This is a genomic window from Limosilactobacillus sp. (assembly GCF_040772465.1).
In the GTDB taxonomy this organism is placed as follows: domain Bacteria; phylum Bacillota; class Bacilli; order Lactobacillales; family Lactobacillaceae; genus Limosilactobacillus.
Genome location: NZ_JAXGYB010000008.1, coordinates 1 through 57,671, shown reverse-complemented (window position 1 = coordinate 57,671; position 57,671 = coordinate 1). Strand labels below are relative to the sequence as shown.

The 57,671-nt window shown below is 46.9% G+C and carries 61 protein-coding genes (1 of these 61 running past the window's edge); 60 read left to right on the top strand and 1 reads right to left on the bottom strand.

Going from position 1 to position 57,671, the window contains the following annotated elements; translation table 11 throughout:
- The 11 genes from AB3114_RS07965 to AB3114_RS07915 form a co-directional block, all read left to right on the top strand.
- Positions 1-564: the end of a glucose-1-phosphate adenylyltransferase gene (locus AB3114_RS07965; RefSeq protein WP_367342716.1), read on the top strand. It extends 588 nt beyond the left edge of the window; the window shows 564 of its 1,152 coding nt (coding positions 589-1,152); the start codon falls outside the window, past its left edge; the stop codon is at positions 562-564.
- Positions 554-1,741, top strand: coding sequence for a glucose-1-phosphate adenylyltransferase subunit GlgD (gene glgD, locus AB3114_RS07960; protein ID WP_367342715.1), 1,188 nt, complete (start codon positions 554-556; stop codon positions 1,739-1,741). The genes AB3114_RS07965 and glgD overlap by 11 nt, the downstream gene beginning before the upstream one ends.
- Positions 1,716-3,143: a glycogen synthase GlgA gene (gene glgA / locus AB3114_RS07955; RefSeq protein WP_367342714.1), complete on the top strand. Its 1,428-nt coding sequence runs from the start codon at positions 1,716-1,718 to the stop codon at positions 3,141-3,143. Before glgD ends, glgA begins: the two co-directional genes overlap by 26 nt.
- 71 nt (positions 3,144-3,214) lie before the next feature.
- The gene (locus AB3114_RS07950) at positions 3,215-5,740 is read left to right on the top strand and encodes a glycogen/starch/alpha-glucan phosphorylase (protein ID WP_367342737.1); all 2,526 of its coding nucleotides are present in this window, start codon (positions 3,215-3,217) and stop codon (positions 5,738-5,740) included.
- Entirely contained in the window at positions 5,740-7,539 is a 1,800-nt protein-coding gene (locus tag AB3114_RS07945; protein WP_367342713.1) for a glycoside hydrolase family 13 protein, read from the top strand. Before AB3114_RS07950 ends, AB3114_RS07945 begins: the two co-directional genes overlap by 1 nt.
- Before the next feature lie 119 nt (positions 7,540-7,658).
- Positions 7,659-8,138: a CtsR family transcriptional regulator gene (locus AB3114_RS07940; protein WP_367342712.1), complete on the top strand. Its 480-nt coding sequence runs from the start codon at positions 7,659-7,661 to the stop codon at positions 8,136-8,138.
- A gap of 26 nt (positions 8,139-8,164) precedes the next feature.
- Positions 8,165-10,654: an ATP-dependent Clp protease ATP-binding subunit gene (locus tag AB3114_RS07935; RefSeq protein WP_367342711.1), complete on the top strand. Its 2,490-nt coding sequence runs from the start codon at positions 8,165-8,167 to the stop codon at positions 10,652-10,654.
- A 179-nt stretch (positions 10,655-10,833) separates the two neighbouring features.
- Positions 10,834-11,442: a TetR/AcrR family transcriptional regulator gene (locus AB3114_RS07930; RefSeq protein ID WP_367342710.1), complete on the top strand. Its 609-nt coding sequence runs from the start codon at positions 10,834-10,836 to the stop codon at positions 11,440-11,442.
- A 225-nt stretch (positions 11,443-11,667) separates the two neighbouring features.
- Entirely contained in the window at positions 11,668-15,309 is a 3,642-nt protein-coding gene (locus AB3114_RS07925) for a DNA-directed RNA polymerase subunit beta (protein WP_367342709.1), read from the top strand.
- A 35-nt stretch (positions 15,310-15,344) separates the two neighbouring features.
- The gene (rpoC, locus tag AB3114_RS07920; RefSeq protein ID WP_367342708.1) at positions 15,345-19,001 is read left to right on the top strand and encodes a DNA-directed RNA polymerase subunit beta'; all 3,657 of its coding nucleotides are present in this window, start codon (positions 15,345-15,347) and stop codon (positions 18,999-19,001) included.
- 71 nt (positions 19,002-19,072) lie between these two features.
- A complete protein-coding gene (locus AB3114_RS07915; RefSeq protein WP_367342707.1) occupies positions 19,073-20,278 on the top strand; it encodes a DUF998 domain-containing protein in 1,206 nt (401 codons plus the stop codon).
- Between the two features lie 38 nt (positions 20,279-20,316).
- Here the strand turns inward: AB3114_RS07915 and AB3114_RS07910 are convergent, their stop codons facing one another.
- The gene (locus tag AB3114_RS07910) at positions 20,317-21,003 is read right to left on the bottom strand and encodes an A24 family peptidase (protein WP_367342706.1); all 687 of its coding nucleotides are present in this window, start codon (positions 21,001-21,003) and stop codon (positions 20,317-20,319) included.
- 248 nt (positions 21,004-21,251) lie between these two features.
- Between AB3114_RS07910 and rpsL the strand changes: the two genes are divergently transcribed.
- The 49 genes from rpsL to rlmD all read left to right on the top strand — a co-directional run bounded on the left by rpsL (position 21,252) and on the right by rlmD (position 57,268).
- Complete coding sequence (gene rpsL, locus AB3114_RS07905) at positions 21,252-21,671, top strand: 30S ribosomal protein S12 (RefSeq protein ID WP_283583184.1); 420 nt, start codon at positions 21,252-21,254, stop codon at positions 21,669-21,671.
- A gap of 17 nt (positions 21,672-21,688) precedes the next feature.
- Positions 21,689-22,159: a 30S ribosomal protein S7 gene (gene rpsG, locus AB3114_RS07900; protein ID WP_283583183.1), complete on the top strand. Its 471-nt coding sequence runs from the start codon at positions 21,689-21,691 to the stop codon at positions 22,157-22,159.
- A gap of 121 nt (positions 22,160-22,280) precedes the next feature.
- Positions 22,281-24,374 carry an elongation factor G gene (fusA, locus tag AB3114_RS07895; protein WP_367342705.1) on the top strand — a complete coding sequence of 698 codons (2,094 nt, stop codon included), beginning with the start codon at positions 22,281-22,283 and terminating at the stop codon, positions 24,372-24,374.
- Positions 24,375-24,705: 331 nt separating this feature from the next.
- Entirely contained in the window at positions 24,706-25,014 is a 309-nt protein-coding gene (gene rpsJ / locus AB3114_RS07890) for a 30S ribosomal protein S10 (protein ID WP_283583181.1), read from the top strand.
- A 46-nt stretch (positions 25,015-25,060) separates the two neighbouring features.
- Positions 25,061-25,723: a 50S ribosomal protein L3 gene (gene rplC, locus AB3114_RS07885; protein WP_367342704.1), complete on the top strand. Its 663-nt coding sequence runs from the start codon at positions 25,061-25,063 to the stop codon at positions 25,721-25,723.
- 18 nt (positions 25,724-25,741) lie between these two features.
- Complete coding sequence (gene rplD, locus AB3114_RS07880; protein WP_367342703.1) at positions 25,742-26,365, top strand: 50S ribosomal protein L4; 624 nt, start codon at positions 25,742-25,744, stop codon at positions 26,363-26,365.
- Complete coding sequence (rplW, locus tag AB3114_RS07875; RefSeq protein WP_367342702.1) at positions 26,365-26,664, top strand: 50S ribosomal protein L23; 300 nt, start codon at positions 26,365-26,367, stop codon at positions 26,662-26,664. The genes rplD and rplW overlap by 1 nt, the downstream gene beginning before the upstream one ends.
- 27 nt (positions 26,665-26,691) lie before the next feature.
- Positions 26,692-27,537, top strand: coding sequence for a 50S ribosomal protein L2 (gene rplB, locus AB3114_RS07870; RefSeq protein WP_367342701.1), 846 nt, complete (start codon positions 26,692-26,694; stop codon positions 27,535-27,537).
- A 36-nt stretch (positions 27,538-27,573) separates the two neighbouring features.
- Entirely contained in the window at positions 27,574-27,852 is a 279-nt protein-coding gene (gene rpsS / locus AB3114_RS07865; RefSeq protein WP_367342700.1) for a 30S ribosomal protein S19, read from the top strand.
- Between the two features lie 15 nt (positions 27,853-27,867).
- Positions 27,868-28,215 carry a 50S ribosomal protein L22 gene (gene rplV, locus AB3114_RS07860; RefSeq protein WP_367342699.1) on the top strand — a complete coding sequence of 116 codons (348 nt, stop codon included), beginning with the start codon at positions 27,868-27,870 and terminating at the stop codon, positions 28,213-28,215.
- Positions 28,216-28,227: 12 nt separating this feature from the next.
- Positions 28,228-28,896, top strand: a complete 669-nt coding sequence (rpsC, locus tag AB3114_RS07855; RefSeq protein ID WP_367342698.1) for a 30S ribosomal protein S3 — start codon at positions 28,228-28,230, stop codon at positions 28,894-28,896.
- Positions 28,897-28,898: 2 nt separating this feature from the next.
- On the top strand, positions 28,899-29,333 hold the full coding sequence (gene rplP, locus AB3114_RS07850; RefSeq protein WP_367342697.1) for a 50S ribosomal protein L16: 435 nt from the start codon (positions 28,899-28,901) through the stop codon (positions 29,331-29,333).
- Positions 29,323-29,529: a 50S ribosomal protein L29 gene (rpmC, locus tag AB3114_RS07845; RefSeq protein ID WP_283583172.1), complete on the top strand. Its 207-nt coding sequence runs from the start codon at positions 29,323-29,325 to the stop codon at positions 29,527-29,529. The genes rplP and rpmC overlap by 11 nt, the downstream gene beginning before the upstream one ends.
- Positions 29,530-29,553: 24 nt before the next feature.
- The gene (gene rpsQ / locus AB3114_RS07840; protein ID WP_283583171.1) at positions 29,554-29,820 is read left to right on the top strand and encodes a 30S ribosomal protein S17; all 267 of its coding nucleotides are present in this window, start codon (positions 29,554-29,556) and stop codon (positions 29,818-29,820) included.
- A 54-nt stretch (positions 29,821-29,874) separates the two neighbouring features.
- Positions 29,875-30,243 (top strand): 50S ribosomal protein L14, encoded by a 369-nt coding sequence (gene rplN, locus AB3114_RS07835; RefSeq protein WP_283583170.1) that lies wholly within the window; start codon positions 29,875-29,877, stop codon positions 30,241-30,243.
- Positions 30,244-30,276: 33 nt separating this feature from the next.
- Positions 30,277-30,582, top strand: a complete 306-nt coding sequence (gene rplX, locus AB3114_RS07830; protein ID WP_367342696.1) for a 50S ribosomal protein L24 — start codon at positions 30,277-30,279, stop codon at positions 30,580-30,582.
- A 29-nt stretch (positions 30,583-30,611) separates the two neighbouring features.
- Complete coding sequence (gene rplE, locus AB3114_RS07825; protein ID WP_367342695.1) at positions 30,612-31,154, top strand: 50S ribosomal protein L5; 543 nt, start codon at positions 30,612-30,614, stop codon at positions 31,152-31,154.
- 21 nt (positions 31,155-31,175) lie between these two features.
- Positions 31,176-31,361, top strand: coding sequence for a type Z 30S ribosomal protein S14 (locus tag AB3114_RS07820; RefSeq protein WP_283583167.1), 186 nt, complete (start codon positions 31,176-31,178; stop codon positions 31,359-31,361).
- 31 nt (positions 31,362-31,392) lie between these two features.
- Positions 31,393-31,791: a 30S ribosomal protein S8 gene (rpsH, locus tag AB3114_RS07815; protein WP_283583166.1), complete on the top strand. Its 399-nt coding sequence runs from the start codon at positions 31,393-31,395 to the stop codon at positions 31,789-31,791.
- Between the two features lie 28 nt (positions 31,792-31,819).
- Positions 31,820-32,356: a 50S ribosomal protein L6 gene (gene rplF, locus AB3114_RS07810; protein ID WP_367342694.1), complete on the top strand. Its 537-nt coding sequence runs from the start codon at positions 31,820-31,822 to the stop codon at positions 32,354-32,356.
- Positions 32,357-32,400: 44 nt separating this feature from the next.
- The gene (rplR, locus tag AB3114_RS07805; protein ID WP_367342693.1) at positions 32,401-32,766 is read left to right on the top strand and encodes a 50S ribosomal protein L18; all 366 of its coding nucleotides are present in this window, start codon (positions 32,401-32,403) and stop codon (positions 32,764-32,766) included.
- Positions 32,767-32,787: 21 nt separating this feature from the next.
- Positions 32,788-33,297 (top strand): 30S ribosomal protein S5, encoded by a 510-nt coding sequence (gene rpsE, locus AB3114_RS07800; RefSeq protein ID WP_283583163.1) that lies wholly within the window; start codon positions 32,788-32,790, stop codon positions 33,295-33,297.
- Between the two features lie 14 nt (positions 33,298-33,311).
- The gene (gene rpmD / locus AB3114_RS07795) at positions 33,312-33,494 is read left to right on the top strand and encodes a 50S ribosomal protein L30 (protein WP_367342692.1); all 183 of its coding nucleotides are present in this window, start codon (positions 33,312-33,314) and stop codon (positions 33,492-33,494) included.
- 31 nt (positions 33,495-33,525) lie between these two features.
- Positions 33,526-33,960, top strand: a complete 435-nt coding sequence (gene rplO / locus AB3114_RS07790; protein ID WP_367342691.1) for a 50S ribosomal protein L15 — start codon at positions 33,526-33,528, stop codon at positions 33,958-33,960.
- Positions 33,961-35,283 carry a preprotein translocase subunit SecY gene (secY, locus tag AB3114_RS07785; protein ID WP_367342690.1) on the top strand — a complete coding sequence of 441 codons (1,323 nt, stop codon included), beginning with the start codon at positions 33,961-33,963 and terminating at the stop codon, positions 35,281-35,283. It abuts the gene before it with no gap.
- A 24-nt stretch (positions 35,284-35,307) separates the two neighbouring features.
- Complete coding sequence (locus AB3114_RS07780) at positions 35,308-35,958, top strand: adenylate kinase (protein WP_367342736.1); 651 nt, start codon at positions 35,308-35,310, stop codon at positions 35,956-35,958.
- A 126-nt stretch (positions 35,959-36,084) separates the two neighbouring features.
- Positions 36,085-36,303, top strand: a complete 219-nt coding sequence (infA, locus tag AB3114_RS07775; protein WP_367342689.1) for a translation initiation factor IF-1 — start codon at positions 36,085-36,087, stop codon at positions 36,301-36,303.
- Between the two features lie 30 nt (positions 36,304-36,333).
- Positions 36,334-36,453 carry a 50S ribosomal protein L36 gene (rpmJ, locus tag AB3114_RS07770; protein ID WP_283583158.1) on the top strand — a complete coding sequence of 40 codons (120 nt, stop codon included), beginning with the start codon at positions 36,334-36,336 and terminating at the stop codon, positions 36,451-36,453.
- 27 nt (positions 36,454-36,480) lie between these two features.
- Entirely contained in the window at positions 36,481-36,861 is a 381-nt protein-coding gene (gene rpsM, locus AB3114_RS07765) for a 30S ribosomal protein S13 (protein ID WP_367342688.1), read from the top strand.
- A gap of 29 nt (positions 36,862-36,890) precedes the next feature.
- On the top strand, positions 36,891-37,280 hold the full coding sequence (gene rpsK / locus AB3114_RS07760) for a 30S ribosomal protein S11 (RefSeq protein WP_283583156.1): 390 nt from the start codon (positions 36,891-36,893) through the stop codon (positions 37,278-37,280).
- Positions 37,281-37,365: 85 nt separating this feature from the next.
- Entirely contained in the window at positions 37,366-38,310 is a 945-nt protein-coding gene (locus tag AB3114_RS07755; RefSeq protein WP_367342687.1) for a DNA-directed RNA polymerase subunit alpha, read from the top strand.
- A 30-nt stretch (positions 38,311-38,340) separates the two neighbouring features.
- Positions 38,341-38,724, top strand: a complete 384-nt coding sequence (rplQ, locus tag AB3114_RS07750; RefSeq protein WP_367342686.1) for a 50S ribosomal protein L17 — start codon at positions 38,341-38,343, stop codon at positions 38,722-38,724.
- A 187-nt stretch (positions 38,725-38,911) separates the two neighbouring features.
- Positions 38,912-39,751, top strand: coding sequence for an energy-coupling factor transporter ATPase (locus AB3114_RS07745; RefSeq protein ID WP_367342685.1), 840 nt, complete (start codon positions 38,912-38,914; stop codon positions 39,749-39,751).
- Positions 39,724-40,596 carry an energy-coupling factor transporter ATPase gene (locus AB3114_RS07740; protein ID WP_367342684.1) on the top strand — a complete coding sequence of 291 codons (873 nt, stop codon included), beginning with the start codon at positions 39,724-39,726 and terminating at the stop codon, positions 40,594-40,596. The genes AB3114_RS07745 and AB3114_RS07740 overlap by 28 nt, the downstream gene beginning before the upstream one ends.
- Positions 40,586-41,392 (top strand): energy-coupling factor transporter transmembrane protein EcfT, encoded by an 807-nt coding sequence (locus AB3114_RS07735; RefSeq protein WP_367342683.1) that lies wholly within the window; start codon positions 40,586-40,588, stop codon positions 41,390-41,392. Before AB3114_RS07740 ends, AB3114_RS07735 begins: the two co-directional genes overlap by 11 nt.
- A 20-nt stretch (positions 41,393-41,412) precedes the next feature.
- Positions 41,413-42,168, top strand: coding sequence for a tRNA pseudouridine(38-40) synthase TruA (gene truA, locus AB3114_RS07730; RefSeq protein ID WP_367342682.1), 756 nt, complete (start codon positions 41,413-41,415; stop codon positions 42,166-42,168).
- A 114-nt stretch (positions 42,169-42,282) separates the two neighbouring features.
- Positions 42,283-42,729, top strand: coding sequence for a 50S ribosomal protein L13 (gene rplM / locus AB3114_RS07725; protein WP_367342681.1), 447 nt, complete (start codon positions 42,283-42,285; stop codon positions 42,727-42,729).
- Between the two features lie 15 nt (positions 42,730-42,744).
- Positions 42,745-43,140, top strand: a complete 396-nt coding sequence (gene rpsI / locus AB3114_RS07720) for a 30S ribosomal protein S9 (RefSeq protein ID WP_367342680.1) — start codon at positions 42,745-42,747, stop codon at positions 43,138-43,140.
- A 198-nt stretch (positions 43,141-43,338) separates the two neighbouring features.
- The gene (locus AB3114_RS07715) at positions 43,339-43,965 is read left to right on the top strand and encodes a glycoside hydrolase family 73 protein (RefSeq protein ID WP_367342679.1); all 627 of its coding nucleotides are present in this window, start codon (positions 43,339-43,341) and stop codon (positions 43,963-43,965) included.
- A 10-nt stretch (positions 43,966-43,975) separates the two neighbouring features.
- Positions 43,976-44,557, top strand: coding sequence for a xanthine phosphoribosyltransferase (locus tag AB3114_RS07710; protein WP_367342678.1), 582 nt, complete (start codon positions 43,976-43,978; stop codon positions 44,555-44,557).
- On the top strand, positions 44,557-45,807 hold the full coding sequence (locus AB3114_RS07705) for an ATP-grasp domain-containing protein (RefSeq protein ID WP_367342677.1): 1,251 nt from the start codon (positions 44,557-44,559) through the stop codon (positions 45,805-45,807). Before AB3114_RS07710 ends, AB3114_RS07705 begins: the two co-directional genes overlap by 1 nt.
- Positions 45,808-45,968: 161 nt before the next feature.
- The gene (gene pcrA, locus AB3114_RS07700) at positions 45,969-48,269 is read left to right on the top strand and encodes a DNA helicase PcrA (RefSeq protein WP_367342676.1); all 2,301 of its coding nucleotides are present in this window, start codon (positions 45,969-45,971) and stop codon (positions 48,267-48,269) included.
- Between the two features lie 15 nt (positions 48,270-48,284).
- Positions 48,285-50,339 (top strand): NAD-dependent DNA ligase LigA, encoded by a 2,055-nt coding sequence (gene ligA, locus AB3114_RS07695; RefSeq protein ID WP_367342675.1) that lies wholly within the window; start codon positions 48,285-48,287, stop codon positions 50,337-50,339.
- A 3-nt stretch (positions 50,340-50,342) separates the two neighbouring features.
- Positions 50,343-51,458 carry a CamS family sex pheromone protein gene (locus AB3114_RS07690; protein ID WP_367342674.1) on the top strand — a complete coding sequence of 372 codons (1,116 nt, stop codon included), beginning with the start codon at positions 50,343-50,345 and terminating at the stop codon, positions 51,456-51,458.
- A gap of 115 nt (positions 51,459-51,573) precedes the next feature.
- Positions 51,574-51,891 (top strand): Asp-tRNA(Asn)/Glu-tRNA(Gln) amidotransferase subunit GatC, encoded by a 318-nt coding sequence (gatC, locus tag AB3114_RS07685; RefSeq protein ID WP_367342673.1) that lies wholly within the window; start codon positions 51,574-51,576, stop codon positions 51,889-51,891.
- A complete protein-coding gene (gene gatA, locus AB3114_RS07680) occupies positions 51,891-53,360 on the top strand; it encodes an Asp-tRNA(Asn)/Glu-tRNA(Gln) amidotransferase subunit GatA (RefSeq protein ID WP_367342672.1) in 1,470 nt (489 codons plus the stop codon). The genes gatC and gatA overlap by 1 nt, the downstream gene beginning before the upstream one ends.
- A 1-nt stretch (position 53,361) precedes the next feature.
- Positions 53,362-54,789, top strand: coding sequence for an Asp-tRNA(Asn)/Glu-tRNA(Gln) amidotransferase subunit GatB (gene gatB, locus AB3114_RS07675; protein WP_367342671.1), 1,428 nt, complete (start codon positions 53,362-53,364; stop codon positions 54,787-54,789).
- Positions 54,790-54,820: 31 nt separating this feature from the next.
- Positions 54,821-55,828 (top strand): diacylglycerol kinase, encoded by a 1,008-nt coding sequence (locus AB3114_RS07670; RefSeq protein WP_367342670.1) that lies wholly within the window; start codon positions 54,821-54,823, stop codon positions 55,826-55,828.
- Positions 55,829-55,891: 63 nt separating this feature from the next.
- Complete coding sequence (rlmD, locus tag AB3114_RS07665) at positions 55,892-57,268, top strand: 23S rRNA (uracil(1939)-C(5))-methyltransferase RlmD (protein WP_367342669.1); 1,377 nt, start codon at positions 55,892-55,894, stop codon at positions 57,266-57,268.
- Positions 57,269-57,671 lie beyond the last annotated feature (403 nt).

Below are 57,671 nucleotides of genomic sequence, written 5' to 3'. Positions count from 1 at the left end.
TTCAACTGGCATGAATTGCGAAAATTATTGGTGAACGGCTTTACAACCAATACTGATTCGATGCTGGACTTCGGCAAAAACGTTATTCCTTACTACCTCAACAGTGGTGAACCAGTTTATGCATACAGTTTTAGCGGCTACTGGCGCGACGTCGGAACCATCAATGCTTTGTGGCGGGCCAACATGGACTTCATCGATCCGCAAAATGAGTTGGATATGTACGACCGCAGTTGGCGGATTTTGTCTCACAACCCGATTGCACCGCCTCAGTACTTAACACCTGAAGCTGATGTTAAAGATTCCCTAGTAGTTGATGGCTGCTATGTTGCTGGGACGATTAAGCATAGCATTTTATCTGCTAATGTCCACGTGATGGAAGACAGTGTTATCGAAGATTCAATGGTTATGCCAGGAGCCCACATTGGGCAAAACGTTCACATTGACCACGCTATTATCGGTGAAAATGCGGTGGTTGGTGACAACATGGAGATTCATGGCAGTGAAGATGATATTCAAGTGGTTGGCAATCGACAAATACTAGGGAGGAAGAGCAATGAAGACTAATAACGTTTGCGCCATCATCGATGACGAACTTCAAGAGCCAGGGCTGAAAGCTCTGACGGCACGGCGGCCGAAGTCAACCCTTTACTTCGATTGCAAGTACCGGATAATTGACTTTGCTTTATCTAGTATTTCCCGGGCTAATGTCCATGACGTATTTACGATTTGTGACGAAAAGAAATCGCGCTCAATGATGGATCACATTGCGGGTGGTCGTCAGTGGGGACTCGATAGCATCGGCAATTATCAATACATCGACTTTTTCCAGGATGCTATTCGCCAGAAAAAAGACGGCAGCCTGCACTATTTTGACAAATTGATTAACTTTTTGCAGCGTTCGTTTGAACCATACACGGTCTTCTTCGGCAACACCGTGATCGCTAATATCGATCTGAAAGAACTAGTGCGGATTCACCAGCGGCAAAATGCTAACGTTACCGCTATTTTTAAACAGATGCCGGCTAACCAGATTACTGATGATAACAAGATTTTGTCGGTCAGTGATAAGGGCTTAATCACCAGTGTTCATTCTCTCAGTGATCAGCCACTGCCTAACCACGATGGTAGTTACAATTTGGCATTAAACATCTACATTGCCAATACTGACTGGTTGATCAACGAACTGAAAAAGGCTCAGCGGAAGTCGCAGACGGCTAGCCTGCAGCAGTTTTTCTTCGATAAGTTGTCCGGCGGTGAAGTGCGTTCCTTTGAATACGCCGGTTATGTCTGCAACGTTTACGATGTGAAGAGCTATTTTGACGCCAACATGGGGATGCTGGATTACAACAACATGAATGAGTTGCTCTACTCAACCCAAAGGGTCATCTCGAACGTCCGCAATGATGTAGCCACCTATTACTCGCCAGAATCTGATGCGGCAGACGTTCACATTGCGACTGGTTGCCGCATTTATGGATCAGTAAAGCACAGTCTTTTATCACGGCGGACAGTAGTTGGCAAAAAAGCTCACGTTGAGAACTCCATCATCATGGTTGACGGTATAATTAAGAAGAATGCAGTTATCAAAAACGCCATCCTTGATAAACGGGTTCAGGTGGATGCTGGTGTCAAGATTATTGGTGATCCAGATAATCCGCTCGTCATTCCAAAGGGGATGCACGTAACGAAAGATATCGTTGAGGAGGAGAGTAAAAGTGAAGATCTTGTTCGCAGCCGCTGAGTGTGCGCCTTTCTTTAAAACGGGCGGCCTCGGTGATGTAATGGGTTCACTACCGAAGAGCCTTGCCAAGAAGGGTAATGATGTGCGGGTAGTCGTTCCCTTTTGGCGCTGGATGCCTAATGCTTACCAGCAACAGATGGAAAACTGGGGTGAATTTTACATTAAGGTGGGCTGGTGCACCAAATACGTTGGCGTGCATGCTATAAAAGCCGATGGTGTCACCTATTTGTTCCTGGACAACCGGTACTACTTTGATCGGCAAAACCTCTATGGCTACTATGATGATGGTGAACGGTGGGCCTGGTTCCAGCAAGCCGTGATTGAGTTGATGCAGCAGATTAACTTTATTCCAGATATCTTGCACTGCAACGACTTCCATACGGCGATGATCCCATTCTTGTTGAAAGAAAAGTATGGCTGGATTTGGGCTTATTCCGGGATTAAGACAGTGTTGACCATTCACAACCTGAAGTTTCAGGGTCAGTTCGGACGGCAGGTCCTGCCTGAACTCTTTGGGATGCAACCGGATCGTTACGATGATGGCACGATTCGCATGGGAACGGCCGTTAACTACCTGAAAGCTGGTATTTTCTATGCTGATAAGGTCACTACGGTTAGCCCGAGCTACGCTGCCGAAATTCAGACACCAGACTTCGGTTGCGGACTGGATGAGATTCTGAGAATGTGCAACAACAAACTGTCGGGCATTTTAAACGGCATTGACTATGAGAGCAATAATCCAGCAACCGATCCTAACCTCGTCCAACACTTCGATCGTCGTCATTTAAAAGGTAAAGTGCGTGACAAGGCTGCTTTGCAGCAGATGTTTGGTTTGCCGGTGAGAAAAGACGTTCCGTTAATCGGAATGGTCAGCCGGCTGACCTCACAAAAGGGGTTCCAGCTAGTGGTCAGCGAAATGATGAACATGCTGAACTTTGACCTGCAATTTGCGATCTTGGGTACCGGCGACGCCAACTACGAACATGATTTCTGGTACTTTAGCCACAACTTCCACAACAAGTGTGCTGCGATGATCAAGTTTGATCCCGGCATCGCTCAACAGATTTATGGTGGCGCCGACATGTTCCTGATGCCATCCAGTTTTGAACCATGTGGGCTGTCGCAGATGATTGCTGAACGCTATGGGACTTTACCGATCGTTCACCAAATCGGTGGCTTGCGTGACACGGTGGAACCCTACAATCAATTCACCAACGAAGGTGATGGCTTCGGCTTTGAAGACTTCTCCGGTTACAACATGGTTCAATGTGTTAAGAAGGCGCTAGCAACTTATAAGGACAAAAAGACGTGGCGGACGTTGATGGACCACGCGATGCAAAAAGACTTCAGTTGGCGTTTGCAGAGCCAAAAGTACATCGACCTCTATCATGAACTGGTCTAGGATGGACCAGCACAGGCATTAAAGAGAAAGGAAGAACATCAGTGTTTAAGCAATTAACCACACAGAGTTTTATTCAAGCATTTAAGCAGCGGGTCAGCACAGACCTTGCCCTGGACATCAATGATGCATCGGCTGCAGACCTCTGCACAGTTCTCTGTTCAATGGTCAAAGAAGCCGTTAACGGTCAGCTGCAAAAGACTTCGAGCCGTTCTGACAAGGAAAAGCAAAAGCAACTTTACTACTTCTCCATTGAATTTCTGCCGGGTCGACTGTTGAAGAGCAACCTGGAAAACATGGGTTGGTACGATACAGTTGATAAGGGACTGAAGGAAATGGGCCTCAGTTTAGACAAGATTGCTGAAGCTGAAAAAGATATCGCGATCGGTAATGGTGGCCTTGGTCGGCTGGCTTCGTCATTTATGGATTCGCTGGCTAGTGATGGCTTCCCGGGTAATGGTAACGGGATTCGCTACAAGTACGGGATGTTCAAGCAAAAGATCATCAATGGTTACCAGGTTGAATTGCCTGATCAATGGCTAGACGGTGGTAGCAACTGGGAAATCAAGCACGAGAACCACTCCAAGTACGTCCGTTTCGGTGGTCACGTTGAATTGCCGATGGTTGATGGCCAAATCAAACCGGTCTACAAGGGTGGCCGGGTGATCAAGGCTGTGCCGTACGATATTGGCATGACTGGTTATCACGATGACGTTGTTAACACCATGCGGCTGTGGGACGCCGAAATTCCTTCTGACCAGGAAGAAAATTACCGGACAATCGATGACCTGCGTAAGGTTGAAGATCTGACTTCCGTTTTGTATCCAGATGATTCGACGGAAAGTGGTCGTCGTCTGCGTTTGGACCAGGAATACTTCTTCGTTTCTGCTGGTCTGCAGAGCATCATTGACCACTACCTGCGTAAATATGACGAACCGCTAAACAAGCTGGGTCAGTACATCGCTGTTCATATCAATGACACCCACCCGGCAATGGTCATTCCAGAAATGATGCGTCTGTTGATGGATGAGCATGGTCTGGGCTGGGATGAATCGTGGAACATCACCCAATCCGTTGTCAGTTTCACCAACCACACCATCATGATGGAATCAATGGAGCGCTGGGACATCAACATGATGCAGCAGGAAGTTCCACGGATTTTGCAAATTATTCGCGAAATCGACCGGCGCTTCGCAGCTGGCTTACGGGGCAAGCGTGACAATGACTTCATTAACCGGACCCGTCCAATCGCTAATGGCCAGGTTCACATGGTACGGTTAGCTATCATCGGCTCACACAGTATCAACGGGGTAGCAAAGCTGCACACCCAACTGCTGGAAACCAAAGTTTTGCATGACTTCTACGAGCTCTATCCGGAACGTTTCAACAACAAGACCAACGGGATCACGATTCGTCGTTGGGCTCTGATCGGCAACCGGCCGCTGACGAAGTTGCTGGACAAGACGATTGGCACATCATGGCACTCTAATGCTACTGATTTGGGTCAACTGCTGAAGTACAAGGATGACACCAAGATTCTTGATCAGATTGGCGAAGTTAAACAAGAAAACAAGAAGGCGCTGGCTGCTTACATTAAGGAACAGACGGGAATCACTGTTGATCCGACGGCCATCTTTGATGTTCAAATTAAGCGCCTGCACGCCTACAAGCGTCAATTGCTGAACCTGTTGCGGATCATCAAGCTCTACTTTGACATTAAGGACAACCCAAGTCTGGACATCAAGCCGCGGGTCTTCATCTTCGCTGGTAAGTCAGCACCAAGCTACCGTTATGCAAAGGACATTATCAAGTGCATTAACGAAGTAGCTAATATGGTTAACAGCGATCCAGTCGTTTCCAAGAAGATCAAGGTGGTCTTCCTTGAAAACTATGGTGTTAGCCTAGCTGAAAAGATTATCCCGGCTGCCGATGTTTCTGAACAAATCTCACTGGCTTCCAAGGAAGCTTCCGGGACTTCTAACATGAAACTGATGCTCTGTGGTGCTTTGACTGTGGCAACGATGGATGGTGCCAACATCGAAATCCACGACTATGTTGGTAAGGACAACATCTTCACCTTTGGTTTGACCAAGGATGACGTATACCGTTACTACAACGAGCATTCTTACTACCCACAAACTCTGTACGATAACGATCCAGTTATCAAACGCGTACTGAACGCCTTTGTTGACGGGACTATTCCGAACTTGGGCAACGCTGGGCAGACGATCTTCCGTTCGCTGACTGGCAATAACGATGAATTCTTCGTGCTGAAGGACTTTGAACCATTCGTGAAGGTTCAAGAAGAAGTGGACAAGGCTTACCGGGACCGTCGTCATTGGAACCAGATGGCACTGATTAACATTGCCAATGCTGGTCACTTCTCCTCTGATGACACGATCAAGCGCTACGTCAAGGATATCTGGCACATCAAGTCCTACACGGCTGAAGATGCTGCTGCAGGTAAGTCAGATCATACTGAACAAGTTAGTGAAGTTTCCGCTAAACCAACAACAGTAACTGCCCATCATGAGTCTCACCGGGCTTTAAAAGCTGCTAAGAAGCGCCACCATCGCAACCATCGTCGGGCTCGTCGCTAATGGCCAATCTCCACTTTAATGCTTGGACTCAGCAGTATAAAAAACCGTTTGGAGCGATTCACGCAGGCAACGAAGTTTCACTGGGGCTCACGGTTGATTTTCCCGCAGAAAAGATCGACCGGGTGGAAGTCTGCCTGACTAAGGATAGTGAGCAGCCTGTCTATTACCGGATGGAAAAACGGGGACAGACCTATAAATGTCACATTACGATCACGACGGCCGGCTGTTACTACTACTTCTTCCAAGTTGTTTTTAAGAATCAACGAATTCGTTATCTCGGCAAGGGCTGTGGTGGCGAAGGCAAAGAATGCGACAAATTTGCTGATGTTAAATCTTACCAATTAACGGTTTATGCTTCCCAAACCCAACGCCCATCTTGGTACCGTGATGCGGTTGTTTATCAGATTTTCCCAGACAGCTTTGCTAACGGGAATGATGACGGTCACGTTAACGGTAATAAGAAGAATATTCTGATTTACGGTCATCATGATGACAAACCGATGTACGTCAAGGATGACAATAATAATATTCAGCGCTGGACTTTTTATGGCGGCAATTTAAAGGGGATTACCCAAAAGATCAACTACTTAAAGCAACTTGGCGTGAACACAATTTACCTGAACCCGATTTTTCAGGCGGATAGTGTGCACCGTTACGACACCAACGACTTCATGAAAATTGATGACATGTTGGGGACGGAAGATGATTTTCGGGAGCTGGTCAATAAGCTTCACGCTAACGGGATGCACTTGATTCTTGACGGAGTCTTCAACCACGTTGGCCAAAATAGCCGTTATTTCAACCGAAATGGACAATATGGCGCAAATGTTGGGGCATACCGCAACCGCGAAAGCCCATACTACAGCTGGTTTAGCTTTATCAAGTATCCGGATAAGTACAAATCCTGGTGGGGTGTTGTCGATTTGCCGACAGTGGATCACCACAACCAGCACTATCAGCAGTTTATTTACGGGCGTCGCAATAGTGTTCTTAGTAAGTGGAATGACATCGGCGTTGACGGCTGGCGATTAGATGTGGCCGATGAACTCAGTGATGAATTTCTGACTGCAATTCGTCAAAACCTGAACCACTATTCTGATAAAATCTTAATCGGTGAAGTGTGGGAAGATGCATCCAATAAGCATAGCTACGGTCACCGACGAGCTTACACGGATGGCGGTAACCTCGATGGAGTGATGAATTATCCGGTGAGAAAGATGATCATCAACTTTTTAACGGGCAAGCAAGACGGCGTCGAGACGGGGTACCAACTGATGACGCAGTGGGAAAACTATCCGCGTAACTTCTGGCTCAACTGTCTCAATAACATCGGCACCCATGATACGAAGCGGATTCGTCGCGGGCTGGGCGACAACATCGATCTTGTCAAATTGGCTTTTCGTTTGCTCTTCTGTTTTCCGGGTATTCCTTGTATCTATTACGGAGATGAAGCTGGTTTAGATGGTGGCGTCGATCCAGATAACCGGCGCTTCTACCCATGGGGTCACCAGGATTGGGATCTCGTCAACTTTGTCAGTGCTTGTATCCGCGAACGAAAAAAGAGCGATGCTTTTAAGGATGGTAACTTAGCGGTGATGGCTGGGAAGGATCTGCTCGGTGTGATTCGCTACACCCCCGCATCGACGGAGATTTGCCTGGTTAACCGCAGTGACAAGCCGCTGAAAGTGGCTGGTAATTACCAACTGATGGGTGTGACCGTTCCAGTTAAACAGATGATTGCTGACCATTTGGCTAACTTGACCTTACCAGCTTACGGGAGTCAACTGTTGAAATTGTAAAGATTATGTAGGACTAGAGGAAGCGATGCTTTCCCTAGTCTTTTTCGTGGATGCATTATTCCGGCTTTTCAGAAGAAAATATGATAGAATAATGGTCAAACTTAGTCAGGAAAGCGGGGATGAGACTGTTGGAAGCTGAAAAAAGTTTGTCTGATATGATTGAGGATTACCTGAAGCAGATCCTTGGTGATTCACAAGAAATTGAGATCCAACGTTCAGCAATTGCTCACCACTTTGATGTTGTACCGTCGCAAATTAACTACGTGATCAAGACACGTTTCACGATACAAAATGGTTACTTGGTACGCAGCAAACGCGGTGGCGGTGGCTACATTCGAATTGAGCAAGTCACTGCTTTAGACGATGTTGATCTTATTAACCTGCTTTTAGGATCCATTGGTGATACAATCAGTGAACGCGAAGCGTCTAATATTATTCAAACTCTTTATGACGCCGAACTTATTACGCGTCGCGAAGGGGACTTGATGCTCGTTGCAATTGCTCGGCAGACCCTAAACGTCGGCAATCGGCGCGTAGAGGACCAGCTTCGGGCTCACGTATTATCATCATTATTAAACCGGTTGCGCTTTGAAAGCTAACCCATTAAGGGGGAAACCAAATTACAATGAATAATCTCTTTACACCTAGCGCCAAAGCCGTTTTGGCGATGGCACAAGAACAAGTACGTTACTTTAAACACCAAGCAGTTGGGACTGAGCACCTGCTGCTAGCACTGACAATGGAGAAGAATGGTGTTGCCAGCAAAGTTCTCCAGCAATTTAATGTCACGAGCGATGATGTCCGGGAAGAAATTGAACGTTTGACGGGTTATGGCAATTTGAATTCTCAGGGTAGCGACTTTTTCCTGCCGTATTCTCCGAAAATGCAGGAAGTTTTGCGTCATGCCCGTGAATTAGCTCACCAGTATGGAATGAGCAAGATCGGTACTGAACACTTGCTGATGGCTTTGATCAGCGACGAAACGATGCTGTCAACGCGGATTGTTAAGAATCTGAATGTTGATCCGACACGTGCGCGGCGTGTACTCTTCCGTCATCTGGGCATAGAAGAAATGCCGGCTAACCAGGGAGCATCACGGCAGGGTCGTGGTGGTCGCGGTAAGCAGCAGAAAGCCGGAACCCCAACCCTGGATTCCTTAGCTCATGACTTGACAGCTGTTGCTTCGAGCAACGGCATGGATCCGGTTATTGGTCGTGACAAGGAAATTAAGCGGGTAATCCAGATCCTCAGCCGACGGACCAAGAACAATCCGGTACTGATCGGTGAGCCAGGTGTTGGGAAAACAGCAATCGCTGAAGGCCTGGCCCAGCGGATTGCTAGTGGCGACGTCACTCCTGAATTAGCACGGATGCGTGTAATGTCACTGGATATGGGTTCACTGGTTGCTGGAACGAAATTCCGTGGTGAATTTGAAGACCGCCTGAAAAAAGTGATCAATGAAATCGAAAGCGATGGGCACGTCATCCTCTTTATCGATGAGCTGCACACCTTAGTTGGTGCCGGTGGTGCTGAAGGGGCAATTGATGCTTCTAACATTCTGAAACCAGCACTAGCTCGTGGTCAGCTTCAGTTGATCGGTGCGACGACTTTGGATGAGTACCAAAAGTACATCGAACCTGATGCGGCCCTAGAACGCCGTTTTGCAACAGTTCAGGTTGAAGAACCAACAGAAGATGAAAGCCTCGCTATTTTGCGTGGGTTGCGGCCAAAATATGAAGCTCACCACCATTTGAAGATCAGCGATGCCGCATTGTCGGCAGCTGTCAAATTGTCGAGTCGTTACATTACCGACCGTTTCCTGCCTGACAAGGCCATCGACTTGATGGACGAAGCTTCTGCCATGGTACGGATTGATGCCGAAGAAGCATCCCGTCCGGACCGTGATGATGACATGAAGCTGAAGCAACTCCAGGACCAAAAAGAAAGTGCGATTTTTAACCAGGACTTTGACCAAGCTGCTAAGCTGCGTCAACAAGAATTGGCACTTCGCCAGTCGATTGAAAAACGTCAGCAACAGGAAGAAAAACAAGAAAATAATCAATCTTTGACGGTTACGGAGGATGACATTGCTAAAGTTATCGCTGAATGGACCGGTGTGCCGCTGACCCAATTGAAGAAATCTGAGACTGAACGGTTGGTCAACTTGGAGAAGATCCTACATGAGCGGGTCATTGGTCAGGATGAAGCCGTCAAGGCAATTGCTAATTCCATCCGGCGGGCTCGTAGTGGTTTGAAAGATCCAAACCGGCCGATTGGTTCGTTTATGTTCCTGGGGCCAACCGGTGTCGGCAAGACTGAGCTCGCTAAAGCACTAGCTGAAGCTATGTTTGGCTCAGAAGACAACATGATTCGTGTGGATATGTCCGAATATATGGAGAAATACAGTACCAGTCGTCTGATTGGTGCTGCACCAGGTTATGTTGGCTATGACGAAGGCGGCCAGCTGACCGAAAAAGTACGCCAGCATCCATACTCGGTTGTGCTGCTGGATGAAGCAGAGAAGGCTCACCCAGACGTCTTTAACCTACTTTTACAGGTTCTCGATGATGGCTACCTGACCGATGCGAAGGGCCGGAAAGTTGATTTCCGCAACACGATTTTAATCATGACTTCTAACCTGGGTGCTACTCAGTTACGTGATGAAAAGGAAGTTGGCTTTGGAGCTAAGGACGTTTCGGATGACTACAACGCAATGGCTGCAGCTATTCGTCAACAACTGAAACTGCACTTCCGGCCAGAATTTCTGAACCGGATTGATGAGACCATCATCTTCCACCCACTGAAGAAGCCACAATTGCATAAGATCGTTAAACTGCTGGCTAAACGCCTTCAGAAGCGGATTGGCGAACAGGGTATTAACCTGAAGCTGACCCCAGCGGCCGTTGATTTGGTTGCTAATAAGGGCTACAACCCTGAATATGGTGCCCGTCCATTACGTCGGACTCTGCAAAACCTCGTTGAGGATCCGTTAAGTGAAGCACTGCTCACTAAACATCTCCAAGTCGGTGACAGCGCTACGATTGGTGCCCGTCGGGGGAAGATCACGTTGAAAGTTCAACGTGGTAATCAGCCCGCCCAACTAATCACCGTATAATCCAATATAAATTATAATTTGTGCATTTAAAGCATTGCTGGTGTGATTTCTTCACATCTGCAGTGCTTTTTTGCTTATCAGGCCAGGATGTATTATAATATCTATTGCTATCATTTATTGATCGTGAGATAATCATATATGTATTAATTAGCATGTGACAAATGAAGAGGGTTTGCAAAATGAAACGAGCAGAACAATTAGCCAAAACTCGGCAGACAATCATTAAGACTGCTACCAAGCTTTTTTTAGAAAAGGGATACGGGAATACATCAACGCGTGATATCGCTAAAGAAATCGGAATTACCCAGCCAGCCCTGTATCACCACTTTAGCGACAAGGAAGTTTTGTACCTGGATGTTTTGACTAACCTCGGTGAAAAGGTTCGTCAGGATATCAACCGGGTGATGCGTCTTCGTGATATCGATGTTGAAGAACGCCTCTGGAAGATTACTCAGGTACTGCTGAAGTATCACCCCATGAATCCTTACAGCCAATTCCAATCGGCTAAGAAACTGCTGTCTGATAGTGCCAAACGGAAACTGAATATGCTTTTCACGATGGACTATGTTCAACCGATTACTGCTTACTTCCGGTTGCCAGATGTGCCTTTGCGTCCTGATTTGCTGCCAAATGAAGCAGCGGAACTTTTTATTGCTGAACTAGCACCGCTGTTTGAAACTTTCCAGGATTTTGGCGGTCACAGTGTTTCCAAAGAAGAACGTGACAAGATTATGCTTGATGTCTTCATTCACGGTATCGAAGCTGCTAAAGAACCAGCTGAGAACTAAGCAGTGTTAATTGTTGACAATTAAATAAGAATATCGTAATATACCTAATGTATGTAATTGCGAGTTCAGAGGGGTCGTTGATCTATTGTCCAGCGGCTCCCTTATAAAAAACCAAAGATGGCATTTGCCATTTTTGGATTTTTTTTGCCCTTTTGAGCTCATTTTGACTATTTGTAAACAAAATGTAACATAAAAGAGTCTGAACTGGCCCAACAAATTTGAGAGGTGAATAGTTTGGCTGGACATTTGGTAAAATACGGCAAGCACCGTACTCGTCGTAGTTATTCCCGAATCAAGGAAGTGCTGGAGCTTCCTAACCTGATTGAAATTCAGACCAACTCTTACAATTGGTTTATGGACAAGGGTCTTCGGGAAATGTTTCAAGACATTATGCCGATCAATGACTTCCAAGGAAAGCTGTCCCTGGACTTTGTTGATTACCAACTGCTGGAACCAAAGTACACGATTGATGAAGCACGTGACCATGATGCTAACTACTCAGCACCACTGCACGTTACCCTGCGCTTAACCAACCACGAAACTGGTGAAATCAAGTCTCAAGATGTCTTCTTTGGTGACTTCCCACTGATGACTGACCAGGGGACTTTCATTATTAATGGGGCTGAACGTGTTATCGTTTCCCAATTAGTTCGTTCACCAGGTATCTACTACAATTCTGATGTAGATAAGAACGGCCGGACAAACTTCGGTGCTACCTTTATTCCTAACCGTGGTGCTTGGCTGGAATACGAAACTGATGCTAAGGGCATTTCTTACGTCCGGATTGACCGGACTCGTAAGCTGCCAATCACTGAGCTGGTGCGGGCTCTTGGCTTTGGCTCTGATGACGAAATCATCGATATGCTGGGTGGCAACACCGATGGCATTTCACTGACTTTGGACAAGGATGTTCACAAAAACGCTGAAGATTCTCGTGTTGAAGAATCTTTGAAGGACATCTACGAACACCTGCGTCCAGGTGAACCAAAGACTGCTGATTCTGCACGTAGTTTGCTGACGGCACGGTTCTTTGATCCACAACGTTACGACATGGCTCCGGTTGGCCGTTACAAGACCAACAAGAAGCTGATGCTGAAGTACCGTCTGCTGGGCCAAACATTGGCTGAAACACTGGCTGACCCTGATACTGGTGAAGTGCTGGCATCAGATGGTGACGTGGTTACCAAGGAAGTTCTCAAGAAGCTGGAACCATACCTGGACCGCGACGACTTCAAGATGATCACCTACACGCCTTCCGACGAAGCCGTTGTTACGAAGCCTGTTAAGCTGCAAAAGATCAATGTTTACTCCAAGAACAATCCTGACCACGTTGTCCCAATCATCGGCAATGGTCACATTCCGTTGGAGCTTAAGCACATTCAACCAGCTGATATTCTGGCATCAATCAACTACTTCTTTGACTTGCAAGAAGGTATCGGCTCAACTGATGACATCGACCACTTGGGTAACCGTCGGATTCGCTCCGTTGGTGAACTGCTGCAAAACCAATTCCGGATCGGTTTAGCCCGGATGGAGCGTGTTGTCCGTGAACGGATGTCAATCCAAGACATCAACACGGTAACGCCACAACAACTGATCAACATCCGTCCAGTTGTTGCTTCCATCAAGGAATTCTTCGGTTCATCACAACTGTCACAATTCATGGACCAAACCAACCCACTGGGTGAACTGACCCACAAGCGTCATCTGTCCGCCCTTGGTCCTGGTGGTTTGACTCGTGACCGTGCCGGTTATGAAGTTCGTGACGTGCACTATACCCACTACGGTCGGATGTGCCCAATCGAAACTCCTGAAGGTCCTAACATCGGTCTGATCAACAGTCTGTCTTCATACGCCCGTGTTAACAAGTACGGCTTCATCGAAACGCCATACCGCCGTGTTTCATGGACTACGCACAAGGTAACCGACAAGATCGACTACCTGACTGCCGACGAAGAAGATAACTACATCATCGCCCAAGCCAACACGAAGCTGAACGATGACGGTTCATTCGCTGAAGAAGAAATCATGTGTCGTGATAAGGATGACTACATCACGACTTCATCAAAGGAAAACGTCGACTACATGGACGTTTCACCAAAGCAAGTTGTTTCTGTCGCTTCAGCATGTATCCCATTCCTTGAAAACGACGACTCCAACCGTGCCCTGATGGGTGCTAACATGCAACGTCAAGCCGTTCCTTTGATTCATCCACATGCACCGCTGATCGGTACCGGGATTGAATACAAGGCTGCTCACGACTCTGGTGTTGCCATGATCGCTAAGCACGCCGGGACCGTTGAATACGTCGATGCTCGTCAGGTTAAGGTACGTCGCGATGATGGCAGCCTTGACACTTACAAACTGATGAAGTTCCGTCGTTCTAACGGTGGTAAGAACTACAACCAGACACCAATCGTTAAGGTTGGTGAACACGTCGACGCTGACGACGTTCTGGCCGATGGTCCATCAATGGAACAAGGTGAACTGGCACTGGGTCAAAACCCACTGATCGCCTTCATGACTTGGCAAGGGTACAACTTCGAAGATGCCATTGCCATTTCAGAACGTCTGGTTAAGGATGACGTTTACACTTCGATCCACATTGAATCTTACGAATCTGAAGCCCGTGAAACGAAGTTAGGGCCTGAAGAAATGACCCGCGAAATTCCGAACGTCGGTGAAGATGCACTGAAGGACCTGGACGAAAACGGTGTTGTCCGTGTCGGTGCCGAAGTTCACGATGGTGACATTCTGGTTGGTAAGGTTACGCCAAAGGGTGTTACTGACCTGTCCGCTGAAGAACGTCTGCTGCACGCCATCTTTGGTGAAAAATCCCGTGAAGTTCGTGATACATCACTGCGTGTCCCACACGGTGGCGGCGGTATTATCCAGGACGTTAAGATCTTTACCCGTGAAAACGGTGATGAACTGTCACCTGGCGTCAACAAGATGGTTCGTGTTTACATCGCCCAAAAGCGGAAGATCCAAGTTGGTGACAAGATGTCTGGTCGTCACGGTAACAAAGGTACTGTTTCCATCGTTATCCCTGAAGAAGACATGCCATACATGCCAGATGGTACGCCAATCGACATCATGCTGAGTCCAATGGGTGTGCCAAGTCGTATGAACATCGGGCAAGTTATCGAACTGCACTTAGGGATGGCTGCTCGTGAACTTGGTATTCACATCGCAACGCCTGTCTTTGATGGTGCTACCGATAAAGATGTTTGGGACGCCGTTAAGGAAGCCGGTTTACCGTCAGATGGTAAGACGATCCTTTACGATGGCCGGACTGGTGAACCATTCGAACAACGGATCGCCGTCGGTGTCATGCACTATCTGAAGCTGGCTCACATGGTTGACGACAAGATCCACGCTCGTTCAATTGGACCATACTCACTGGTTACCCAACAACCACTGGGTGGGAAAGCCCAATTCGGTGGCCAACGTTTCGGTGAAATGGAAGTTTGGGCCCTTGAAGCTTACGGTGCTGCTTACACCCTGCAAGAAATCTTGACTTACAAGTCAGATGACGTTCAGGGTCGTGTTAACACCTACGATGCTATTATCAACGGCTCACCAATTCCAAAGCCGGGTGTTCCTGAATCATTCCGTGTTCTGGTCAAGGAACTGCAGGCTCTGGGTCTGGACATGAAGGTTCTGGACGAAAACCACAAGGAAGTTGAACTTAAGAGCATGGATGACGACGTAATGAACGTCCACGCCATGGCCAAGAAGGCAGAACGTGATGCTGACGCCAAGGCTGCCGCAAAGAAGCGGGCAGAAGAAGAAGCAGAAGCTAAGGCTAACGACGCTTCTACTACTGTTGCCGACAAGTCAGCTAACGAGACGAAGCAAGACTAGCGTGATCGTAATTAATCAAGAAGGAGGATCACCAATTGATTGACGTCAATAAATTTGAAAGTATGCAGATCGGTCTGGCATCACCAGAGAAGATCCGTCAATGGTCATACGGTGAAGTTAAAAAGCCAGAAACCATTAACTACCGGACTCTGAAGCCAGAACGTGAAGGTCTGTTTGACGAACGAATCTTTGGTCCAACCAAGGATTACGAATGTCAATGTGGGAAATACAAGCGTGTCCGTTACAAGGGCAAGGTTTGTGAACGTTGTGGCGTTGAAGTCACTAGTTCAAAAGTTCGTCGTGAACGGATGGGCCACATTGAGCTGGCTGCTCCGGTTTCTCATATTTGGTACTTCAAGGGTATTCCTAGCCGGATGGGCTTAGTGCTTGACATGAGCCCACGTTCCCTGGAAGAAGTTATCTACTTCGCTTCTTACGTTGTTCTTGATCCTGGTGACACCCCACTGGAATACAAGCAATTGTTAAGTGAAGCAGAATACCGTGACAAGAAGGCTGAATATGGCAAGCGCTTCACTGCTGAAATGGGTGCTGAAGCCGTCCAGAAGCTGTTGAAGAACGTTGACTTGGAAAAGGAAGCCAACGAACTGAAGGAAGTTCTGAAGGACGCTACTGGTCAAAAGCGGACTCGTGCCGTTCGTCGACTGGACATTCTGGAAGCCTTCATTAAGTCCGGCAACAAGCCTGAATGGATGGTTATGGATGTTATTCCAGTTATGCCACCTGACTTGCGGCCAATGGTTCAACTGGAAGGTGGCCGTTTCGCTACCTCCGACCTGAACGACTTGTACCGTCGTGTTATTAACCGTAACAACCGTCTGAAGCGTTTGCTTGAATTGAACGCCCCTGGCATCATCGTGCAAAACGAAAAGCGGATGCTCCAAGAAGCTGTCGATGCACTGATCGATAATGGTCGTCGGGGCCGTCCTGTTGCCGGCCCTGGTAACCGTCCGTTGAAGTCCTTGTCACACCTGCTGAAGGGTAAGCAAGGTCGTTTCCGTCAAAACCTGTTAGGGAAGCGTGTTGACTACTCTGGTCGTTCCGTTATCGATGTTGGTCCATCACTGAAGATGAACCAAATGGGTCTGCCTGTTCCGATGGCTCTGGAATTATTCAAGCCATTCATCATGCGTGAACTGGTTAAGCGCAACCTGTCAAATAACGTCAAGGCTGCTCGTCGGATGATCGACCGTCGTGACGATCGGGTCTTCGACGTCCTCGAAGACGTTATCAAGGAACACCCAGTTCTTCTGAACCGGGCACCTACGCTGCACCGTTTGGGTATCCAAGCCTTTGAACCAGTGCTGGTTTCTGGTAAGTCCATGCGTCTGCACCCACTGGCATGTACCGCCTACAACGCCGACTTCGACGGTGACCAAATGGCTATCCACGTGCCTTTGTCAGACGAAGCCCAAGCTGAAGCCCGTCTGCTGATGCTTTGTGCCCACCATATTCTGAGTCCACGTGACGGGGAACCAATCGTGGCCCCATCACAAGATATGGTTATCGGTAACTACTACATGACCATCGAAGACGCTGGTCGTGAAGGCGAAGGAATGATCTTCAAGGATGCTAACGAAGCATTCATGGCTTACAAGAACGGCTACGTTGCACTGCAAACCCGTTGTGGTGTTCAGGTTTCATCAATGCCTGAAAAGCCATTTACTGATGAACAGCGCAATGAAATCATGGTAACCAGTGTTGGTAAGCTGATCTTCAACCAGATCATGCCAAAGGACTACGCCTACATCAACGAGCCAACGGATGACAACCTGCAAAACGGTGTTCCTGACAAGTACTTCCTGAAGCCAGGCGAAAACATTCATGAATACCTCAAGAATGCTCCGCTGGTACCACCATTCAAGAAGGGCTTCCTGTCTGACATCATTGCTGAAGTCTACAAGCGCTACAAAGTTACTAAGACTTCACAATTCCTTGACCGGATCAAGGACCTCGGTTACTACGAATCAACCATTTCTGGTCTGACCGTGGCTATTTCCGACATCACCGACTTGAAGGAAAAGCCAGAAATCATTGAAGCAGCCCGTAAGAAGGTTGCCGTTATCACCAAGCAGTTCCGTCGTGGTCTGATTACTGATGACGAACGTTACGAACGAGTAATTGGTGTTTGGAATGACGCCAAGGACGAAGTTCAAAACAAGCTGATCGAACACATGGACATCCACAACCCAATCAACATGATGTCTGACTCTGGTGCTCGTGGTAACATTTCTAACTTTACCCAACTGGCCGGAATGCGTGGTCTGATGGCTGCTCCTAACGGTAAGATCATGGAACTGCCTGTTCTGTCAAACTTCCGTGAGGGGCTGTCTGTTCTGGAAATGTTCTTGTCTTCACACGGTGCTCGTAAGGGTATGACTGACACCGCTTTGAAGACTGCCAACTCAGGTTACCTGACTCGGCGGCTGGTTGATGTTGCCCAAGATGTTGTCGTTCGTGAAAAGGACTGTGGGACTGACCGTGGTCTTGATGTTACTGCCATCACAGATGGTAACGAAATGATCGAACCACTGTATGACCGAATCCTTGGTCGTTACACCATGAAGTCCGTCTTTGACCCTAAGACCGGTGAAAAGATCTGTGGCAAGAACGTCTTGGTTGACGAAGACATGGCTCAGAAGATTGTTGACGCTGGCGTTAAGAAAGTTACGATCCGTTCCGTCTTCACTTGCAACACCGACCACGGTGTTTGTGAACGTTGCTACGGCCGTAACACCGCAACCGGTGACCGTGTTGAAGCCGGTGAAGCTGTTGGTACTGTTGCCGCTCAATCAATTGGTGAACCAGGTACGCAACTGACGCTGCGTAACTTCCACACCGGTGGTGTTGCCGGTAACGAAGATATCACCCAAGGGCTTCCTCGTGTTCAAGAAATTGTTGAAGCACGTAACCCTAAAGGTCGTGCTGTCATTTCCGAAGTTACTGGTGTTGTCGAATCAATCGAAGAAAACCCAGCTGACCGGACGAAGGATGTCACTATTAAGGGTGACACTGATACCCGGACATACACTGTTCCGCTTCAAGCACGTCTGAACGTCGCTGAAGGTGACCACATTCACCGTGGCGCTGCTATCAACATCGGTTCAACTGACCCGAAGGAATTGCTGAAGGTTAGCGACGTCTTAACTACTGAAACATACATGCTGGCCGAAGTTCAAAAGGTTTACCGGATGCAAGGTATCGATCTGTTGGATAAGCACATCGAAATCATGATTCGGCAAATGATGCGGAAGGTTCGTGTCATGGAACCAGGTGACACCGACGTTCTGCCTGGTGAATTGATGGACATCGACCAATTCCGTGATGCCAACTACAAGACTCTGATTTCCGGTGGTGTCCCAGCCACTGCACGTCCAGTTATCCTCAGGATTACTAAGGCTGCCCTTGAAACTAACAGTTTCTTGTCTGCTGCCTCATTCCAGGAAACTACTCGTGTTCTGACCGACGCTGCAATTCGTGGAAAGAACGACCCGTTAGTTGGTCTGAAGGAAAACGTCATCATTGGGAAGCTGATCCCAGCTGGTACCGGGATGAGCACTTACCGGCACATTAAGCCAAAGGTTGAAGGTGCACCGGCAGTAACGAGTGATGGCAACCCTGAATCGTTAAAGGATTTTGAAGCCAAAATGCAGGCTAAGGACCAAGACAAGTAAGGGTTAAACGTTTAAAAGGGCGGTGATTTTTTAGAGTCACCGCCCTTTTGCTGTAGTCGGGAGGAGAAAATATGGAAAAAGCGGAAAGAGCAGAGCTCAAAATTTCTGAATCTGCTGCCCGCAAACTAAATATCGATAAGGATACTCAACTATCGATGGTCGTCAATCACCATTCGATCATTGTTCACCCTGCACAACTGGTTGATCAGTTACCTGATGTGAGGTTGCGTTGGTTTATTATTCCGGCAGTGATTCTCACAATTGTCTTCTTTGTTGTCTGCCAGGTTAACCATATGCGTTTGGTTCCGCTGAATGGTGATCGTTCAATCGCTCTGGCTTCAATGATCTTGGGAATCGTATCGGGAACAATTGAATTTGCGACGAGTTTCATTTGGCAAAAAGTAAGGAGAACAGGTCCTTGTAGTGACTTTTACTGGCGCAGCTTACCGCCGTTATTAATCGCTTGCGGAATGATTTTGGCCTTCTGGTTTGTGGCTTCATTCTGGTTGATTGGGCAAATCTTCCACGGTGCGATCTTCGACCTCTATACTTCAACGGTCTTTGTCTTTATAATCCTGGCAGCTGTCAATTACTTGATGCTTAACCTGGCAATGACTTTGTCACCTGGTATTGTTACTAATTTGATGACGATTATGATCATTGGTGGAGTGTTATCGTCAATGCTGACGAATTCAAGGCGTAATTGGTGGCGTTATAATTTCAGCTTTTTGGGGACTGATCGTAACGCTGGTCACTGGCAGTTTAACATTACGCTGGTTTTCTCAGCCTTACTGATGATTACCTTAGTCGATTACCTATTTATCAACCTAGATCGCAAGTATTCAGGTAGAGGGGTACTTTTTCTCCGGATTTTGCTTTATGGACAAGCATTGACTTTAGCGGCTATCGGAATTTTTCCCAATAATCCGCGCTTTCATATTCTTCATGACCGGATCTCCATGTGGCTGGTCTACTTCATTTTGATCATGATCCTATTTATCGACCGGTTATTACCAGAATGCACACCACAGTTCAGACGTTTGTCTTACGTGATGGGCGGTGTGATGGCGGCTGATTATATAGTCTTTAAGGTGACTAATTACCTGTCATTGACAGCCTTTGAATTGTTAGCTTTTGCCTTAGCTTTGTCCTGGATTTTGCTTTTATTTCAAAACATCGAAGCGATAACGGAATACGGTGAAAACATCTTTCCGTTAAAAATCGTGGTGGGTGAGGAGAAGTCAAAAGATTCGCCACACAGTCAATCACATCAATAAAATTAAAAGCGGTAGCAGTCATCAGATTGCTGCCGTTTTTACGTTGTGAGGAAAAGGACAATCATCAGTGCACCAGCTAACCAGGGGATAAATGGCAGTCGTGTTGTAAGCGATGAGGCTTTTGCTCCGTAAACAATGAGGGCGGCGCCGGAAGCGATCATTATCGTTAGCGCAGTTTGGTATAAACCACAGCAAATAAAGAGGTAAGCGATGAACAAAAAATCGCCGTCACCGAGAGCATGGCAATAGTGACCAATAATAATGAAGAGGATGGCGATGACTAAACGTTGCCAAAAAGCAAAGATGAAGATATTAGTTGAAGCAGTCGGCAACAGGGCAAGGGGCAAAGTATGAATAGGGTTGATCCACTGGGCAGTATGGTCAGTCGCTGCCATCACAAGCAGACTAGCGCTGACAAACAGAATAGCGATAAAGTCATGGCTTGAAGCGACTGCACTTTTGCCAAAGAGAAGGCCAGTGAGGATTTCAAAAATCGTACTGAAAACACTGATAGCTTGCTGGCAATGAATGCACTTGCCACGTTGACATAACCAGCCAGTAATGGGAATTAGCTGGAAGGCTTGAAGATGGCAAAAGCAGATGGGACACTGGGAGTAGGGACTTGAGTTAAGTGGAGGATCAGCACAACGTTCGCCGATGGTGATCCAAAAACTAGCCCAGCAACTTCCAATAGCAAAATATGTGAAGTAAAATAATAGGGACATAAAAACACCTCATTAATAGATAACGTCAAATGGCCACAAATTGATCTTTTCTAAAAATTTGATCGTTTGTTGACATTAACAACGTAGCGTGATAACGTATTAAAGGTGCTTTCTTCAAGCGAAGCGTGTCTGTCGTTCGGCAGATTTGCTGAACGAGGCACTAAAATGAAGGCCATCCAGTCGTTTTTTTATCCTCAAAAAAGAACCACCTGGATGTGTGGACTTAAATTTTGGAAGGAGAACTTTTCATGCCAACAATTAACCAATTGGTTCGTAAGGGCCGTAAGTCACATCGTGGCAAGTCAAAGTCACCTGCTTTGGGCTTCGGCTACAACAGTTACAAGAAAGAAGCAACCCATAATCCATCACCACAAAAGCGTGGTGTTGCTACCCGTGTTGCTACCATGACACCAAAGAAGCCTAACTCAGCTCTGCGGAAGTACGCCCGTGTACGTCTGTCAAACCTGATCGAAGTTACGGCTTACATTCCTGGTATTGGTCACAACCTGCAGGAACACTCAGTTGTTCTGATCCGTGGTGGCCGTGTTAAGGACTTGCCTGGTGTTCGTTACCACATCATCCGTGGTACGCTCGACACTGCCGGTGTTGAAGGCCGGATGCAAAGTCGTTCAAAGTACGGTGCTAAGAAGCCGAAGGACAAGAAGTAAAGTAGGAGGGTTAATTAATGCCACGTAAAGGACATGTTGTAAAACCAGAAGTATTACCAGACCCAATTTACAACTCAAAGCTGGTAACGAGTCTGATCAACCACTTGATGATTGATGGTAAGCGTGGGACCGCTTCTAAGATCTTGTACGCTGCCTTTGACCGCATTAAAGAACAAACTGGCAACGACCCAGTTGAAGTCTTCCAACAAGCAATGGACAACGTTGAACCAGTGCTGGAAGTTAAGGCTCGTCGTGTTGGTGGGTCTAACTACCAAGTTCCGATCGAAGTTCGTCCAGAACGTCGTGTAACCTTGGGGATGCGTTGGATCGTTCAGTACGCACGTTTGCGCGGTGAACACACTATGGTTGAACGCTTATCTGCAGAAATCATCGATGCATCCAACAACACCGGTGCTGCTGTTAAGAAAAAGGAAGATACTCACCGGATGGCCGACGCCAACCGTGCCTTTGCACACTACCGCTGGTAATCCGCATTTGGCTGGCTTTGTCAGTCATTGTACAAAGGGGCGGCAAGGGCAATTTCTGTCACCCCTTTTTGCACATTAATTTTGCCGAATACTCTTTATTTGGAAGGAGAACATTTTAAAGATGGCTAACAAACGTGAATTCCCGCTTGAAAAGACCCGTAACATCGGGATCATGGCCCACATCGATGCTGGTAAAACTACCGCCACTGAACGGATTCTTTACTACACCGGTAAGATTCACAAGATTGGTGAAACTCATGATGGTGCTTCACAAATGGACTGGATGGACGAAGAAAAGGAACGTGGTATCACTATCACTTCCGCTGCCACCACGGCCGTTTGGAAAGACCACCGTATCAACATCATTGACACCCCAGGCCACGTGGACTTCACTGTCGAAGTTGAACGTGCCCTCCGTGTTCTGGACGGTGCTATCACTGTTCTGGATGCCGAAGCCGGTGTTGAACCACAAACCGAAACTGTTTGGCGCCAAGCCGCTAGTTTCAACGTTCCACGTCTGATCTTTGCTAACAAGATGGACAAGATGGGTGCTAACTTCGATTACTCCGTTAAGACTGTTTCCGAACGTCTTAACTCCACTCCGCTGCCAATTCAGATGCCAATTGGTGCTGAAGACAACTTCAAGGGTGTTGTGGACTTGATTCGGATGCAAGCTTACGTTTACGACGAAGACAAGCTTGGTACTCACTGGGACACCGTTGACATTCCTGATGACATGAAGGATGAAGCCGAAAAGCGTCACAACCAGATGCTTGAAACTCTGGCTGATGTTGACGACAACATCATGGAAAAGTACCTGGGCGAAGAAGACATCTCAGTTGATGAAATCATCGCTGCTATCCGTAAGGCAACTTTGAGCCTGAAGCTCTTCCCAATGCTTGCAGGTTCTGCCTACAAGGATAAGGGTATCCAAATGCTGCTGGATGCTGTTATTGACTTCCTGCCATCTCCACTGGACGTTAAGCCATACGAAGCTACCGACCCAGATGGCAACACGGTTGAACTGAAGGCTGACGACAAGAAGCCATTCGCCGCTCTGGCCTTCAAGATTGCCACCGACCCATTCGTTGGTCGTCTGACTTACATTCGTGTTTACACTGGCTCACTGCAATCAGGTACTTATGTCCTGAACGCAACTAAGGACAAGCGTGAACGTGTTGGTCGTTTGCTGCAAATGCACTCTAACCACCGTAAGGAAATTCCAGAAGTCTTCTCTGGTGACATCGCTGGTTGCATCGGTCTGAAGAACACCACTACTGGTGACTCACTGACTGATCCAGACCACCCACTTCAACTTGAATCCATGGACTTCCCTGACCCAGTTATTCAGGTTTCTGTTGAACCTAAGACTAAGGCCGACCAAGATAAGATGGACAACGCTCTGCAAAAGCTGGCTGAAGAAGACCCAACCTTCAAGGCTACTACTAACCCTGAAACCGGTGAAACTCTGATCGCCGGGATGGGTGAACTTCACTTGCAAATCATCATCGAACGGATGCGTCGTGAATTTAACGTCGAAGCTACTGTTGGTAAGCCACAGGTTTCATACCGTGAAGCATTTACCAAGCCAGCTAAGGCCCAAGGTCGTTTCGTTCGTCAATCTGGTGGTAAAGGTCAATATGGTGATGTTTGGATTGAATTTACTCCAAACGAAGAAGGTAAGGGTTACGAATTCGAAGATGCCATCGTCGGTGGTGTTGTTCCTCGTGAATTTATTCCTGCCGTTGACCAAGGTTTGCAAGAAGCCATGAAGAATGGTGTTCTGGCCGGTTACCCAATCGTTGACCTTAAGGCTAAGCTCTACGATGGTTCTTACCACGAAGTCGACTCTAGTGAAGCTGCCTTCAAGGTTGCCGCTTCACTTGCCCTGAAGAATGCCGCTAAGAAGGCTGATCCTGTTATCCTCGAACCAATCATGAAGGTTGATATCGTGGTTCCACAGGACTACATGGGTGATGTTATGGGCCAAGTTACTGCTCGTCGTGGTTCCATTGATGGTATGGAAGAACGTGGTGGTGCTCAACTGATCCACTCATTCGTTCCATTGTCAGAAATGTTTGGTTACTCAACTGCTCTGCGTTCTGCTACTCAGGGTCGTGGTACCTTCACGATGACCTTTGACCACTACGCACCAGTTCCGAAGTCAATCCAAGAAAAGATTATCAAGCAAAACGGTGGCGACAGTGCCGATTAATTGCTTTGCCAATTAATTCGTCCTATTAAAACTTTTGAGTGATAATATAAGCATGAATCTGCTCCTGCAGGTCCATGCTTTTTTATTGAAAGCAATGTTACAAATAGGTTACATTTTCATAAATTGCCAAAATGACTTGTAATGCCGGCGCTAATCGAGTATGATGGGAAAGTGCTTGAGCTTACGAGGGGTTAATTATGCCCCCATAAGAAACAAGCAGTGAAGCGTTGAAGCGGAAGGTTGCGACACACCCCGGCCGCTTTGCCACAGGATGTGGCGGTAATTTCCGTGGAGCTAGTCAAATTTCAAATCTGACGAAGGAGGGAACACAATGGCAAACCAAAAGATTCGTATTCGTTTAAAGGCTTATGAACACCGCATTTTGGACGAATCAGCAGACAAGATCGTTGCTACTGCTGAACGTACTGGTGCTCAAATTTCAGGCCCAATCCCGTTACCAACTGAACGCACTATTTACACGGTGCTTCGTTCACCACACAAATTCAAGAAGTCACGGGAACAATTTGAAATGCGGACCCACAAGCGTCTGATCGACATCATCGACCCAACCCCTAAGACGGTTGATTCACTGATGAAGCTCGATCTGCCTAGTGGTGTCGACATCGAAATCAAACTTTAATTCGTAAATTACTATTAAATAAGAACAAAATATTGGAGGTGTACTCATGGCCAAAGGAATCTTAGGAAAGAAGATCGGGATGACTCAGGTATTTACTGACAACGGTGAATTAGTTCCAGTAACTGTTATCGAAGTAACGCCTAACGTTGTTATGCAGATCAAGACTGTTGAAAACGATGGTTACAACGCCGTTCAACTTGGTTTTGATGACAAGCGCGAACACCTGAGCAACAAGCCTGAACAGGGTCATGCAGCAAAAGCAAAAACTACTCCTAAGCGCTTCATCGGTGAAATCCGCGACGCTGACTTAGGAGATGTTAAGGTTGGCGACGAAGTCAAAGCGGACGTATTCGCCGAAGGAGAAACGGTAGACGTTACCGGTATCTCAAAGGGCCATGGTTACCAAGGCTTGATTCACAAGGAAAACCAGAGTCGCGGTCCTGAAACACACGGTTCTCGTTACCACCGTCGTCCAGGTTCTCTGGGTGCTATCATCAACCACGTGTTCAAGGGTATGCCAATGGCTGGCCAAATGGGTGGTAAGACTGTTACCATGCAACACCTTGAAGTTGTTCGGGTTGATCTCGACAACAACGCGCTGTTGATTAAGGGTAACGTTCCTGGTGCTAACAAGTCATACGTTACTGTGATGAACTCAGTTAAGGCCAACACTAAGAAGAGCCTTAGCAAACAACACAACAAGAAATAAGAAAGGAGGAGTTAACTAATGACAAGCGTTGCATTATTCAAGCAAGACGGTAGTCAAAACGGTACCGTTGATTTAAACGCTGATATCTTTGGTATTGAACCAAACGAAAACGCAATGTACGAAGCAATCATTCGTCAACGTGCCGCAATGCGTCAAGGTACTCGTGCCACTAAGAACCGCTCAGCTGTTAGCGGTGGCGGCAAGAAGCCATGGCGTCAAAAGGGTACCGGCCGTGCTCGTACTGGTTCTATCCGTGAACCACACTGGCGTGGTGGTGGGATCGTCTTTGGTCCTGCTACCAAGTCATTCAATTTCCGGCTTCCTCGCAAGGTTCGTCAGCTGGCAGTTAAGTCAGCTCTTTCTGAAAAGGTTGCTGATGAAAAGCTTGTAGCCGTTGATTCTCTGAGCTTTGATGCACCAAAGACCAAGGAATTCGCACAAGCAATGGACAGCTTAAAGGCTGGCAAGAAGACGCTGGTTGTTGTTTCTGATGACGATAAGAACGCAGTTCTGTCCGGTCGTAATCTGGCAGGAATGACTGTTGTTACTCCAGCAGAAATGAACATCTTGAACCTGGTTGACAGCGAAAAGATGATCATCACTAAGTCAGCTCTTTCTCAAGTAGAGGAGGTGCTCGCATAATGGATGCACGTTCAATTATTCTGCGCCCAGTTGTAACTGAAGCCTCAACTGCAGCCATGGACGACAAGCGTTACACCTTTGACGTAGCGCTGAACGCAACTAAGACCCAAATCAAGAAGGCCGTTGAAGAAATCTTCAACGTCAAGGTTGTTAAGGTTAACGTTATGAACCTTAAGGGTAAGAAGAAGCGGCAAGGCCGTTATGTTGGTTACACCAAGCGCCGCCGCAAGGCAATCGTTACCCTGTCTTCTGATTCTGACGAAATCAAGCTGTTTGGCGATAACAGCGACAATAACTAATCAAATCTAAGATAGGAGGAAATTACAGTGGGAATTCGTAACTACAAAGGTACCACTAACGGTCGCCGGAACATGTCTGGCTATGACTTTGACGTGATCACTAAGCACACGCCAGAAAAGTCATTACTCGCTCCGCTGAAGCACACTGCTGGTCGTAGCAACGGTAAGATTACTGTTCGTCACCGCGGTGGTGGTACGAAGCGTCAATACCGTCTGGTTGACTTCAAGCGTAACAAGGACGGTATTCCAGCAACTGTTAAGGCAATCGAATACGATCCAAACCGGACTGCAAACATTGCTTTAATCGTTTACGCTGATGGTACTAAGTCATACATCCTTGCACCAAAGGGTTTAAAGCCAGGTATGCAGGTTGAATCTGGTGAAGGTGTCGACATCAAAGTTGGTAACACCGCACCATTAAAGGACATTCCGGTTGGTACTGTTATTCACAACATCGAATTGAAGCCTGGCAAGGGTGGCCAATTAGCTCGTTCTGCTGGTGCTTCTGCTCAACTTCTTGGTAAGGAAGACAAGTACTGCTTGGTTCGTCTTTCTTCAAGTGAAGTTCGTATGATTCTTTCTACTTGCCGTGCCACTATCGGTACTGTTGGTAACGAAGAACGTAACTTGATCCAAGTTGGTAAAGCCGGTCGTACTCGTTACAAGGGTCAGCGTCCACATGTTCGTGGTTCTGTTATGAACCCTAACGATCACCCACATGGTGGTGGTGAAGGTAAGCAACCAGTTGGTCTGCCATCTCCACTTTCTCCATGGGGCAAGAAGACTGTTGGTAAGAAGACTCGTTCACACAAGGCTCGCTCCAACAAGTTTATTGTTCGTGGTCGTAAGCGTGGCTCACACGGCAACATTTAGTTGAAATAAAAAGCTAACCCGAGAGGAGGTAAACAAATGGGTCGTAGTTTGAAGAAAGGACCTTTTGCAGATGCTTCACTTCTTAAGAAGGTGAAGGCTCAAGAAGGCCAAGAGAAGAAGTCTGTTATCAAGACGTGGTCTCGTCGTTCCACTATTTTCCCGAGTTTCATTGGTTACACTTTCGCTGTTTACGATGGTCGTAAGCATGTGCCAGTTTACATTCAGGAAGATATGGTTGGCCACAAGCTGGGCGAATTCGTTCCAACTCGTACTTTCCACGGTCATGGCACTACTGATAAGAAGACTACTGCATAAGGAGGAAATTACTAAATGGCTGAAACAATTACTTCAGCTAAGGCAACTGCCAAGCTGGTTCGTGTTGCTCCACGTAAGGTTCGCCTTGTCGTAGATGCAATTCGCAACAAGAGTGTTGCCGAAGCATTCGCAATTCTGAAGTTTCTCCCTAATGGTGCAGCTTCGGATGTTGAAAAAGTTTTGAAATCTGCTGTTGCAAACGCTGAAAACAACTTTGACTTAGACCGTGCATCATTGGTTGTAAGTAAAGCTTATGCTGACGAAGGACCAACGCTGAAGCGTTTCCGTCCTCGGGCAAAGGGTTCTTCTTCACCAATTAACAAGCGGACTAGTAACATCACTGTGGTTGTAACAGAAAAGTAGGAGGAATGAATAGTGGGTCAAAAGATTAATCCTAATGGTTTCCGTGTTGGGGTCATTCGCGACTGGACTGCTAAGTGGTATGCAGACAAGAACTACGCAGCATACCTCAACGAAGACCTGCGGATCCGTAAGTACATTGAAAAGCGACTTGCTGATGCCTCTGTCTCAACCGTTGAAATCGAACGTGCCGCTAACCGCGTTAACGTTTCAATTCACACTGCCAAGCCAGGTATGGTAATTGGTAAGGGTGGTTCAGAAGTTGAAGCACTCCGTAAGAAGCTTAACCAAATGACGGGCAAACGTGTTCACGTCAACGTTGTTGAAATCAAGAAGCCTGACCTGGATGCACACCTGGTTGGTGCAGATGTTGCTCAACAACTTGAAGCACGGATTGCATTCCGTCGTGCAATGCGTGGTGCAATGCAACGTGCTATGCGTGCCGGTGCTAAGGGTGTTAAGATCCAAGTTGCTGGTCGTCTGAACGGTGCCGACATGTCACGTGTTGAGTCATACTCAGATGGAACTGTTCCGTTGCATACTCTTCGTGCTGATATCGATTATTCATGGGATGAAGCCCGCACTACTTATGGTGCCTTGGGTGTTAAGACCTGGATTTACCGTGGCGAAATTCTTCCAGCAAAGAAGAATGATGACAACGATGATCAAAAGGGAGGCAAGTAGATATGTTAGTACCAAAGCGTGTTAAGCACCGTAAGGTTTTCCGTGGCAAGATGCGCGGTGAAGCCAAGGGCGGTAAGACCGTTGCTTTTGGTGATTACGGTCTGCAAGCCTTAGATTCTCATTGGATCAGCAACCGTCAAATCGAAGCTGGTCGTATTGCTATTACCCGTTACATGAAGCGTGGCGGTCGTGTTTGGATCAAGATTTTCCCACACCTGTCATGGACTAGTAAAGGTGTTGGTACCCGTATGGGTAACGGGAAAGGTGCTCCTGAAGGTTGGGTTGCACCAGTCAAGCGCGGCAAGATTTTATTCGAAGTAGCGGGCGTTTCTGAAGAAGTTGCTCGCGAAGCTCTGCGGCTTGCTGGCTCCAAGATGCCAGTTCGCACTAAGATCGTAAAACGTGAGGAAGTAGGTGGACAATCTCATGAAGAGTAACGACTACGTAAAAGAACTGAATGGGTTAACCACTGACCAACTGCTGGATCGTGAAAAGGATTTAAAAGAACAATTGTTTAACCTGCGTTTCCAATTAGCAACTGGTCAATTGGAAAACACCGCCAACCTGAAGACGGTACGTAAGAATATTGCTCGGGTCAAGACTGTTCTTCGTCAACAGGAAATCAACAAATAAGAATACGAAAAGGAGGATTAGCGCATGAGTGAAGAACGTAACGCACGCAAGGTATATCAAGGCCGTGTTGTTTCTGACAAGATGGACAAGACGATTACCGTTGTGATCGATACGCAAAAGAGCGCGCCTGTATATGGCAAGCAGATCAAGTACTCAAAGAAGTACTACGCTCACGACGAAAACAACGAAGCTAAAGTCGGCGACACTGTTCAAATCATGGAAACTCGTCCACTTTCAGCTAAGAAGCGTTTCCGTCTTGTGAAGATCGTTAAGAAGGCCGTTATTCTGTAAGATAGACTTGAATTCGTATTCTAATTTATTGATTAAGGAAGGAGGACATTAACCGTGATTCAGCAAGAAAGTCGGTTAAAGGTCGCTGATAACTCAGGTGCTCGCGAAATCTTGGTCATTAAGATCCTTGGCGGCTCCCGTGTCAAGACTGGTAACATTGGTGACGTTATTGTGGCTACTGTTAAGCAGGCCACACCAGGTGGCGTTGTCAAGAAGGGTGACGTTGTTAAGGCCGTAGTCGTTCGGACTAAGCATGGTCTGCACCGTAAGGATGGTTCTTACATCAAGTTTGATGAGAACGCTGCTGTTCTGATCAACAATGATAAGAGTCCTAAGGGCACCCGTATTTTTGGACCAATTGCTCGTGAACTGCGTGACGATGACTTCATGAAGATCATCTCACTGGCTCCAGAAGTTCTGTAAAATTTGTTCACTAATTTGGAGGTGCACACTCACATGTTGTTAAAGACAGGTGACAAGGTCCGCGTCATCGCTGGTAAGGACAAAGGCAAGGAAGGCACTATCAAACAAGTGCTTGCAAAGTCTAATCGCGTTGTCGTTGAGGGCGTTAACAAGATTAAGAAACACGTAAAACCAGCCAACGGCCAACCCGGTGGTATCAAGGACAGTGATGGTCCAATCGACGCATCCAACGTCATGGTTTTGGATCCATCAACCAACGAACCAACTCGTCTGGGCGTTAAGGTTGAAGATGGGAAAAAAGTACGCTTTGCCAAGAAGTCTGGCAAGGTTCTGGACTAATCAATCAGGGAAGGAGGAAATTATTTACTATGGAAAACCGTTTAAAAGCTAAGTACGAAAATGAAGTTCGTCCTGCACTGATTGAAAAGTTCAACTATTCGTCAATCATGCAAGCACCTAAGGTTGACAAGATTGTGCTCAACATGGGTGTTGGTGATGCGACTACTAACTCAAAGAACCTGGATGAAGCCGTTCAGGAATTGACTCTTATTTCTGGTCAGAAGCCACTGGTTACTAAGGCTCACAAGTCAATCGCCGGTTTCCGTCTTCGTGAAGGAATGGCTATTGGTGCTAAGGTTACCCTTCGTGGTACCCGGATGTACGACTTCTTGGATAAGCTGATCAATGTTTCACTGCCACGTGTTCGTGACTTCCACGGTGTAAGCAACAAGGCCTTTGATGGTCGTGGTAACTATACTCTGGGTGTTAAGGAACAATTGATCTTCCCAGAAATCAACTTTGAAAATGTCAAGCGCGTTCGTGGCTTGGATGTTGTTATTGTAACGACTGCCGAAACTGATGAAGAATCACACGAGCTTCTGGCTCAACTCGGCATGCCTTTCGCACGTTAATTTAAGGAGGTTCCACAAACATTGGCTAAAAAATCATTAATTGCTAAGAGTAAGCGGCCTGCTAAGTTTAAGGTACGGGAATACACCCGTTGTGAACGCTGTGGACGTCCGCACTCAGTTTACCGTAAATTCCACTTATGCCGTCTTTGCTTACGTGAGCTGGCCCACAAGGGTGAGATTCCTGGCATGAAGAAGGCTAGCTGGTAAACAAATCACCGACAAAGGAGGAAAAACATCGATGTCAATGAGTGATCCAATTGCAGACTTTCTGACGCGTATTCGTAACGCCAACATGGCACACCACGCCTCAGTTGAAGCACCTGCATCAAAGATGAAACGCGACATCGCCGAAACCCTCAAGGCTGAAGGTTTCGTCAGCGACGTTGAATACGTTGATGACGACAAGCAAGGCATCATTCGCGTATTCCTGAAGTATGGTAAGAACGGTGAACGGGTTATTTCCGGACTCAAGCGGATCTCAAAGCCTGGTCTTCGTACATACGTTAAGGCTGACGCTGTTCCGAAGGTTCTGAACGGACTCGGCATTGCCATTATTTCAACTTCTCAGGGAGTTGTTACTGACAAGGTCGCACGTGCAAAGAACATCGGCGGCGAAGTTATCGCCTACGTTTGGTAATAAATAAACGAAGATAGGAGGTGCGCAGATGAGTCGTATTGGTTACAAGGAAATTAAGCTTCCTAAAGACGTTCAGGTTTCACAATCTGGCAACGTTGTGACAGTTAAGGGCCCAAAGGGTACGCTGTCACGGGAAATTTCCCCACTGATTAAGATGACGGTTGATGACAACACGGTTAAGTTTGACCGTGGCGACAGTGATGACAACCAACTGAAGATGATCCACGGTACTACCCGTGCCAACGTTAACAACATGGTTGAAGGTGTAACTAAGGGTTACAGTAAGACCTTACAACTGGTTGGTGTTGGTTACCGTGCTCAGATGAAGGGCAAGACCCTGGTTCTCTCAGTAGGTTTCTCACACCCTGTTGAAATGCAGCAGCCTGACGACCTTGACGTTAAGGTTGAAAAGGGTGACATCATCATTAGTGGTTGCGACAAGCAACACGTTGGTGACTTCGCTGCTGAAGTTCGTGCCGTTCGTGCTCCTGAACCTTACAAGGGCAAGGGTATTCGTTACATGAACGAACACATCATCCGTAAGGAAGGTAAGACTGGTAAGTAATCTACTAACCAGCGTTGAAAAAATAATCTATTTATTAATAAGAGGTGACTGTTGTGATTCTGAAACCAGACAAGAACAAAGTCCGTCAACGTCGTCATGCACGCGTTCGCGGCAAGATCTCTGGTACTGCGGAGCGCCCACGCTTAAGTGTTTACCGTTCAAACAAAAACATTTACGCTCAATTAATTGATGACGTAAAGGGTGTGACGCTCGCAAGTGCCTCAACTAAAGACAGCGAAGTAAGTGGTAAGACTAAGACTGAACAAGCAGCCAGTGTTGGTGAATTGATCGCCAAGCATGCCGCAGCTGCTAAGATTACCAACGTCGTATTCGACCGTGGTGGCTACCTCTACCATGGGCGTGTTGAAGCTCTTGCAAACGCTGCTCGTGAAAACGGACTTAAATTCTAACAAAAGGAGGAATAACCCGTAATGGCATCATCATCATACATTGATCCGTCCAAGCTGGACCTTGAAGACGAAGTCGTTTCTATCAACCGGATTACTAAGGTTGTTAAGGGTGGTCGTCGTCTGCGTTTTGCAGCCCTGGTTGTCGTTGGCGACAAGCACGGTCACGTTGGCTTCGGTACTGGTAAAGCTCAAGAAGTTCCAGAAGCTATTCGCAAGGCTTCTGCAGCTGCCCAGAAGAACCTGATTGCTGTTCCAATCGTCGGTACTACTATTCCGCACGAAGTAATCGGTCACTGGGGTGGTGGCAAGATCATGTTAAAGCCAGCCGTTGAAGGTTCTGGGGTCACCGCTGGTGGCGCCGTCCGTAACGTTATGGAACTGGCTGGTATTGACGACGTTACTGCAAAGCGTCTTGGATCTAACACACCAGTTAACGTTGTTCGCGCAACGTTTGATGGCCTGAAGCAACTGAAGAGTGCTGACGAAGTTGCTGCTATCCGTGGCGTTTCAGCTGACCACTTAGCAGAATAAGGAGGACACGAAGTATGGCTCAAGTTAAAGTTACTTTAGTTCATAGCGTTGCCCACCGTGAACCTCGTCAACGTGCCATCGTTAAGGCACTGGGCCTGGGTCGCATTGGTAGTTCCGCTATCTTGCCTGATAACGCATCTACCCGGGGCGCTATTTTTAAGGTTGCCCACTTGCTTTCCGTTGAAGAAGTTAAGTAATTAGACCAGTCAAAAAGGAGGTGCCTACATAATGAAGTTAAATGAATTGAAACCAGCCGCTGGTTCACGTTTCAAGAAGTTGCGTAAGGGTCGTGGCCTTTCATCTGGTCATGGTTTTACTTCTGGTCGTGGTACCAAGGGTCAAAAGGCTCATGGTAAGACTCGTCTGGGCTTTGAAGGTGGCCAGATGCCACTGTACCGTCAAATGCCAAAACGTGGTTTCAGTAACATCAACCGCAAGGAATATGCAATCATTAACTTGGCTGCATTGAACCAGTTTGACGATGGTGCTGAAGTAACTCCAGCTGTTTTGGTAGACAAGGGTATCGTTAAGAACCTCAAGAGCGGCGTTAAAGTTCTGGGCAGCGGCAAGCTGACTAAGAAGCTCACTGTTAAGGCCAACAAGTTTTCTGCATCTGCAGTTTCAGCAATTGAAGCTGCCGGCGGCAAAACTGAGGTGATGTAATTGTTCACATCCATCAAAAATGCATTTAGGGTGAAGGAAATCCGTAACAAGATCCTCTTTACCCTCTTTGTGTTATTTGTTTATCGGATTGGGGCATGGATTACTGTTCCTGGCATCAATGCTGCTGCTTTGGAACAGATCTCCAATACCGGTTTGGCTTCTATCCTTAACACCTTCAGTGGTGGGGGATTGGAAAACTATTCGCTTTTTGCCATGGGTGTCTCGCCCTATATCACTGCACAAATTGTTGTTCAATTGTTGCAAATGGACATCGTTCCAAAATTTGTGGAGTGGAGTAAACAGGGTGAAGTTGGACGGCAAAAATTAAACCAGGCCACTCGTTGGCTAACCATTGTTCTTGGCTTTATTCAATCAATCGGTATTACGGCGGGTTTTAATGCCTTAAGTAGCATTAAGTTAGTTAATAACCCTAACGTAATGACTTACTTAACGATCGGTTTGATTTTAACTGCCGGCACGATGTTTGCTACTTGGCTTGGTGACATGATTACGGAACGCGGTGTCGGTAATGGTGTTTCTATGTTGATCTTCGCCGGGATTGTGGCTCAGATTCCAACCGGCTTGCGTCAAATGTGGAATGACCAAATTACTGGCGAAAGTGGTCAGCAGTTATGGTTGGGCATTGGTTTTGTTGCCATTGTCATCATCGCCTTACTGCTCATTGTCCAGTTTGTTACTTATTTCCAGCAAGCTGAACGCCGTCTTCGTATTCAATACACACGTCGGACAACTACAGCACCGTCTAGTTCATACTTACCATTAAAGATTAACGTTTCAGGTGTTATTCCAGTTATTTTCGCTGGTTCATTTATTTCAACGCCGCAAACGATTTTAATGGCTTTCCAACAGTCACATGGCAGTGATACTTGGTATCAAGTATTAACCACGATTTTTAACATGCAGTCAGGACCTGGGGTTGCACTTTATACCTTCTTGATTGTTGTCTTTACCTTCTTCTACGCCTTTGTTCAAGTTAACCCTGAAAAGTTGGCTGAAAACTTGCAGAAGCAAGGCAGTTACATTACTGGTATTTGGCCAGGCAAGGGTACCCAGAGTTACGTTTCATCTCTGTTAATGCGACTCAGTACTGTGGGTTCACTTTTCCTTGGTTTGATTTCTTTGATTCCTTTGATTGCCAGCATGGTATGGAATCTTAGTCAGTCCATCGGTTTAGGTGGTACCAGTTTGTTGATCATCGTTCAAATTGCTTTGGATGTTGATCGTCAAATTAACGGTTTGACAATGAAACGTGAATACATTGGTTTCATTCATAAAGACCAGAGTCCGGAAGCATATGAATAATAGGAGGAATCGAAAATGAGTTCGATGAATCTCGTCTTAATGGGTCTGCCTGGTGCAGGCAAGGGGACACAAGCTGAACGGATTATTAAGGAATTCCATATTCCTCATATTTCCACTGGTGATATTTTCCGCGCAGCTATTAAAAACCAAACGGAAATGGGTAAGAAAGCTAAGTCTTACATTGACGCTGGTAACTTGGTCCCAGATGAAGTTACTAACGGTATTGTTAAGGAACGTCTGAGTAAAGACGACGTTAAAGACGGCTTTATGCTCGACGGTTTTCCACGTAACCTAGCTCAGGCTAAGGCATTAAATGAAATGCTTTCCGAAAGTGGCCGTAAGTTGGATGCAGTTATCAACATTCACGTTACGCCAGATGTACTGGTTGGTCGCTTAAGTGCCCGCTTCATTTGCAAGAACTGTGGGGCTACTTACAACAAGCTTTACAAGAAACCTAAAGTTGAAGGTACTTGTGATAACTGTGGCGGTCATGAATTTTACCAACGCGATGATGACAAGCCTGAAACTGTAAAGAACCGTTTGGACGTTAATATTAAGTTGAACACGCCACTGGTTGACTTCTACAAGAAGCAGGGTGTTCTTCACAACATTAACGGTGAACAAGATATCGATAAGGTTTATGCAGATGTACGTCAGGTTCTTACTAGTCTTTAGTGGGATGCTTGCGTAAATGATATTTATATGGTATCATTTCAAAGGTTTTGTCTAGCTAGCAGTGGAAAGTTATGCACTTTCCACCGCTTTTAACGTAGTCAGACAAAGGCAAGGAGGAACCATTTCGTGGCAAAAGCGGATGTAATTGAAGTTGAGGGTAAGGTTATTGATACTTTACCTAATGCAATGTTTAAAGTTGAACTGGAAAACGGCGCACAGGTTCTGGCCCACGTTTCCGGCAAGATCCGGATGCACTACATCAAGATTTTGCCTGGTGACCGTGTAAGGTTGGAAATGTCTCCGTATGATCTGACCAAGGGCCGGATTACTTTCCGCTTCAAATAAGCATAGGATTTATATTTTGGAGGATTTGCAATGAAAGTAAGACCATCAGTCAAACGCATGTGTGAACATTGCCGGATTGTTAAGCGTCACGGCAAGGTTATGGTTATTTGCCCAGCTAACCCAAAGCATAAGCAACGTCAGGGCAAGTAGTTTATCTTATATTTGGAGGTGAAATAAATGGCTCGTATCGCAGGTGTCGATTTACCTAATGACAAGCGCATTGTCATCGGTTTAACTTACATCTTCGGCATTGGTAACACCACTGCTAAGAACGTTTTGAAGGCTGCCGGTGTTTCAGAAGATGTTCGTGTTAAGGATCTCACTCCTGACCAGGAAGATAAGATTCGTGTTCAGGTTGATCAACTTGAAGTTGAAGGTGACCTCCGTCGTGAAATCTCTTCAAACATCAAGCGTCTTCAGGATATCGGTTCATACCGTGGCATGCGTCACCGTCGTGGTCTGCCTGTTCGTGGTCAACATACTAAGAACAACGCACGGACTCGTAAGGGCAAGGCTGTTGCCATCGCCGGCAAGAAGATCTCGAACGCTAAGAAGTAATCTAAAAATAAAGGAGGTAAGTTAGTTTTATGGCAACCAAAAAAACTACGCGTAAGCGTCGTGCAAAGAAGAACGTTGAAACTGGTGTTGCTCACATTCACTCAACGTTTAACAACACCCTGGTTATGATCACTGATGTTCAGGGTAACGCTGTTGCTTGGTCTTCTGCTGGTGTACTGGGCTTCAAGGGTTCACGTAAGTCTACTCCTTTTGCTGCTCAGATGTGCTCAGAAGCTGCTGCTAAGCAAGCAATGGAACACGGTATGAAGACCGTTGAAGTTGAAGTTAAGGGCCCAGGTTCTGGTCGTGAATCAGCCATCCGTGCTCTTCAAGCAACTGGTCTTGAAGTTACGGCTATCCGTGATGTAACTCCTGTTCCTCATAACGGTTCTCGTCCGCCAAAGCGTCGTCGTGTTTAATCTGCAATATCGGCGGAAGGACGTTTTCAGCCGAAAGTTGCATTGGATAATACGTACCGCGTTTTGAAAGGGGTAAAACGGTAGAATGATCGAATTTGAAAAACCAAACATTCAAAAAGTTGAGGAGACCGGCAACTACGGTAAATTTGTAGTTGAGCCACTGGAACGTGGCTACGGAACGACGCTTGGCAACTCCTTACGGCGGGTAATGCTGGCTTCAATGCCCGGCGCAGCCATTACCAGTATTCAAATTGATGGGGTGCTGCACGAATTTAGCACCGTTGATGGTGTTACCGAAGATGTGACCCAAATCATCCTTAATCTTAAGAAAGTTTCTCTGAAGATTGATAGTGATGATGACAAGAACCTTGAACTTGATGTCAAGGGGCCTGCTAATGTCACGGCTGGTGATATCCAAGGCGATGGTGACGTCACTGTTATGAACCCCGACTTGCATATCGCAACCGTTGCTGACGGTGCTGAATTACACATTCAGATGACTGCTGACAAGGGCCGTGGTTACATTTCTGCTGCCGACAACAAAGCCCGGATGGATGGGCTGGCAATTGGCGTACTGCCGATTGATTCCATCTACACCCCAATTGAACGTGTCAACTACACGGTTGAAAATACCCGTGTTGGTCAACGCAACGACTATGACAAACTGACGCTTGATATTTGGACTGACGGTTCATTAACGCCAACTGAGGCTGTTAGCTTGGCTGCTAAGATCTTGACTGAACACCTATCTATGTTTGTCAACTTAACCGAAGAAGCACAAAATGCTCAAGTGATGGTTGAAAAGGAAGAGACTCACAAGGAAAAGATGCTCGACAAGACGATTGAAGAGCTTGACCTGTCTGTTCGTTCATACAACTGCTTGAAGCGTGCTGGTATCGAAACGGTTAAGGATCTCACTGAACGGACCGAAAGCGACATGGTGAAGGTTCGGAACCTTGGTCAGAAGTCACTTGAAGAAATCAAATTGAAGTTAGCTGACCTCGGCGTTTCATTCCGTCAAGGTGATTAATCATAACGAAAAAAGGGAGGGAACATATCCATGAGTTATCGTAAATTGCAACGCACCAGTTCTCAACGTAAGGCTTTATTACGTGATCTGACAACTGAACTGATTTTGCATGGTTCTATCAACACCACTGTTGCCCGTGCCAAGGAAGTTCGTAAGACAATGGACAAGATGGTTACTCTTGCTAAGAAGGGTGACTTGGCTGCTCGTCGTCAGGCTGCAAAGATTGTACGCGACACTGTTGCTGACGTTAAGGAAGATGGCGACAACGTAACTGTACAAACTGCTCTGCAGAAGTTGTTTGATGAAATTGGTCCTAAGTACAAAGACCGTAACGGTGGCTACACTCGTATGTACAAGGTAATGCCTCGTCGCGGTGACGGTGCACCAATGGTTCAACTTTCATTAGTTGACTAATTAGTTATTCAACTTAATACGTAATAAAGAATCACTGCAATCTGTGGTATAGAGCGCTATGATGGTGGGATTTCCCTAGTCTAGCTCGAATGCGATTTTATCGCGCGCCCTGGTTGTAAGTGGTTTTTTTGTACTCAAATTTCTTGATTTTCGCGTATAATTTAGGGCAAAGAAGGGAAGACCATTCATGGATGCACTGATTTCTGTAAGAGACATGACTTTTCAATACTCCACGAGTAACGAGCCTGCTGTCAAAGACATTAGCTTTGATGTGCCGCGTGGCCACTGGACTGCGTTGATCGGCCATAATGGCAGTGGGAAAAGTACGATTGCCCGCTTGATTGATGGTCTTCTCGTTCTCCAAAAGGGATCGATAGTTATCGATGGTTTGCCTCTAAACCAAAGTAATTTATCACGCATTCGTCCGAAAATTGGCTTTGTTTTTCAAAATCCTGACAATCAATTTGTTGGAACAACGGTCGGTGAAGATGTTGCGTTTGGGCTAGAAAACCGGCAGGTGCCTCGCACGGAAATGCAAACAAGGGTTAGTAAGGCATTAAGAGCGGTTGGAATGTCAGACTTTATTGATGAACAACCGGCTAACCTCTCTGGCGGACAGAAACAACGGGTGGCCTTAGCCGGAGTCTTAGCGATGCGTCCGGAAATTGTGATTTTGGATGAAGCTACCAGTATGTTAGATCCGGAAGGACGCCGCCAAATTGACCAGCTCTTGATCAAGCTCCAAAAGCAACAAAAATTAACAATTTTAGCAATCACGCATGATCCATATGAAGCGTCTTTGGCTGACCGAGCAGTTGTGATTAATGACGGACAATTGGTTGCTCAGGGTCCTACCAATCAAATCCTATCTCAAACGGATATGCTTTCGCGTTGTCACCTAGAGGCTCCCTTCGTCTATCGTCTTAAAGATCAACTGGTAGATCAGGGAGTGGAAGTTCCAAATAATATCGATACTAGCAAAAGGATGGTGGATTGGCTGTGCCAGCAATTAAGTTTTCCAAAATAAGCTTTACCTACCAAGCCGGAACGCCGTTCGCTGTTGATGCCCTTCGCGATATTTCAGTGACTCTCCCTGATGGTTCTTGGACTGCCATCATCGGCCATACGGGTAGCGGCAAATCGACTTTGATGCAGCTGCTTGATGGCTTGCTATCACCGACGTCGGGAACGATTAATAATGGCCACCAGCAACTTAAAGCCGGCGCTAATAAAAAAGAAATGAATCAGTTTCGCCAAAATATTGGCTTTGTTTTTCAATTCCCAGAGAATCAGCTATTTGCTGAAACGGTCTTGGATGATGTTATGTTTGGCCCCCGTAATTTGGGTCAAACGGAATCACAGGCTAAGGCGAATGCAGTTAAAGCTTTGCAACAGGTTCATTTTCCTGAAAAGTTCTATTCTAGATCGCCATTTGACTTGTCAGGTGGTCAAATGCGGCGGGTGGCCATTGCTGGGGTGTTAGCTATGAATCCCCAGACCTTAATTCTGGATGAGCCCACCGCTGGTCTGGATCCTGCTGGTCAACAGGAGCTTATGCAGTTAATTCAGGAATTGCACCATCATCATCACACAATCTTAATGGTGACTCACCAGATGGAATTGGTTGCACAGTATGTGGATCACGTCATGGTAATGAATCATGGCCAATTGAAGATGTTTGGGTCCCCACGCCAGCTATTTGAACAACCCGAATTATTACGAGCTAACCACCTGATGATGCCAGAAAGTGTGGCCATGGCTCAACAATTGCAGGCAAAGGGAATCCATTTACCTGATCCGATCCCCATGTCGACCAAAGCTTTGGCAGATGAATTAGTGACGATTATGGGGAGGGACAAGGATGAAAAATAGCGTAGTTTTCGGGTCTTACGTTCCAATTGATTCACCGATCCACCGTCTTGATCCGCGTGCGAAACTGATGATTTGTTTTTGGTATGTCATCCTGGTCTTTTTTGCCAATAATTTGTGGACTAATCTGTGGATGGCGGTCTTTTTAGTCGGCCTCATTTTAATGACACGCGTTCCCCTTGTCTCATATTGGCGGGGGATCAAACCGATGCTGTGGATTATTATTTTTACGATTGCCGTTCAAATTCTTTTCAGTTCAGGTGGACATGTGTACTGGCACTGGGGATGGATGGCGATCACTAGTGGTGGTATTCACCAGTGTGGGCTAATTTTTGCCCGTTTTGTATTGATCATTATCAGTTCGACGGTATTGACGGTGACGACACCACCGTTGCAATTGGCAGACGCGGTGGAATCTATCATGCAACCGCTGAAGTTCCTGCATGTGCCTGTTAATTCTATTGCCCTGATGCTATCGATTGCGCTACGCTTTATTCCGACGATCGTCAATGAAGTGCAACAAATTATGAATGCCCAACGTGCTCGGGGAGCTAACTTCGATAGTGGCAATGTTTTGAACCGGGCTAAACGGTTAGTTCCAGTTTTGATTCCGCTTTTTGTTTCATCATTTAAGCGGGCTGAGGATTTAGCAACGGCGATGGATGCAAGGGGTTATGACCCAGATGGCAAGCGCACTAAGTACCGGGTTTTACAGTGGCACCGGCGAGATAGTATTGCTGCACTGTGTATGTTAATCAGCACTGTTGTCCTTGCAATTATTAGAATAGAGTTTTCATAACACGGAAGGGAGAAAGCACTGTGTATCGCTATAAGATCACATTTGCGTACGATGGAACCAATTTTTCTGGTTTCCAAATTCAACCACATAAGCGAACGGTGGAGCAAACACTGAAAGATGCGGTTAATAAAATTGCTAAGCATCCTGACCCAGCTATCCCCGTGATCGGCTCTGGCCGGACTGATGCGGGGGTGCACGCCCTCAACCAAGTGGCCCACTTTGACCTTCCATATAAACTGACTGGTTTACAGATGCAACGTGCTTTAAACAGCCTATTGCCACTGGACATTCTGATAAAAAAAGCGGAACCCGTCAGCCATGACTTTCATGCCCGCTTTTCTGCCCACCGCAAGCGTTACCGTTACCGGGTTGATCTCGGCGAATTTGTCAATCCCTTTAAGCGCAACTACACAGCGCATTTTAAGTACCCAGTCGATGTGCAACTTATGCAACAGGCAGCTCAGGATTTGGTAGGTGAACATGATTTCACCAGTTTTGTAGCTTCAGGAAGTCAAGCACATAGTAATATTCGTACAATTTACGAGGCTACAGTGAAGCGCGATTCAGCTAATAACGAAGTGGTTTTTGAGTTTGTCGGGAATGGTTTCCTTTACAACCAAGTGCGCATTATGGTGGCCTTGCTGCTCGAAATTGGCAGTAAGCAACGCCCGGTAGATGACGTTCCCCGTGTCCTTGCTGCCAAGGACCGTAACCAAGCAAGGATGACGGCACCGGCTAGCGGATTATACTTAGTTGACGTCGATTATGGTGAATAAATGTTGACGTCACGGCAAAAAGTGGGTAAACTAGTGATTGGTATTCTTTGACCACTGATAAGCCCCGGAACCTTATTTGGTTGTTAAAGAAGACAAAAATTGGAGGAACTAATCGTGAGAACGACATACATGGCAAAACCAGGTGAAGTTGACCGCAAATGGTACGTTGTTGATGCCAAGGGTGTTTCCCTCGGTCGTCTGGCAGCTGCTGTTGCCAAGATTCTTCGTGGCAAGAACAAGCCAACCTACACCCCTCACGTTGACACTGGTGACTTTGTCATCATCATCAACGCTGCTGAAGTTAAATTAACTGGTAACAAGCTGACTGGTAAGAAGTACTACCGTCACACGCCAAACCAACCAGGTGGCTTCCACGAACGGACTGCTGCTGAATTCTTGGCTAAGCAACCAACAAAGATGGTTGAAATGGCTGTGAAGGGCATGCTGCCACATACTCCACTGGGCCGTAAGATGGGCATGAAGTTGCACGTTTACGCCGGTGCAGAACACGACAACGCAGCACAAAAGCCTGAAAAGCTTGACATCACGAAATTAATCTAACGAGGAGGGGAAAATATGGCTCAACAAGTACAATACAGCGGCACTGGCCGTCGTAAGGATTCAACTGCTCGGGTACGTTTGGTACCAGGCTCTGGCAAGATTACGATGAATGGTAAGGCAATCGAAGACTACATTCCATTTGCCAACCTTCGTGCAATCGTTAACCAACCATTTGATGTTACCAAGACTGATGGCCAGTATGACGTACTGGTTAACGTCAATGGGGGTGGCTTTGCTGGCCAAGCTGGTGCAACTCGTCACGGCATTGCTCGTGCATTGCTCGCAGCTGACCCTGACTTCCGTGACGCCCTGAAGAAGGCTGGCCTTCTGACTCGTGACCCTCGTATGAAGGAACGTAAGAAGCCAGGTCTGCGGAAGGCTCGTAAGGCTCGTCAATTCAGTAAGCGTTAATCTTTTTGCCGGATTAAAGCTTTTGAATTGCTGGCAAGATTTTGCCAACCAACAATTAAAACAAACAGGTTGTGGGTAATTCCACAGCCTGTTTTATTTTACCAAATTTACAATTCTGTGGATTGTTTGCTACCGTCATGTTGAGTTAAAATAATATAGTAAAACTTTCTTTTTGACAGATATTTATGGAGGCAATTGGTGGCAAAGTCGAGAAAGAGAAAAAAGCGCGTGCGTAAAAACACGAATCGTGGTCGTAAATGGCTGGTTGTTCTCTTGATGGCGGTCTTACTATTTTTGGTGGTTTATATTGGTCACCAGATTTACCAACATTATCAAGAACAGCAGATCATTGAAAAGCGAGATAATTCCCGACAATTATTCATTAAAGAAATTGCGCCAGAAGCTCAGGCTATGCAAAATCGTTACCACGTATTAGCTTCGATCACAATTGCCCAGGCCATCTTAGAGTCAGATTGGGGGAGCAGCAAGTTAGCTGCCAATTACCATAATCTGTTTGGTATTAAAGGGTCAGGACCGAATTCCCAGGAATTGTCTACTAAAGAATATGTCAATGGCAAATGGATCGTTATTACTGATCGTTTTAAAGTATATCCTTCATGGGATGCTTCCATTCGTGACCATACGCAATTGATGGTCAACGGAACGGATAGCAATGCCAATAACTATTCGGCAGTTACCAATGCCACTGACTACCGAACAGCGGCCAGGGCGCTCCAGCAAGCTGGCTACGCGACTGACCCGGATTATGCCAGCAAACTCATCAGTGTTATTCAAACTTACCAGCTGAATAAGTATGATCAATAGGAGGCTTATCATGCGTGAATTAGTTGATCTCATCAAAAAATCAGGCAAGGTTTTACCAGGTAACGTCTTAAAAGTCGATAGCTTTCTGAACCATCAAGTTAATCCGGTGCTGATGCAGCATTGTGGCGAAGAATTAGCGCGACGTTTCAAAGACTCCGGTGTTACGCGTGTTTGGACGGTAGAATCATCTGGGATTGCCCCCGCACTGATGACTGCTTTAGCACTCGGCGTTCCAATGATTTTTGCGCGGAAGCACAAGAGCTTAACTTTGACTGATGATCTCTATACGGCTGATGTTTATTCGTACACGAAACGTGTCACTAATCATATTTCGATTGCCAAGCGTTTTGTACAGTCAGATGATAAAATCTTATTGGTCGATGATTTTCTGGCTAATGGTCAGGCGGTCAGCGGGATGATGGAAATCGCTAAGCAGGCTGGCGTTCAAGTTGTTGGTGCGGGAATTGTCATTGAAAAGAGCTTCCAACCCGGTGGTCATAATTTACGCAAGGCTGGGGTGCGTGTTGAATCACTAGCAAAGGTGAAATCGTTAGCAGATGGTAAAGTAAGCTTTGAGGAGGAGAAAGCATAATGTCTGTGGAAAAACCAATTTATCCAGGTGCAACTTTAGGATTAATCGGAATTGATTTTAATGGGTCTGCTTTAATCTCGGCATGTAAACAAGCCGGTTATAACGTCGGCGTTTATGTCGACCGGCCGATGCCCTCGGTAACTCACCAGGCTGACTTTACCATCGTCGCTAATTACCGGGAAAAGGCTAAGCTGCACGAATTTGGTGAAAACGTCGATGCTGTGATCTACGCTACTACCCAGGTCGATGCCATTGTTTTAAAGTACCTATCTAAGTTCACCAACGTTCCCCAAGGCGTTAACGCCCTAGAAATCGTCCAGGACCGGTTGATGGAACGTGCTTTTCTGGATCAGATCAACGTCAACGTTGCGCCGTACGTTACCGTCATTAGCCTAGATGATGTTTACCAGTCGATCGATTCCATCGGTTATCCGGCATTGTTGAAACCTATCCAACGCGGATTAGGTGAACGTTCGATGCGGATTAACCGGCAGACTGATATTTCACGGGCAGCCGACTTCATCGATGCCGGCACCTACTTGTTGGAATCTTGGATCGACCACACCAATGAGTACACGATGGTGGCTGCTACTGATGGTGATAAAGTCATTACCTATCCACTAGCAGAGCTCGTGCTGGATGACCAGCGCAAGTTAATTGAGGTCAAGACACCGGCTGATGTGGACGATGACATGCTGAAAGAAATGCAGCGGATCATGCACAGTGTGGCTTCAGCACTGCAGTACCGCGGTGTTTTTAGCGTCAATTTCTACGTTACTGATACTGGCAACCTCTACGTCAAAGGATTACAGCCAGGTTTATCAGCCATTGCCAACGTCTTTGATAAGACGGCAAATGTCAGCCAATATGATCAATTGTTGCGGACAGTTGTCGGGATGCCGATGCACCAAATCAATCACTTACAACCGGCCTTGATGATGGTAGTGCGTAAAGCCCAGGAAGACGCCATTCATCGCCAGTGGCTACTGAAAGACAACTGGCAGTACCGTTTTATGATGGACGTGAAAAACCATCCAACTGCTCTTCTCGGCTTTGTCTGGATCACGGGGATGGATAGTGTTAAAGCACTTCAAAACCAAGCAGACGATACCGAAGTATGGAGCAAGGAGTTGCCGACTGAAAATGGTGGCGAAACCCTGACGGGTGATCCACGGATTGATGTACCAGATGGTTCGCCACAAAATGATAAGCCAACTGATCAGCCATCATCAGATGAAGATCAACACTAATTTAAAATGAAATAGACTAGCAGGGGGCGTGGTTTGGAAGCTGCATTGAACTTCCATCACGCTCCCTGTTACTGCTTGCTAAGACAAAAGATTTTTCATGTTGGGAAAGCATATTAATTTGTTATAATCAGGGCTGACTGAATAAAAAAGGAGAATTGACCGTGAGTAGTGCAGATTTACTCAAAGGACTAAATGATAAACAAGTAGAAGCCGTTAAAACCACTGAGGGACCGCTACTTGTCTTGGCTGGTGCTGGTTCAGGAAAGACTCGTGTTTTGACGCACCGGGTTGCTTACTTAATTGAAGAAAAGGAAGTTAACCCCTGGAATATTTTGGCGATCACCTTTACCAACAAAGCCGCTACTGAAATGCGTGAGCGGGTAGGTAAACTGCTGGGTGAAAACGCCCGTGATATTTGGGTTTCAACTTTCCACGCCCTTTGTGTCAGAATTTTACGGCGTGATATCGATAAGTTGGGTTATAACCGTGCCTTTACCATTGCCGATGCAGGAGAGCAGCGAACACTGGTCAAACAGATTTGTGCTGAACTCAACATTGATACCAAACGCTTCGACCCGCGTAGCATTCTGAGTGCCATCTCTAATGCGAAGAACGCCATGGAGACACCACGGGATTACGCAGCGCACGCAACTGGCCTCAAGAAGGAAATGATTAGCAAAGTCTATTCCAATTACCAGCACCAACTGGAAGCTAACCAGGCCCTCGACTTCGATGACTTGATCATGAAGACAATCCAGCTGTTCGAGCAGGATCCGGATACCCTAGACTTTTACCAACGTAAATTCCAGTATATCCATGTTGACGAATACCAAGACACCAACGATGCCCAGTATCAGTTAGTTCACATGCTGGCTGATACGCCACACCATAACCTTTGTGTAGTGGGGGATGCTGACCAATCAATTTACGGTTGGCGGGGTGCTAATATCCAAAACATTCGCAACTTCGAAAAGGATTATAAAGACGCGCACGTGGTTTTGCTAGAGCAAAACTACCGTTCTACGCAGACAATTTTGGATGCGGCTAACGAGGTGATCGTTAACAACGTTGACCGGAAGAAGAAAAATCTGTGGACTGACAATGGCAAGGGTGAAAAGATCACCTATTACCGGGCACAAAACGAACATGATGAAGCCCAATACGTAGTTGCCCAAATCCGCCAGCAGATGCACGATCATGATTTACATTACCAAGACTTTGCCATTTTGTACCGGACTAACGCCCAGTCGCGTGCGATCGAAGATACTTTTCTGAAATCAAGCGTTCCCTACCAAATGGTCGGTGGCCACAAGTTCTATGACCGGAAAGAAATTCGCGATGTCTTAGCCTACCTGACCCTGATCGTGAACCCTGCTGATTCGATGAGCTTCCAGCGGGTTGTCAACGAACCCAAACGTGGTATTGGCCTGAAGACCATTGACCATCTCCGGGAATTTGCTAATGATAATAACTATTCAATGCTCCAGGCTGCCATTAATGTAGATACTGCCAACAACGTTAGCGCAGCTGCTAAACGGCATCTAGGATCTTTTGCCCAGTTGATCACCGACTTGCAAAAACAAGCTGATTACCTATCCGTGACGGATCTGACTAAACAAGTTCTCGAACGCAGTGGCTATAACAAAGCACTGAAGGATAATGATAACCTGGAAAACCAAACGCGGCGGGAAAACCTGGACGAATTCCTTTCCGTTACCCAGGAATACGACAATCAGCACGAAAATGATGATGAAGATGTTCTGAATGATGAAGAAGGTCGGGGGATGACCAAGCTGACCGATTTCTTGGCTCAATTAGCTCTGGTGTCTGACCAAGATGATGTTGAGGAAAATGATCCCGCTGTCACTTTGATGACCATCCACGCGGCCAAGGGTTTGGAATTCCCGATTGTCTTCATGATTGGAATGGAAGAAGGTATTTTCCCGCTTTCTCGTGCCCTGATGGAAGAAGACCAATTGGAAGAAGAACGGCGACTGGCATATGTCGGGATTACCCGTGCCAAGAAGAAGTTGTACCTGACTAATGCTTACAGTCGGATGCTCTATGGTCGTGTGCAACGTAATCAGCCGTCACGCTTTGTGGAAGAAATCGATGATTCCTTACTAGACTTTGAAAATGGGGTTAAACAGCAAGCCGACTTTATGCGGACACCATTTGACAAACAAGCCGCTACCGCGACGACTTATCGTGAACGTCAAGCGCGTCGGCAAACTGGCAACCACCATAGTCAACACACGGTTGCTAAAGCAGCTGGCAGTAATGGTGCTGAAAAAGTCACATGGAAGACAGGCGACAAGGTATCCCACAAGAAGTGGGGTCAAGGAACGGTTGTTGCGGTTGCCGGCAGTGGGAAGAACATGGAGCTCGATATCGCCTTTCCACAGCAAGGTGTCAAAAAGTTGCTAGCAGAATTTGCACCAATTCAAAAAGTCAACGAATAAACAGGAGGCATAGCGATGGCAGAACCAAAAGCAGTCGATCAGTTGACTTTAGCAGAGGCCAAAAAGGAAATTACGCCACTTCGGCAGCAGATTGCCAAGTGGGGACGGGAATACTACGAACAGGATAACCCGAGTGTCGAAGACTTTGTTTACGACCGGGCGTACCAGCGTCTGGTTCAAATGGAACAACGTTTTCCATCTTTGGTTACTCCTGATTCTCCGACGCAGCGAGTCGGTGGTCAGACTAGTGGTTCCTTGCCCAAAGTGAATCATGAGATTCCGATGCTATCGATGGGTGATGTCTTTTCAGTCGATGAACTGATGGATTTTAACAAACGGCAGCAGGATAATGACGAGATGGATGCCAATGATCCCGAGTACAACTTGGAACTAAAGATCGACGGACTGTCACTCTCGGTGGTTTACGAAAACGGAAAATTAGTTCAGGCCTCGACCCGGGGGAACGGTGAAATTGGTGAAGACGTTACCCGCAATGTCAAATTGATTAAAGACGTTCCCCAGACGCTACCGGAGCCATTGTCTTTGGAATTTCGTGGTGAATGTTATATGCCGAAAGAGGCTTTTGCCAAGCTGAACGCCAAGCGTGAAGAAAATGGCGAGACCATCTTTGCTAATCCCCGCAATGCGGCGGCGGGGAGCCTGCGTCAGCTGGATCCGCGCATCACTGGACGTCGTCAGCTAGCCACTTTTATGTATTACGTGCCTGAATGGCGTAAGTTGGGCGTCACAACGCAGGCGGAGTCCCTGCAACGGATGCGCGACTTAGGATTTGTTGTTAACCCGACTAACCGGGTGGTGCACAGTAAAGCCGATATCCAGCAATACATCCAGGAATATACGGCTAAACGTGACCAATTGCCATACGGGATTGACGGTATCGTTGAAAAGGTCAACGACCTGGCTACCCAGGATGCTTTGGGAGCGACCGTTAAAGTGCCAAGGTGGGAAATTGCATACAAGTTCCCGCCAGAAGAACAGGCCACGGTCGTTCACGACATTGAGTGGACGGTTGGCCGGACGGGCAATGTGACGCCAACGGCAGTGATGGATCCGGTTCAATTAGCCGGAACGACGGTCAGCCGTGCTTCGCTGCATAATCCTGATTACCTTCAAGATAAGGACATCCGCATTGGCGACACCGTCTACCTTCATAAAGCTGGCGATATTATCCCCGAAATTTCCCGGGTAGATAAGGATAAGCGACCGGCCGATAGTCAACCCTACGTCATTCCTGACAAGTGCCCCGTTTGCGGTTCCGACCTAGTCCACCTCGACGGGGAAGTTGCCCTTCGTTGTATCAATCCGATGTGCCCCGCCCAGATCAAGGAAGGCTTAGCCCACTTTGCATCCCGAAATGCGATGAACATCGACGGTTTAGGGCCGAAGATCGTCAATCAACTGTGGAGCAAGCACCTAATTCATGATTTTGCGGATTTATACCAACTGACTCGTGACCAATTATTAACTTTAGATAAATTTGGGGACAAATCAGCCACAAACTTATTGACATCGATTGATAATAGTCGTCATAATTCTGTAGAACGCTTATTGTTTGGACTTGGTATCCGCCACGTTGGCGCAAAAGCTGCTCAATTACTGGCTGAGCATTTTGGTTCAATGGATCAATTGATGGCGGCCAGTGCAGAAGAAATTTCGGCAGTGAATAACATTGGCCCGACGATCGGTGATAGTGTTGCCACTTACTTTGCTAATAGTGAAGTGGAAGAGCTGATCAACAAGTTCAAACAGGTCGGTGTGAACATGGATTATCTGGGGCAGAGTCCTGAAGAAGTGACTGCCGCCCAAGCAGATAGCCCGTGGAATGGTCGTCGGGTAGTACTAACTGGTACTTTATCTAAGATGACCCGTCACCAGGCAACGGACTGGTTAACATCCCATGGTGCCAAGGTTACTGGCAGTGTTTCAAAAAAGACGGACCTGCTGATTGCGGGTGATAAAGCCGGTAGTAAGCTCACTAAGGCCCAAAATCTCGGCATAACAATCTGGGATGAAGAAAAGTTTTCCCGGGAAATAGAGGAGGAACAGTAAATCGTGAAATGGAAAAAGATTGCACTTGCGGTGGCCGCACTGGCTTGTACCGTGAGCTTAAGTGCGTGTGGTTTCCATCACAAGAGTAGCAGTAGTAGTAGTTACACCACGACTGGCAACAGCGGTCGTAATTACCAAGGTGTGATTGAGCATGGCCATTACAAGGTCAGCAAGTCACGTGGTGTCAATGCCAGCCAGAATGACAACCAGTATAACTTGAAGAGCTTCGAGAGTGGTTTGCTCGATGTCTCTAAGCGGGTCTTTTCTACTAAGAGTTACATCTTCCAAGAAGGACAAAAGCTTAATAGTTCGACAACTGAACACTGGCTTGAACGGAAAACTTCCAGTAACCCAAGTGGTTTGAACCCGGCCAGGGGGTCATCCTCTAACCCTAACCCTACGTATATCCAGCAAATTGAAGAACAGGATTACATGAAGCAAAACGGTAATTCATTGTCTCTGCGTGGGATGACCATCGGGATCGGTGTGAACTCTGTTTATTACTACAAGAAAAAGACTGACGGTCCACAATACTCGAAAAACATTAGTAATGCTGATGTAAAACGCGAAGGTGAAATTGCGGCGGCCAAGGTATTGAAACGGATGCGGCAAAAGAAGGGATGCAAGAACATTCCGATTGTCATTGCTTTGTACAAGCAGGCGCCAAATGACAGTTTGGTCGGTGGCAACTTCTTCGAATACACCCGGGCTAGTGGCAACAGCATTGGGACCTGGCACACCATCAATGAAAAGACGACTGTGATGCCGAAGTCTAGTTCAACGAACTCAACTAACAGTGCTGACGAAAGCGACAGTGACAACTTCTCGAACTTCAAGAGTCAAGTTCAGAGCTTCTTCCCGAACATCAGTGGTGTGACGGCCCAGGCTAAGTACCAAAACGGTAACTTGGCAGGGATGCACATTACCGTTACGACGCAGTTCTACAGTGAAACTGAAATTCAAAGCTTCTCACAGTACATTGCCCAGGCTGCTAACCGTTACCTGCCACACGGGATTCCGATTGATATTCGGATCCAGGCTGACTCGGAGATGCAGGCACTGGTCTTCAGAAACTCTGGTTCCAGCAAGTTCCAGACGCATGTCTTAACATCCTATTAAAATGATTGAGGTTGGTAAAATCACTTTGCCAACCTCTTTCTATTGCTTTTAACGGTCTCCAGTTCTGTGTTAAAATATTAAAGCATACGTAATTAAAACGGAAGAGGGTTCTACAATGGCAAACCAACTCGATGAGCAAGCGGTTGAACACGTTGCATCACTTGCCAAACTTGAGTTTGATAAAAAAGAGTTGTCCACCATTACTGGACAGCTAGGTAACATTATGGACATGTTCTCTGAATTACAGTCCAAGGATGTAAAAGACGTTGAACCAATGATTAGTCCATCTGATATGGATACGGTCTTACGTGACGACAAGGCCGAGCATATCAGCAAAGACGAACGTCAGGCTATTTTGGATAACGCACCTGATACCGAAAACGGTCTGATCAAGGTTCCAGCGATCATCGACGAAAGCGAGGACGGCGAATAATGAACTTCTACGACACTAACCTGACCCAGGTTCACCACGACCTGGTTAATAAGAAGATCAGCGTCACCGAGCTGACCAAGGAGACCTTCAAAAATATCAAGGCCCACGAAAAAGATCTGAAGGCTTACCTGCGTCTTAATGAAGACGAGGCTTTGAAGGACGCCGCTGCCTTAGACGAAAAGGGCGTTCCCGTTGATGACCTTATTGCCGGCATGCCACTGGCAGTTAAGGACAACATCTTGACTAAGGGACTCACCACGACGGCTGCTTCCAAGATTTTGGAAAACTTCAACCCAGTTTATGACGCCACGGTTATTGAAAAGCTGAAGAAACATCACTTCATCGACGTCGGTAAGACGAACCTCGATGAATTTGCGATGGGTTCTTCAACCGAAAACTCCGCCTTCCAGACGACCAGCAACCCATGGGATCTCACCCGTGTACCTGGTGGTTCTTCGGGTGGTTCTGCTGCTTCAGTTGCTGCTGGTGAAGTCCTGGGTGCTTTAGGTACTGATACCGGTGGTTCTATCCGGATGCCTGCCTCATTCAACGGCATTGTCGGCATGAAGCCAACTTACGGCCGGGTTTCCCGTTGGGGGATCATTGCCTTTGCTTCTAGTTTTGACCAAGTTGGTTGGTTGACCCAGAACGTCAAGGACAACGCCACGCTGATGAGCATGATCTGTGGTCAGGACAAGCACGATATGACCACTTCTGACCGTGAAGTACCTGACTTTGCCGTTGAATTAAACGACAGCGCCAGCGTCAAGGGCCTCAAGATCGCCGTGCCAAAGGAATACATGAGTGACGACATCGACGAAGGCGTTCGCCAAGTGATCAAAAATGCCATCGAACACTTCGAATCACTCGGTGCAACGGTTGATGAAGTTTCTATGCCAAACACCAAGTATGGTGTCCCTGCTTATTACATCTTGGCACCATCCGAAGCATCATCTAACCTCCAGCGTTACGATGGGATTCGTTACGGCTTCCGTGCTAAGGACGTTAAGAACCTGGATGACGTTTACGTTAAGTCACGTTCTGAAGGCTTTGGGGCTGAAGTTAAGCGCCGGATTATGTTAGGCACCTTCTCACTTTCTGCTGGTTCTTACGACGCTTACTTCCTGCAAGCCGCTAAGATTCGTCGCCTGATGACTAATGACTTCATCAACGTCTTCAAGAACTATGACTTAATCATCGGCCCAACTGGTGCCCACCCGGCATTCAAGATCGGTTCCGAAACTGAAGACCCACGTAAGATGTACATGAACGATATTTTGACCGTGCCGGTTAACATGGCTGGTGTTCCGGCAATGTCTGTTCCTGCTGGCTTCAGCGACGGCCTGCCAGTTGGTCTGCAGATCATCGGGAAGATGTTCGATGAAAAGACGGTTTACAAGGCAGGTTATGTCTTCGAACAGACAACCGACTTCCACAAGCAACACCCGCAGTTAGGAGGTCAGAACTAAGATGAATTTTGAAACTACGATTGGGCTTGAAGTCCACGTTGAATTAAAGACTAATTCCAAGATCTACAGTCCAGCTGCCGTTGAATACGGTGATCAAGCCAACACCAACATCAACGTTATCGACTGGGGTTATCCTGGGACTTTACCAACCCTGAACAAGGGAGTAGTTCGTGATGGGATTATGGCTACGCTGGCTCTTCACGGTCACGTTCGTCATCACATGCACTTTGACCGGAAAAACTACTTCTACCCAGACAACCCGAAGGCTTACCAAATCACCCAGAAGGATACGCCAATTGGCTATGATGGCTGGATTGAAATTGAAGTCGACGGTAAGAAGAAAAAGGTCGGCATTGAAGAACTCCACATTGAAGAAGATGCCGGGAAGAACACGCACAGTCCGAACGGCTTTTCATACGTCGACCTCAACCGTCAAGGAACCCCTCTGATTGAAATCGTTTCTAAGCCGGAAATGTCTTCTCCTGAAGAAGCCGTTGCTTACCTGGAAGCACTGCGTCAACGGATCCAATTTACCGGGATTTCTGACGTGAAGATGGAAGAAGGGTCAATGCGTTGTGACGTTAACATTTCCGTGCGTCCATACGGCAGCGACCAGCTCGGTGTTCGTTCAGAAATCAAGAACCTGAACTCCTTCAACTTCGTTAAGCGGACTCTTGAATACGAAATCAAGCGTCACCAACGCGTCTTGATGAGTGGCGGTCAGATTGCCCAGGAAACCCGTCGTTTCGTCGAAGCTACTGGTGAAACGGCTTCAATGCGGAGCAAGGAAGGTAGCGATGACTACCGTTACTTCCCAGAACCAGACTTGCCAACCCTAACCGTCAGCGACGACTGGGTTAAGGAAGTTGATTCAGAGATGCCTGAAATGCCAGGTGTTCGTCGTGATCGTTACGTCAACAAGCTTGGCTTATCCGACTACGATGCCAAGGTTCTGACCCAAACGAAGGAAATGTCCGACTTCTTTGACGAAACTGTCAAGGACGGCGGGGATCCGAAGCGGGTTGCTAACTACCTGATGAACGACGTTAACTCCTACCTGAACGACAACCACATCGACTTGCCTGACACTAAGCTGACCCCAGCTAACCTGGCAGGGATGCTGAAGTTGATTCAGGATGGCACCATTTCTACTAAGATGGCCAAGAAGGTCTTCAAGGGCATCTTGGATGGTGAAGATCCTGCCGAATACGCCAAGGCTCATGGCCTGATTCAGCTGTCTGACCCGGCTAAACTGCAACCGATCGTTGACGATATTCTGGATAACAACCAGCAGTCAATTGATGACTACAAGAATGGTAAGAAGCGGGCCGTCGGCTTCCTGATGGGGCAAGTTATGAAGGCTACCCGCGGGAAGGCCAACCCAGGTGTTGCTAACAAGCTTTTGATGAAGTCTTTGAATGCTCGCTAAGCAACTGTGCTAGCGAAAGTGGAGGATAACAATGCGAAAACGAGCACGAATCATTTATAATCCAACTTCCGGTCGGGAAACGATGCGTCAGCACTTAGTTGACATTTTGCCAATTTACGAACAAGCCGGCTACGAAACTAGTGCCTTCGCCACAACGGCGGCACCCAATTCTGCTAAGAATGAAGCACGGCGGGCTGCCGAGGAAGGCTTTGACCTGATCGTGGCTGCTGGTGGTGACGGAACGCTGAACGAAGTGGTTAACGGGATTGCACCGCTGAAGCACCGACCAACGATGGCCATTATCCCGGCGGGAACGACGAACGATTATGCTCGTGCCCTACGGATTCCGCGTGACGATCCGATCGCGGCTGCTCGGTTAATTCTACACAAAAATAAGCAATTCAAGATCGACATCGGCCAAGCTGGTGACAACTACTTCATGAACATCGCTGCCGGGGGGACGCTGACGGAATTAACTTACGATGTTCCCTCAGACATGAAATCACTCTTTGGCTATCTTGCCTACCTGGAAAAGGGTGCAGAGCTGCTGCCAAAGATCAAGCCGGTTCAAGCCCATATTAAATATGATGACCAAGAATACACCGGCAAGGTTTCCACGATTTTCCTGGCTCTTACTAATTCTGTCGGTGGCTTTGAACAGATTGTTCCTGATGCCGCTCTGGACGACGGCAATTTTACCATGATTGTCGTGAAGGAGAGCTCCTTGACGGGTATGTTACAGCTGATGGCAAAAGCGTTGCGCGGAACGCACCGTGGTGATCCGCGGATTATCTACACTAAGGCTAAGGACGTTGAAATTACGCCACTGAACAAGGAAGATCGGCTGATGATCAACCTCGATGGTGAATACGGTGGGGATGCCCCGATGAAATTCCATGATATGAAACAACACCTTAACGTCATTGCCAATGTCGACGCAATTCCTGATGACGCCTTTACGGACTTGTCGCCAGACATGAAACGTGCCGAAGACGACTTCGTACGTGGTGTCAAAGAATTGCCAAAAGAGGACAAATAATTTAAAAGACGGTCGTAGCGAAGGGATTTCGTCGCGACCGTTCTTTCTTTAGGAGAGAAGATAATGGCTAAATTAAATTTGCCAGTACACAAAAATCAACAATTAACTGGAAAAGTCGTCGACCTGACCTACCAGGGCAATGGGGTTGTCAAAGTCGACCACTACCCGATCTTTATTCCCAATGCTTTGTCGGGTGAAGAGATTTCTTATGTCGTCACCAAGACCCAACGTAATTTTGCCTGGGGCCGGGTTGTCGACTGGCAGACTAAAAGCCCGGACCGGGTGTCATTAAAAGACAAGCGACTCTTACAAACGGGCATTGCACCACTGGGTCACTTGTCGTACCCGGCGCAGTTAAAGTTTAAGCAGCATCAGATCGCTGAATTGGTGGCCAAGGCTCATTTGAACATCGAAGTGTTACCGACGCTGGGGATGGACAAGCCATACCACTACCGCAACAAGGCGCAGGTACCGGTCAAGATGGTGAAGGGTCAACTGGAAACCGGTTTTTACCGGCGAGGCAGTCACCACTTGGTACCAATTGAAGACTACTACATCCAAGACCCTAAGCTGGACCAAGCGATCATTGTTGTGCGGGGCTTACTGCGCAAGTTCCACGTTCAACCATACGATGAGCAAACCGGCAAAGGTGTCATTCGGACAGTGATGGTTCGCCGTGGCTACTATAGCCATGAAATGATGGTCGTTTTAGTAACCCGTACCAAGCATTTGCCAATGAAGGATGAGATCGTCAAAGGGATTGTTGCTGGTGTGCCGGAATTGAAAAGTCTTGTGCAAAATATCAATGGGGCGCGCACCAATCGTCTACTGGGTAGTACTGACCACACATTGTGGGGCGATCCGGTCATTCATGACCAGTTGTTGGGAATCAACTTCACGATTTCGCCGCGATCATTCTACCAAGTCAACCCGCAACAGACTGAAAAACTATATTCTAAAGCCATTGAAGCAGCTGACTTAGACGGTAGTCAGACGGTGATTGACGCCTACTGTGGAATCGGAACGATTTCACTGGCGGTGGCAAAACACGCTAAGCAGGTCGAGGGTGTCGAAGTAGTTGCCGAGGCGGTTAACGATGCTAAGCACAACGCGAAGGCTAACGGAATTCACAATGCTCACTTTGTGACGGCCAAAGCTGAAGACCAGATGGCCAAGTGGCAGCAGAAGGGTCTCAAGCCCGACGTACTGATTGTCGACCCGCCACGTAAAGGTTTGGATGCCAGCCTGATTGAGGCAGCCGGCAAGATGGCCCCACAGAAGGTCGTTTACGTGTCTTGCAATCCAGCCACTCTGGTTCGGGATATTCAGCGTTGGCAGGTTGAAGGTTACCACGTTGCCAAACCGATCCAGCCCGTCGATATGTTCCCGCAGACGACGCATGTTGAGAGTGTTACTGTCCTTGAACGCACAGAAAAATAGCCGACAAACCGCGTTATAATGGCATTTATAGATGATTGAAAGTGTACTTTTTCCCTTCTGAACTATTGGAATTAGTACACTTTTTCTATTTGAAGCTGGCGGGTCGAGTGTTCTATGTCCTATTTCGATAGTCGAGTAGACGAAGGTCCAGTTTGGCAGGTCGTGTCGATTAGGGTAGTGGAAGTAGAGGTGAGCCTTGATATGGTAGCGTTTGTGGTATGTACGAATCGGTCAGTTTGGTACTAAGGATTGAGTTAACAAAAATAATATTGAATTTATGCTAATTCGGTTAGAATATCGAAAATTCGCAGGAGAGTTGTATACTCGACGTATATGACAAAAATTATTCTTTTTAAGTGGTAGATTGTAAAATTTAAGTTGAACATATTAGTGGACAGAAAAA

Excerpts from the sequence above, each read along its gene's own strand:
- glgD (WP_367342715.1), top strand. The coding sequence starts at position 554 with ATGAAGACTAATAACGTTTGCGCCATCATCGATGACGAACTTCAAGAG.
- AB3114_RS07945 (WP_367342713.1), top strand. The coding sequence starts at position 5,740 with ATGGCCAATCTCCACTTTAATGCTTGGACTCAGCAGTATAAAAAACCG.
- AB3114_RS07940 (WP_367342712.1), top strand. The coding sequence starts at position 7,659 with ATGAGACTGTTGGAAGCTGAAAAAAGTTTGTCTGATATGATTGAGGAT.
- AB3114_RS07935 (WP_367342711.1), top strand. The coding sequence starts at position 8,165 with ATGAATAATCTCTTTACACCTAGCGCCAAAGCCGTTTTGGCGATGGCA.
- AB3114_RS07930 (WP_367342710.1), top strand. The coding sequence starts at position 10,834 with ATGAAACGAGCAGAACAATTAGCCAAAACTCGGCAGACAATCATTAAG.
- AB3114_RS07915 (WP_367342707.1), top strand. The coding sequence starts at position 19,073 with ATGGAAAAAGCGGAAAGAGCAGAGCTCAAAATTTCTGAATCTGCTGCC.
- AB3114_RS07910 (WP_367342706.1), bottom strand. The coding sequence starts at position 21,003 with ATGTCCCTATTATTTTACTTCACATATTTTGCTATTGGAAGTTGCTGG.
- rpsL (WP_283583184.1), top strand. The coding sequence starts at position 21,252 with ATGCCAACAATTAACCAATTGGTTCGTAAGGGCCGTAAGTCACATCGT.
- rpsG (WP_283583183.1), top strand. The coding sequence starts at position 21,689 with ATGCCACGTAAAGGACATGTTGTAAAACCAGAAGTATTACCAGACCCA.
- fusA (WP_367342705.1), top strand. The coding sequence starts at position 22,281 with ATGGCTAACAAACGTGAATTCCCGCTTGAAAAGACCCGTAACATCGGG.
- rpsJ (WP_283583181.1), top strand. The coding sequence starts at position 24,706 with ATGGCAAACCAAAAGATTCGTATTCGTTTAAAGGCTTATGAACACCGC.
- rplC (WP_367342704.1), top strand. The coding sequence starts at position 25,061 with ATGGCCAAAGGAATCTTAGGAAAGAAGATCGGGATGACTCAGGTATTT.
- rplD (WP_367342703.1), top strand. The coding sequence starts at position 25,742 with ATGACAAGCGTTGCATTATTCAAGCAAGACGGTAGTCAAAACGGTACC.
- rplW (WP_367342702.1), top strand. The coding sequence starts at position 26,365 with ATGGATGCACGTTCAATTATTCTGCGCCCAGTTGTAACTGAAGCCTCA.
- rpsS (WP_367342700.1), top strand. The coding sequence starts at position 27,574 with ATGGGTCGTAGTTTGAAGAAAGGACCTTTTGCAGATGCTTCACTTCTT.
- rplV (WP_367342699.1), top strand. The coding sequence starts at position 27,868 with ATGGCTGAAACAATTACTTCAGCTAAGGCAACTGCCAAGCTGGTTCGT.
- rplP (WP_367342697.1), top strand. The coding sequence starts at position 28,899 with ATGTTAGTACCAAAGCGTGTTAAGCACCGTAAGGTTTTCCGTGGCAAG.
- rpmC (WP_283583172.1), top strand. The coding sequence starts at position 29,323 with ATGAAGAGTAACGACTACGTAAAAGAACTGAATGGGTTAACCACTGAC.
- rpsQ (WP_283583171.1), top strand. The coding sequence starts at position 29,554 with ATGAGTGAAGAACGTAACGCACGCAAGGTATATCAAGGCCGTGTTGTT.
- rplX (WP_367342696.1), top strand. The coding sequence starts at position 30,277 with ATGTTGTTAAAGACAGGTGACAAGGTCCGCGTCATCGCTGGTAAGGAC.
- rplE (WP_367342695.1), top strand. The coding sequence starts at position 30,612 with ATGGAAAACCGTTTAAAAGCTAAGTACGAAAATGAAGTTCGTCCTGCA.
- rpsH (WP_283583166.1), top strand. The coding sequence starts at position 31,393 with ATGTCAATGAGTGATCCAATTGCAGACTTTCTGACGCGTATTCGTAAC.
- rplF (WP_367342694.1), top strand. The coding sequence starts at position 31,820 with ATGAGTCGTATTGGTTACAAGGAAATTAAGCTTCCTAAAGACGTTCAG.
- rpsE (WP_283583163.1), top strand. The coding sequence starts at position 32,788 with ATGGCATCATCATCATACATTGATCCGTCCAAGCTGGACCTTGAAGAC.
- rpmD (WP_367342692.1), top strand. The coding sequence starts at position 33,312 with ATGGCTCAAGTTAAAGTTACTTTAGTTCATAGCGTTGCCCACCGTGAA.
- rplO (WP_367342691.1), top strand. The coding sequence starts at position 33,526 with ATGAAGTTAAATGAATTGAAACCAGCCGCTGGTTCACGTTTCAAGAAG.
- AB3114_RS07780 (WP_367342736.1), top strand. The coding sequence starts at position 35,308 with ATGAATCTCGTCTTAATGGGTCTGCCTGGTGCAGGCAAGGGGACACAA.
- rpmJ (WP_283583158.1), top strand. The coding sequence starts at position 36,334 with ATGAAAGTAAGACCATCAGTCAAACGCATGTGTGAACATTGCCGGATT.
- rpsM (WP_367342688.1), top strand. The coding sequence starts at position 36,481 with ATGGCTCGTATCGCAGGTGTCGATTTACCTAATGACAAGCGCATTGTC.
- rpsK (WP_283583156.1), top strand. The coding sequence starts at position 36,891 with ATGGCAACCAAAAAAACTACGCGTAAGCGTCGTGCAAAGAAGAACGTT.
- AB3114_RS07755 (WP_367342687.1), top strand. The coding sequence starts at position 37,366 with ATGATCGAATTTGAAAAACCAAACATTCAAAAAGTTGAGGAGACCGGC.
- rplQ (WP_367342686.1), top strand. The coding sequence starts at position 38,341 with ATGAGTTATCGTAAATTGCAACGCACCAGTTCTCAACGTAAGGCTTTA.
- AB3114_RS07745 (WP_367342685.1), top strand. The coding sequence starts at position 38,912 with ATGGATGCACTGATTTCTGTAAGAGACATGACTTTTCAATACTCCACG.
- AB3114_RS07735 (WP_367342683.1), top strand. The coding sequence starts at position 40,586 with ATGAAAAATAGCGTAGTTTTCGGGTCTTACGTTCCAATTGATTCACCG.
- rpsI (WP_367342680.1), top strand. The coding sequence starts at position 42,745 with ATGGCTCAACAAGTACAATACAGCGGCACTGGCCGTCGTAAGGATTCA.
- AB3114_RS07710 (WP_367342678.1), top strand. The coding sequence starts at position 43,976 with ATGCGTGAATTAGTTGATCTCATCAAAAAATCAGGCAAGGTTTTACCA.
- AB3114_RS07705 (WP_367342677.1), top strand. The coding sequence starts at position 44,557 with ATGTCTGTGGAAAAACCAATTTATCCAGGTGCAACTTTAGGATTAATC.
- ligA (WP_367342675.1), top strand. The coding sequence starts at position 48,285 with ATGGCAGAACCAAAAGCAGTCGATCAGTTGACTTTAGCAGAGGCCAAA.
- gatC (WP_367342673.1), top strand. The coding sequence starts at position 51,574 with ATGGCAAACCAACTCGATGAGCAAGCGGTTGAACACGTTGCATCACTT.
- gatA (WP_367342672.1), top strand. The coding sequence starts at position 51,891 with ATGAACTTCTACGACACTAACCTGACCCAGGTTCACCACGACCTGGTT.
- gatB (WP_367342671.1), top strand. The coding sequence starts at position 53,362 with ATGAATTTTGAAACTACGATTGGGCTTGAAGTCCACGTTGAATTAAAG.
- AB3114_RS07670 (WP_367342670.1), top strand. The coding sequence starts at position 54,821 with ATGCGAAAACGAGCACGAATCATTTATAATCCAACTTCCGGTCGGGAA.
- rlmD (WP_367342669.1), top strand. The coding sequence starts at position 55,892 with ATGGCTAAATTAAATTTGCCAGTACACAAAAATCAACAATTAACTGGA.